General features: G+C 61.0%; 55 protein-coding genes and 1 pseudogene (1 of these 56 running past the window's edge). 36 read left to right on the top strand and 20 right to left on the bottom strand.

Annotated elements, in window-relative coordinates; all coding sequences use genetic code 11:
* From P775_RS05280 to P775_RS05240, 10 genes are all read left to right on the top strand, one after another.
* On the top strand, window positions 1-211 hold the end of the coding sequence (locus tag P775_RS05280) for a MaoC family dehydratase (RefSeq protein WP_099909998.1). Its footprint begins 821 nt before the window's first position; the window shows 211 of its 1,032 coding nt (coding positions 822-1,032); the start codon falls outside the window, past its left edge; it ends in the stop codon at window positions 209-211.
* Between the two features lie 168 nt (window positions 212-379).
* A complete protein-coding gene (locus P775_RS05275) occupies window positions 380-2,332 on the top strand; it encodes a hybrid sensor histidine kinase/response regulator (protein ID WP_180287334.1) in 1,953 nt (650 codons plus the stop codon).
* A gap of 227 nt (window positions 2,333-2,559) precedes the next feature.
* A complete protein-coding gene (sdhC, locus tag P775_RS05270) occupies window positions 2,560-2,943 on the top strand; it encodes a succinate dehydrogenase, cytochrome b556 subunit (protein WP_099909987.1) in 384 nt (127 codons plus the stop codon).
* A gap of 11 nt (window positions 2,944-2,954) precedes the next feature.
* Window positions 2,955-3,326 carry a succinate dehydrogenase, hydrophobic membrane anchor protein gene (gene sdhD, locus P775_RS05265; RefSeq protein WP_099909986.1) on the top strand — a complete coding sequence of 124 codons (372 nt, stop codon included), beginning with the start codon at window positions 2,955-2,957 and terminating at the stop codon, window positions 3,324-3,326.
* 23 nt (window positions 3,327-3,349) lie between these two features.
* Window positions 3,350-5,152 (top strand): succinate dehydrogenase flavoprotein subunit, encoded by a 1,803-nt coding sequence (sdhA, locus tag P775_RS05260; protein ID WP_099909985.1) that lies wholly within the window; start codon window positions 3,350-3,352, stop codon window positions 5,150-5,152.
* Window positions 5,152-5,481, top strand: coding sequence for a hypothetical protein (locus P775_RS05255; protein WP_099909984.1), 330 nt, complete (start codon window positions 5,152-5,154; stop codon window positions 5,479-5,481). The genes sdhA and P775_RS05255 overlap by 1 nt, the downstream gene beginning before the upstream one ends.
* A gap of 9 nt (window positions 5,482-5,490) precedes the next feature.
* Window positions 5,491-6,270 (top strand): succinate dehydrogenase iron-sulfur subunit, encoded by a 780-nt coding sequence (locus P775_RS05250; protein ID WP_099909983.1) that lies wholly within the window; start codon window positions 5,491-5,493, stop codon window positions 6,268-6,270.
* A 174-nt stretch (window positions 6,271-6,444) separates the two neighbouring features.
* Complete coding sequence (locus P775_RS27940) at window positions 6,445-6,600, top strand: hypothetical protein (RefSeq protein WP_180287333.1); 156 nt, start codon at window positions 6,445-6,447, stop codon at window positions 6,598-6,600.
* A gap of 117 nt (window positions 6,601-6,717) precedes the next feature.
* Complete coding sequence (locus P775_RS05245; protein ID WP_099909982.1) at window positions 6,718-6,921, top strand: hypothetical protein; 204 nt, start codon at window positions 6,718-6,720, stop codon at window positions 6,919-6,921.
* A 67-nt stretch (window positions 6,922-6,988) separates the two neighbouring features.
* Complete coding sequence (locus P775_RS05240) at window positions 6,989-7,831, top strand: urea carboxylase-associated family protein (protein WP_180287332.1); 843 nt, start codon at window positions 6,989-6,991, stop codon at window positions 7,829-7,831.
* Between the two features lie 42 nt (window positions 7,832-7,873).
* Here the strand turns inward: P775_RS05240 and deoD are convergent, their stop codons facing one another.
* From deoD to P775_RS05225, 3 genes are all read right to left on the bottom strand, one after another.
* Window positions 7,874-8,578, bottom strand: a complete 705-nt coding sequence (gene deoD, locus P775_RS05235; protein ID WP_099909980.1) for a purine-nucleoside phosphorylase — start codon at window positions 8,576-8,578, stop codon at window positions 7,874-7,876.
* 4 nt (window positions 8,579-8,582) lie between these two features.
* Window positions 8,583-8,891, bottom strand: coding sequence for an H-NS histone family protein (locus tag P775_RS05230; RefSeq protein ID WP_099909979.1), 309 nt, complete (start codon window positions 8,889-8,891; stop codon window positions 8,583-8,585).
* A 152-nt stretch (window positions 8,892-9,043) separates the two neighbouring features.
* Window positions 9,044-11,008 (bottom strand): protein meaA, encoded by a 1,965-nt coding sequence (locus P775_RS05225; protein WP_099909997.1) that lies wholly within the window; start codon window positions 11,006-11,008, stop codon window positions 9,044-9,046.
* Window positions 11,009-11,319: 311 nt separating this feature from the next.
* Here P775_RS05225 and P775_RS05220 point away from each other — a divergent pair, with 311 nt between their 5' ends.
* The 10 genes from P775_RS05220 (at window position 11,320) to P775_RS05175 (ending at window position 22,864) form a co-directional block, all read left to right on the top strand.
* Window positions 11,320-12,666: a 1-acyl-sn-glycerol-3-phosphate acyltransferase gene (locus P775_RS05220; protein WP_099909978.1), complete on the top strand. Its 1,347-nt coding sequence runs from the start codon at window positions 11,320-11,322 to the stop codon at window positions 12,664-12,666.
* A gap of 172 nt (window positions 12,667-12,838) precedes the next feature.
* Window positions 12,839-14,125: a crotonyl-CoA carboxylase/reductase gene (gene ccrA, locus P775_RS05215; protein ID WP_099909977.1), complete on the top strand. Its 1,287-nt coding sequence runs from the start codon at window positions 12,839-12,841 to the stop codon at window positions 14,123-14,125.
* A gap of 357 nt (window positions 14,126-14,482) precedes the next feature.
* The gene (locus P775_RS05210; protein WP_245875576.1) at window positions 14,483-15,211 is read left to right on the top strand and encodes a helix-turn-helix transcriptional regulator; all 729 of its coding nucleotides are present in this window, start codon (window positions 14,483-14,485) and stop codon (window positions 15,209-15,211) included.
* An 88-nt stretch (window positions 15,212-15,299) separates the two neighbouring features.
* Window positions 15,300-15,938 (top strand): acyl-homoserine-lactone synthase, encoded by a 639-nt coding sequence (locus P775_RS05205; RefSeq protein WP_099909975.1) that lies wholly within the window; start codon window positions 15,300-15,302, stop codon window positions 15,936-15,938.
* A gap of 38 nt (window positions 15,939-15,976) precedes the next feature.
* The gene (locus P775_RS05200; RefSeq protein ID WP_099909974.1) at window positions 15,977-17,509 is read left to right on the top strand and encodes an ATP-dependent DNA helicase; all 1,533 of its coding nucleotides are present in this window, start codon (window positions 15,977-15,979) and stop codon (window positions 17,507-17,509) included.
* Window positions 17,506-18,240, top strand: coding sequence for an SDR family oxidoreductase (locus P775_RS05195; protein ID WP_099909973.1), 735 nt, complete (start codon window positions 17,506-17,508; stop codon window positions 18,238-18,240). Before P775_RS05200 ends, P775_RS05195 begins: the two co-directional genes overlap by 4 nt.
* A gap of 281 nt (window positions 18,241-18,521) precedes the next feature.
* On the top strand, window positions 18,522-20,153 hold the full coding sequence (locus P775_RS05190) for a long-chain-fatty-acid--CoA ligase (RefSeq protein ID WP_099909972.1): 1,632 nt from the start codon (window positions 18,522-18,524) through the stop codon (window positions 20,151-20,153).
* 48 nt (window positions 20,154-20,201) lie between these two features.
* Window positions 20,202-21,437, top strand: coding sequence for an acyl-CoA dehydrogenase family protein (locus P775_RS05185; RefSeq protein WP_099909971.1), 1,236 nt, complete (start codon window positions 20,202-20,204; stop codon window positions 21,435-21,437).
* 3 nt (window positions 21,438-21,440) lie between these two features.
* Window positions 21,441-22,457 carry a phosphotransferase family protein gene (locus tag P775_RS05180; protein ID WP_099909970.1) on the top strand — a complete coding sequence of 339 codons (1,017 nt, stop codon included), beginning with the start codon at window positions 21,441-21,443 and terminating at the stop codon, window positions 22,455-22,457.
* The gene (locus tag P775_RS05175; protein ID WP_342749637.1) at window positions 22,454-22,864 is read left to right on the top strand and encodes a PaaI family thioesterase; all 411 of its coding nucleotides are present in this window, start codon (window positions 22,454-22,456) and stop codon (window positions 22,862-22,864) included. The genes P775_RS05180 and P775_RS05175 overlap by 4 nt, the downstream gene beginning before the upstream one ends.
* A gap of 60 nt (window positions 22,865-22,924) precedes the next feature.
* On the opposite strand, the gene rpe is transcribed toward P775_RS05175, so the two are convergent.
* From rpe to P775_RS05140, 7 genes are read right to left on the bottom strand one after another with little or no spacing between them, the layout of a single operon-like run.
* A complete protein-coding gene (rpe, locus tag P775_RS05170; protein WP_099909968.1) occupies window positions 22,925-23,608 on the bottom strand; it encodes a ribulose-phosphate 3-epimerase in 684 nt (227 codons plus the stop codon).
* Between the two features lie 31 nt (window positions 23,609-23,639).
* A complete protein-coding gene (locus P775_RS05165) occupies window positions 23,640-24,575 on the bottom strand; it encodes a 2-hydroxyacid dehydrogenase (protein ID WP_099909967.1) in 936 nt (311 codons plus the stop codon).
* 1 nt (window position 24,576) lies between these two features.
* Complete coding sequence (gene rodA / locus P775_RS05160) at window positions 24,577-25,716, bottom strand: rod shape-determining protein RodA (protein WP_099909966.1); 1,140 nt, start codon at window positions 25,714-25,716, stop codon at window positions 24,577-24,579.
* Window positions 25,713-27,656: a penicillin-binding protein 2 gene (gene mrdA, locus P775_RS05155; RefSeq protein ID WP_099909965.1), complete on the bottom strand. Its 1,944-nt coding sequence runs from the start codon at window positions 27,654-27,656 to the stop codon at window positions 25,713-25,715. Before mrdA ends, rodA begins: the two co-directional genes overlap by 4 nt.
* A complete protein-coding gene (locus P775_RS05150; protein ID WP_099909964.1) occupies window positions 27,653-28,192 on the bottom strand; it encodes a rod shape-determining protein MreD in 540 nt (179 codons plus the stop codon). Before P775_RS05150 ends, mrdA begins: the two co-directional genes overlap by 4 nt.
* Entirely contained in the window at window positions 28,185-29,111 is a 927-nt protein-coding gene (gene mreC / locus P775_RS05145; protein WP_099909963.1) for a rod shape-determining protein MreC, read from the bottom strand. Before mreC ends, P775_RS05150 begins: the two co-directional genes overlap by 8 nt.
* Window positions 29,112-29,142: 31 nt before the next feature.
* Entirely contained in the window at window positions 29,143-30,189 is a 1,047-nt protein-coding gene (locus tag P775_RS05140) for a rod shape-determining protein (protein WP_099909962.1), read from the bottom strand.
* 277 nt (window positions 30,190-30,466) lie between these two features.
* Between P775_RS05140 and P775_RS05135 the strand changes: the two genes are divergently transcribed.
* On the top strand, window positions 30,467-32,968 hold the full coding sequence (locus tag P775_RS05135; RefSeq protein ID WP_099909961.1) for a GcvT family protein: 2,502 nt from the start codon (window positions 30,467-30,469) through the stop codon (window positions 32,966-32,968).
* Between the two features lie 180 nt (window positions 32,969-33,148).
* Here the strand turns inward: P775_RS05135 and P775_RS05130 are convergent, their stop codons facing one another.
* On the bottom strand, window positions 33,149-34,834 hold the full coding sequence (locus P775_RS05130) for an acyl-CoA dehydrogenase family protein (protein ID WP_099909960.1): 1,686 nt from the start codon (window positions 34,832-34,834) through the stop codon (window positions 33,149-33,151).
* Between the two features lie 147 nt (window positions 34,835-34,981).
* Here P775_RS05130 and P775_RS05125 point away from each other — a divergent pair, with 147 nt between their 5' ends.
* The gene (locus P775_RS05125; RefSeq protein WP_099909959.1) at window positions 34,982-35,752 is read left to right on the top strand and encodes a sulfite exporter TauE/SafE family protein; all 771 of its coding nucleotides are present in this window, start codon (window positions 34,982-34,984) and stop codon (window positions 35,750-35,752) included.
* A 9-nt stretch (window positions 35,753-35,761) separates the two neighbouring features.
* Here P775_RS05125 and P775_RS05120 read toward each other — a convergent pair whose 3' ends face one another.
* The 3 genes from P775_RS05120 to P775_RS05110 form a co-directional block, all read right to left on the bottom strand.
* Entirely contained in the window at window positions 35,762-36,292 is a 531-nt protein-coding gene (locus tag P775_RS05120) for a DUF3859 domain-containing protein (protein ID WP_099909958.1), read from the bottom strand.
* Between the two features lie 60 nt (window positions 36,293-36,352).
* On the bottom strand, window positions 36,353-36,760 hold the full coding sequence (locus tag P775_RS05115) for a VOC family protein (RefSeq protein ID WP_099909957.1): 408 nt from the start codon (window positions 36,758-36,760) through the stop codon (window positions 36,353-36,355).
* A gap of 113 nt (window positions 36,761-36,873) precedes the next feature.
* Window positions 36,874-38,472, bottom strand: a complete 1,599-nt coding sequence (locus tag P775_RS05110; RefSeq protein ID WP_099909956.1) for a phosphoenolpyruvate carboxykinase — start codon at window positions 38,470-38,472, stop codon at window positions 36,874-36,876.
* 345 nt (window positions 38,473-38,817) lie between these two features.
* Between P775_RS05110 and P775_RS05105 the strand changes: the two genes are divergently transcribed.
* Genes P775_RS05105 through P775_RS05080 form a run of 7 tightly spaced genes read left to right on the top strand, consistent with a single transcriptional unit; the run spans window position 38,818 to window position 44,289 of the window.
* Window positions 38,818-39,519: a response regulator transcription factor gene (locus P775_RS05105; protein ID WP_099909955.1), complete on the top strand. Its 702-nt coding sequence runs from the start codon at window positions 38,818-38,820 to the stop codon at window positions 39,517-39,519.
* Window positions 39,519-41,249: a sensor histidine kinase gene (locus P775_RS05100; protein WP_099909954.1), complete on the top strand. Its 1,731-nt coding sequence runs from the start codon at window positions 39,519-39,521 to the stop codon at window positions 41,247-41,249. The genes P775_RS05105 and P775_RS05100 overlap by 1 nt, the downstream gene beginning before the upstream one ends.
* A gap of 12 nt (window positions 41,250-41,261) precedes the next feature.
* Window positions 41,262-41,690, top strand: a complete 429-nt coding sequence (locus P775_RS28815; protein ID WP_245875575.1) for an HPr kinase/phosphorylase — start codon at window positions 41,262-41,264, stop codon at window positions 41,688-41,690.
* 12 nt (window positions 41,691-41,702) lie between these two features.
* Window positions 41,703-42,626: an RNase adapter RapZ gene (gene rapZ, locus P775_RS05095; protein ID WP_245875574.1), complete on the top strand. Its 924-nt coding sequence runs from the start codon at window positions 41,703-41,705 to the stop codon at window positions 42,624-42,626.
* Window positions 42,623-43,060, top strand: coding sequence for a PTS sugar transporter subunit IIA (locus tag P775_RS05090; protein WP_099909953.1), 438 nt, complete (start codon window positions 42,623-42,625; stop codon window positions 43,058-43,060). The genes rapZ and P775_RS05090 overlap by 4 nt, the downstream gene beginning before the upstream one ends.
* Before the next feature lie 18 nt (window positions 43,061-43,078).
* Window positions 43,079-43,357, top strand: a complete 279-nt coding sequence (locus P775_RS05085) for an HPr family phosphocarrier protein (RefSeq protein ID WP_099909952.1) — start codon at window positions 43,079-43,081, stop codon at window positions 43,355-43,357.
* Between the two features lie 50 nt (window positions 43,358-43,407).
* Window positions 43,408-44,289, top strand: a complete 882-nt coding sequence (locus P775_RS05080) for a lysophospholipid acyltransferase family protein (RefSeq protein WP_099909951.1) — start codon at window positions 43,408-43,410, stop codon at window positions 44,287-44,289.
* Window positions 44,290-44,505: 216 nt separating this feature from the next.
* On the opposite strand, the gene P775_RS05075 is transcribed toward P775_RS05080, so the two are convergent.
* On the bottom strand, window positions 44,506-45,381 hold the full coding sequence (locus P775_RS05075) for a 3-hydroxybutyryl-CoA dehydrogenase (protein ID WP_099909950.1): 876 nt from the start codon (window positions 45,379-45,381) through the stop codon (window positions 44,506-44,508).
* A gap of 156 nt (window positions 45,382-45,537) precedes the next feature.
* Between P775_RS05075 and P775_RS05070 the strand changes: the two genes are divergently transcribed.
* Entirely contained in the window at window positions 45,538-46,377 is an 840-nt protein-coding gene (locus P775_RS05070; protein ID WP_099909996.1) for a DUF6473 family protein, read from the top strand.
* Window positions 46,378-46,447: 70 nt separating this feature from the next.
* Here the strand turns inward: P775_RS05070 and P775_RS05065 are convergent, their stop codons facing one another.
* The 5 genes from P775_RS05065 to P775_RS05045 all read right to left on the bottom strand — a co-directional run bounded on the left by P775_RS05065 (window position 46,448) and on the right by P775_RS05045 (window position 52,970).
* Window positions 46,448-47,374 (bottom strand): electron transfer flavoprotein subunit alpha/FixB family protein, encoded by a 927-nt coding sequence (locus P775_RS05065; protein WP_099909949.1) that lies wholly within the window; start codon window positions 47,372-47,374, stop codon window positions 46,448-46,450.
* Window positions 47,374-48,132 carry an electron transfer flavoprotein subunit beta/FixA family protein gene (locus P775_RS05060; protein ID WP_099909948.1) on the bottom strand — a complete coding sequence of 253 codons (759 nt, stop codon included), beginning with the start codon at window positions 48,130-48,132 and terminating at the stop codon, window positions 47,374-47,376. The genes P775_RS05065 and P775_RS05060 overlap by 1 nt, the downstream gene beginning before the upstream one ends.
* A gap of 254 nt (window positions 48,133-48,386) precedes the next feature.
* Entirely contained in the window at window positions 48,387-49,478 is a 1,092-nt protein-coding gene (locus tag P775_RS05055; RefSeq protein ID WP_099909947.1) for a M48 family metallopeptidase, read from the bottom strand.
* Entirely contained in the window at window positions 49,475-50,722 is a 1,248-nt protein-coding gene (locus tag P775_RS05050) for a DUF898 family protein (protein ID WP_099909946.1), read from the bottom strand. The genes P775_RS05055 and P775_RS05050 overlap by 4 nt, the downstream gene beginning before the upstream one ends.
* A complete protein-coding gene (locus P775_RS05045; protein WP_099909945.1) occupies window positions 50,655-52,970 on the bottom strand; it encodes a DNA topoisomerase IV subunit A in 2,316 nt (771 codons plus the stop codon). Before P775_RS05045 ends, P775_RS05050 begins: the two co-directional genes overlap by 68 nt.
* Window positions 52,971-53,148: 178 nt before the next feature.
* Here P775_RS05045 and P775_RS05040 point away from each other — a divergent pair, with 178 nt between their 5' ends.
* The 6 genes and pseudogenes from P775_RS05040 to P775_RS29740 form a co-directional block, all read left to right on the top strand.
* On the top strand, window positions 53,149-53,904 hold the full coding sequence (locus P775_RS05040) for an SH3 domain-containing protein (protein WP_099909944.1): 756 nt from the start codon (window positions 53,149-53,151) through the stop codon (window positions 53,902-53,904).
* 90 nt (window positions 53,905-53,994) lie between these two features.
* Complete coding sequence (locus P775_RS05035) at window positions 53,995-54,819, top strand: SDR family NAD(P)-dependent oxidoreductase (protein WP_099909943.1); 825 nt, start codon at window positions 53,995-53,997, stop codon at window positions 54,817-54,819.
* 71 nt (window positions 54,820-54,890) lie between these two features.
* Window positions 54,891-55,094 carry a twin transmembrane helix small protein gene (locus P775_RS05030; protein ID WP_099909942.1) on the top strand — a complete coding sequence of 68 codons (204 nt, stop codon included), beginning with the start codon at window positions 54,891-54,893 and terminating at the stop codon, window positions 55,092-55,094.
* 4 nt (window positions 55,095-55,098) lie between these two features.
* The gene (locus P775_RS05025) at window positions 55,099-55,671 is read left to right on the top strand and encodes a cob(I)yrinic acid a,c-diamide adenosyltransferase (protein WP_099909941.1); all 573 of its coding nucleotides are present in this window, start codon (window positions 55,099-55,101) and stop codon (window positions 55,669-55,671) included.
* Between the two features lie 279 nt (window positions 55,672-55,950).
* A complete protein-coding gene (locus P775_RS05020) occupies window positions 55,951-56,691 on the top strand; it encodes a hypothetical protein (protein WP_180287331.1) in 741 nt (246 codons plus the stop codon).
* Window positions 56,692-56,806: 115 nt separating this feature from the next.
* Window positions 56,807-56,867: pseudogene (locus P775_RS29740) on the top strand (GTP-binding protein); the annotation flags it as partial.

The raw sequence follows: 56,867 nt of genomic DNA, 5'->3' as shown, positions 1-56,867 counted from the left end.
TCATGCCAACCCCTGTTTTGCCGGGGATACGGTGCGGGCCTGGTCCGAAGTGCTGGACCTGGCCGAGACCGCGGCACCGGGCGTGGGCGCGATCCGGCTGCGGCTGGTGGCGACCAAGGGCGGCGCGCCGTTCACGCTGCGGGATGACGGGGGAAAATACCTGCCGCATGTGCTGTTGGATCTGGATTACTGGGCGCTCATGCCCTTGTGATCAGATGCGGCGCGGGGGTGTTACAAACAATCGATAATGCTGCCGTGCAGCATTATCAGCGCCCACTGCTTTGAGTCCGTTGAGCTCTTAACCGGATTAAAAACTCTCGCCTTTACCAATCGGAATGAAAGCGGCTAGGCTTGATCAGCTTTCCTTTGAAAGGCGATGATGACAACAGATGAGAACCTTCCGAATCTGATCCTTCAGGCCATCGGTGCGGGTGCTTGGGACTGGGATATTTCTCGCCAGAAGTTTGTCGCCAGCCCGGTCTTTGCCACGATCTTCGGACTTGACCCCGACAAGACGGTCTATACCGATGAGGATTGGCGCCGGAGTGTCCATCCGGATGATCTGGCCCGGACCGAAGCGCATCTTACCGAAGCGGTGGCGGCGCAGACTCCCTATGTGCTGACCTATCGTATCATCAGACCGGATGGAAAAACCGTCTGGGTCAAAGGGCAGGGTCGGGTGATCGAGACGGATGCGTCTGGGCGGGCGACGCGCATGGTGGGCGCGTTGCGGGACGTCAGCGACAGCAAGGATCTGGAGCAGACCCTGGCAGAGTCCGAGAGTCGGCTCATGGATATCGTCGAGAGTGTCCCGGGGGCGATCCTGCGCCATGAGGTGGTTGCGGGCGGTCTGAACCAATTCGTCTATCTTAGTCAGGGGTGCGCCGAGCTGTTCGATCTGCCCATGGAGACAATTGCAGCAGACAAGGGGCGGATCCGCCAAGTTTTCTCGTCCGGGGATCTGAATGTGTTTGATGCACTTTACACGCATCAGGCGAGCGATGCACTGCCGTTCGAGCGCAAGGTCGATATTCTGACGGCCCAGAAGACCCGCAAACGTGTCCATGTCATCGCACGGCCCAAGGTGCGACCGCAGGGTGGGGTGATCTGGACCACCGTCATTCTGGACATCACCCGTCATGCAGAGCTGGAGGCGGATCTGCTGAAGTCGCGAGAAATGCTGCTGCATACGCAGAAGATGGAAGCCATCGGCGAGCTGAGCGGCGGTATGGCACATGATTTCAACAATCTGCTGACCGTTATTCTGGGCAATCTTGAATTGCTCAAAGAGGACGTCTTGATCGAGCATCATGGCGACTATATCGCTGAAGCGATCGCTGCGACCAGACGTGGCAGCGAGCTGACACGCAACCTGCTTAGCTTTGCGCGGCGGGCGCCGCTGCGGCCCCAGACCCTTGATATAAACGAAGTGATACAGGGCCTGCATAGCATGATGCACCGGACGCTGCCTGGGCATATCGAGCTTCAGACCAGTTTGATGGGCGGGCTATGGCTTACTCGGCTGGACCGAAGCCAAGTGGAAAACGCGGTGCTGAACCTTGTCATCAATGCGCGGGATGCGATGAGCCAAGGTGGCAAATTGACGATAGAGACCGCGAATATCCGCCTCAACGACGACTATATCCAAGAGCGGCAGGAATCGATTCCGTCGGGTCGCTACGTGATGGTTGCCATCACGGACACCGGCACGGGGATACCGCGCGAAATTCTTGAGCAGGTGTTCCAGCCGTTTTTCACGACCAAAGCGGCGAACGGTGGAACCGGCCTTGGATTGTCGAGCGTTCTGGGATTTACGAAGCAGTCGGGAGGTACGACGCAGATCTATTCGGAGCCGGGCGTCGGTACCTCGGTCAAGATGTATTTCCGGGCGGATCCCAGCGCGACGGCCTTTGTGCCGCGCACACCCGATGCACCGCAGGCGCGGGCCGGCCAGAAGATGCGTATCCTGCTGGTCGAAGATGAGGCCGCAGTCCGCAAGGTCATGCGGCTGCGTCTGGAAGCAGAGGGCTGTCAGGTCATCGAAGCGCGCAGCGGTGATGAGGGGTATCGCATCTTTCTGTCCGAGCGGCCCTTTGATCTGATCGTTACCGACATTGTCATGCCGGGCAAGCTGATGGGCACGGGCATGATCCGGGAGCTGCGCAAGATCGACGACAACATCCGAGTCATATTCATGTCCGGCTATCCGACCGAGGCCGCGATCCATGGCAATGGCGTCCACGCCGAGGATCTTCAGATAATGAAGCCGGTGTCACGCGATGACCTGATCCGTGCCATAGAGAAGGTGATGCGGAGCACTCAGGCGGGTTGACGCAGCGCCACCCGGTTCCGCAAGGCTGAGAATCAGCAAAAGGGGCAAGTCTTGGCTAAGGAAAACTTTACATCGCGCATCTTGTGATCACACTTTTATTTGTGTGATCACAAAACTCTCGCATTTGCAGCATTTGTTGTAAAAAACCGGCCTTTGCGGCGGCTCGTCCCGTGACAGGACGGAAAAAAGGATTAGAACGATTGCAAGGAACCGAAAAGGACAGACACATGGCCGACGTGAACCGGGGCAACCGCCCGCTGTCACCGCACCTTACCATCTATGCACCGCAGCTGACGTCGATGACGTCGATCCTTACCCGGATCACCGGGAATGCGCTGATCTTGGGGATGATCCTGATTGTCTGGTGGCTGATTGCCGCTGCGTCGGGCGCAGAGTCTTTCTCAACCGCCGATGCGGTGCTCACCTCCTGGTTTGGCGATCTTGTCATGTTCCTGTCGCTCTGGGCGCTTTGGTATCACACGCTGGCCGGTGTTCGGCATTTGATCTGGGATCAGGCCGTGGGTCTTGACCTCGATACGGCCTACAAACTTGGCTACGCCGTGATCGCCGGATCGGTGATCCTGACCATCCTGACCGTCATAATCCTCTGAAGGAGCGCAAAATGGCTTATCTGACCGACCGTAAGCGCGCCACTGGCTGGGGGTCCGCCAAATCCGGGACGCAGCATCACTGGTCCATGACAATATCCGCAGTAGCGCTGCTGATCCTCATTCCGCTGTTCATCTTCACCTTCGGCAGCATCCTCGGATCTTCATATGAAGAGGTGAGCGCCTATTATTCCCGCCCCTTCCCGGCGATTGTCGCTGCCCTGACGATCCTGGTGTCGTTCAAGCATTTCAACAGCGGTTTCCAAATCCTGATCGAAGACTACGTACATGGGCCAATGGAAAAGGTCTGCATCATTGGCATGACCATCATCTCTTACGGCGCCGCGGCAACTGGCCTTTTTGCCATTGCCAAGCTGGCCCTTTGAACGAACACCGGAGCAACAGATAAATGGCTGCATACGAATACGAGACGCATGATTATGACGTCGTGGTTGTCGGCGCCGGTGGCGCGGGCCTGCGTGCGACCCTCGGCATGGCCGAACAGGGCCTTCGCACCGCTTGCGTTACAAAGGTTTTCCCGACCCGCTCCCATACCGTGGCGGCACAGGGCGGCATTGCGGCGTCCCTGTCCAACATGGGCCCCGACCACTGGCAGTGGCACATGTACGACACCGTCAAGGGATCGGACTGGTTGGGTGACACGGATGCTATGGAATACCTCGCTCGGGAAGCGCCAAAGGCGGTTTACGAGCTGGAGCATTACGGTGTGCCGTTTTCGCGCACCGAAGAGGGCAAGATCTATCAGCGCCCCTTTGGCGGTCACACGACGGAATTTGGCGAAGGCCCCGCCGTGCAGCGCACCTGTGCCGCTGCTGACAGGACCGGCCATGCGATTCTGCACACGCTGTATGGGCAGTCGCTGAAGAACAACGCGGAATTCTACATAGAATATTTCGCCATCGACCTGATCATGACCGATGGTGCCTGCACTGGCGTTGTCTGCTGGAAGCTGGACGACGGCACGATGCACGTCTTCAATGCCAAGACAGTCGTGCTGGCAACTGGCGGCTATGGCCGCGCCTATTTTTCGGCCACTTCCGCCCACACCTGCACTGGCGACGGTGGTGGTATGGTGGCGCGCGCAGGACTGCCGCTGCAGGACATGGAATTCGTGCAATTCCACCCGACCGGCATCTACGGTGCGGGCTGCCTGATCACCGAAGGCGCGCGGGGCGAGGGTGGCTACCTCACCAACTCCGAAGGCGAGCGGTTCATGGAGCACTATGCGCCCAACTACAAGGATCTCGCGCCGCGCGACTATGTTTCGCGATGCATGACGATGGAGATCCGGGAGGGTCGCGGCGTTGGCAAGGATGCCGACCACATCCACCTGAACCTGAGCCACCTGCCCAAAGAGGCGCTGCACCTGCGCCTGCCGGGGATCTCCGAATCCGCGCGCATCTTTGCGGGTGTGGATGTGACCAAGGAACCGATCCCGGTTATCCCGACCGTGCACTACAACATGGGCGGTATCCCCACCAACTATTGGGGTGAGGTGCTGAACCCGACCGAAGGCAATGCCAACGCTGTGGTTCCGGGCCTGATGGCCGTGGGCGAGGCGGGCTGTGCCTCTGTGCATGGAGCAAACCGTCTTGGGTCGAACTCGCTCATCGACCTTGTGGTCTTTGGCCGTGCCGCCGCGATCCGCGCAGGCAAGGTTGTTGACAGCGACGCCGCTGTGCCAGCAACCAACACCGCCAGCGTGGAAAAGGCCTTTGACCGCTTCGACGGGTTGCGCAACGCCAAGGGCAGCATCGGCACCGCCGAACTGCGGCTTGAGATGCAGAAGACCATGCAGCGCGACGCAGCCGTTTTCCGCGAATCCAGTACGTTGGAACATGGCGTCAAGGAAATGACGGCCATCGCCGGCAAGATGGCCGATATCAAGGTCACGGACCGCAGCTTGGTCTGGAACTCGGATCTGATGGAGACTCTGGAGCTGACCAACCTCATGCCCAACGCTCTGGCGACGATCTATGGCGCCGAGGCGCGCAAAGAAAGCCGTGGCGCCCATGCGCATGAAGATTTCGGAACCCGCGACGATGAAAACTGGCGTGTTCACACGATCAGCCGCGTCGACGGTGCCAAGGTCACGCTGACCCATCGCCCGGTGATCACCGAGCCGCTGAGCACCGAGGCCGATGGTGGCATTTCGCTCAAGCGGATCGCGCCGAAAGAGCGGACGTTCTGATGAGACTTCTCGCGCGCCGCTGGATCCTGTTGTCTTTGCTGCCTGTCGCGTTGAGCGCCTGCACCGTCGAGACACAGGACCAGCTGGCGCGCAGCGCGGCGCGGTCGACCACGTCCAAGGTTCTGGCCCAGCGTTTGCCCGGGGTACCGCTGCAGCCGGCGGCGAACTGCGTGATCGACAATGCCAATGCACAGCAAATCTTGGCGCTGGCTGCGGATTCCGTGACCGGGCCGACGGAAGCGACCTATCAGGTCGTGACCGGCATCCTGCAAAAACCCGAGACCCTGCGTTGTTTGGCGGCCAATGGCCTGCCCGCGCTGTTGCGATAGGAGAGAGACATGGTTGAACTGACACTCCCCAAGAATTCCCGGATCCAGACCGGCAAGACCTGGCCCAAGCCCGAGGGTGCCAAGAACGTTCGCAAATTCAAGATCTACCGCTGGAACCCGGATGACGGCAAGAACCCGCAGGTTGATACCTATTTCGTCGATATGGACACCTGCGGGCCGATGATCCTGGACGCGCTGATCAAGATCAAGAACGAGATTGATCCTACGCTGACCTTCCGCCGGTCCTGCCGCGAGGGCATCTGCGGGTCCTGTGCGATGAACATTGGCGGCATCAATACGCTGGCGTGCATTTATGGCATGGACGAGGTGAAAGGTGATGTGGCGATTTATCCGCTGCCGCACATGCCGGTGATCAAGGATCTGATCCCGGATCTGACGCATTTCTACGCCCAGCACGCCAGCATCATGCCATGGCTCGAAACCAAGACCAACCGCCCCGCCAAGGAGTGGAAGCAGTCGATCGAGAGCCGCGAAAAGCTTGATGGGCTATATGAATGCGTGATGTGCGCCTGCTGCTCGACCTCGTGCCCAAGCTACTGGTGGAACGGCGATCGGTATCTTGGACCCGCAGCCCTCTTGCATGCGTATCGCTGGATCGTTGATTCCCGGGACGAGGCAACAGGCGAGCGTCTGGACGAGCTTGAGGATCCGTTCAAGCTGTACCGCTGCCACACGATCATGAACTGCGCCAAGACCTGCCCCAAAGGGCTGAACCCCGCCAAAGCGATTGCCGAGATCAAGAAACTGATGGTCGAACGCAGGGTCTGAGCAAAGCACAAGATAATTTGGAGCAGTACGAAACGGGGTCGTCTTTGACGGCCCCTTTTTCTTGGTCATGCGGTTGTTGCATGGCGAGGATGCGCAAAGGGCGGGTGACGGATGGTACCCGGGGGTTTAGTTGAACCGGTGTGGGGGGATACTGAGAAAGAGAAAGTCAGTCCGATGACCGAAATCACACAGCTTCAGACCCCCGCCGCGCGCGAGGCGCTTGAGTTTCTGGAACAGGCTTATGCCTATTCCACGCCAAAACAGGAACCGCGCATCTCCAAAGACACTGCAGAGAGTGACGCGTATCTCGCTTATTTCGAAGCGGCCTGAACCCCATCCTGGATTGGCCGGGCTCGTCCGGCCTGCTTCATGGTGCGTGACAGGTTGCCGCTGACTGTAAGGGCGATATCATCGTCTGACAGAACCATTTAACGGACAGGAGAGCGCATGATTGCCGTTGTCGGGCTGATCCTTGCCTTTGTCCTTGTCGCGATCTTTTCAAATCGCAAGACGCGTCTGTGCCGCTGGCGCGAGAATCGCAGCGATGGGCAGGCAAGCTATACCTGCGTCTATTGTGGCGCAGTGACCTCTGGCCCCGTGGGTCAGCCACCCAAGGTCTGCCTGCGTGACGTTCCCCTATCCGGCAGTTGAGGCGTGACCCTGCCGGGTTGCAAATCGGTCTTTTCAGGCGTCACATGCCCCTGACAGGAGCCTGAACATGACACAGCCTTTCGACGCAGAAGCCCGCCGCGCCGTTGCCCCGGTGATCTGCTATCCTACGGAAACCCTGCCACAACCGGATATGGCCCTCTATGCCCGCGCTTTAACCAACGCCCGGAAAGTCGATGAGGTTGTCGTTCCGGCGCGGGATGCCGGGGTGTTTCAGGTCCGCTCAGGCCAGTTCTTTCGAATCGGCTGCATTGAGGGCCCGCAAGTTGGGGATCTGAACCTCTGGAATGCCGGGGATCTGACCGAAAGGTTCTACTCGGGCAAGACCCGCGCCCTGCACGGCAGTCATGTCGGCACCGGTGATCGTCTGTGGTCTGCCTTTCCACATCTGCGGCCCATGACGACCCTTCTGCAGGACAGTCTGGACTGGTACGGGATTGATGCTTTTGGTGGCGCGGTACACGATGTGATCGGGACGCGCTGTGATCCCTATACCGGGCACCTGCTGAACGGTGGGCAGTATCATCATTGTTGCCATTCAAACCTGACCCGCGCGCTGGCCGACCACCTTGGCATATCCCTGGCCGAGGCCGAGCCACATGTGCATGATGTGCTGAACGTGTTCATGTGCACCGGGTTTACGCGCGGCACCGGCCAGTATTTCATGAAGGCTAGCCCAGTGCGGCCGGGGGATCATCTGACGTTCTTTGCCGAGATTGATCTGCTGGGCGCTCTGAGCGCTTGTCCGGGCGGCGATTGTTCGTCCGAGCATTCCAGTGAAAGCGCGGTGTGTCATCCCCTTGTGGTGGAGATCTTCGCACCGCAAGACGGGATGCTCGAGGGGTGGATGCCGCCCGTGACCAGCGGATATGACCGCAGCCACGGGAGGTAAAGGATGTGGTTCCGGCCCCGAAGGGCCGGGCTTGTCTTTGGGTCAGGCGAAAGCTGCCTCAAGCGCGATTTCGACCATGTCGCCAAAGCTCTTTTCACGATCTTCCGCGGGCAGCGCTTCGTGCGTGATCAGATGATCGGACACGGTCAGCAGGGCCAGCGCTCGCACGCCGTATCGGGCCGCAAGGTTGTACAGCTCTGCCGCTTCCATCTCGACCCCCAAGATGCCGTGACGGATCATCTGTTCATTCAGATCCGGGCGTTCATCATAGAACACATCCGCCGAATAGATTCCGCCCACATGGGTCGGGACCTTACGCGCCTCTGCGGCCAGAACGGCGGCCTGCAAGAGCGACCAGTCGGCACAGGGCGCAAAATTGAGTTCCCGGAAGATGCCGCTGGAGGGTGTGGAAAACGAGCTGGCGGTCATTGCGACAATCACATCGCGGATCTTGACCTTGTCCTGCATCCCGCCGCAGGATCCGATCCGGATCAGCGTCTTTGCACCAAAATCACGGATCAGTTCATTTGCGTAAATGGAAAGCGATGGCATTCCCATTCCCGATCCCTGAATGGTAACCGAATGTCCACGCCAAGTGCCGGTGTATCCCAGCATTCCGCGCGTTTCATTTACCAGTTCAGGGTTTTCGAGAAAGGTCTGGGCCGCCCATTTCGCACGATAAGGATCGCCGGGCATCAGAACCGTTTCTGCGATCTGGCCCGGCTTCGCGCCGATATGGATAGTCACGCGATCAGATCTTCATCTCGTCCAGGGACTGACCCGCGTCCAATGCGGAAATAATCCAGTTGGGTTTGCGCCCGCGGCCGGTCCAGGTCTGGCTTGAGTCAGCGGGATTTGCGTATTTCGCGGCGCTTTTCGATCCCTTGACGGTTCCGCCCAGCAGTTCATCAAGCGAAAAGCCATATTCTTTTGCAGCATGTTCTGCTGCCTTCTTGGCTTCGGCCTTGCGACGTGTATCGATCGTCTTCAGGGCTTTGTCGACATCTGCTTTCAGCTTTGTCAGGTCGTCTTTGGAAAGTGTATCAAGATCTATTTGCATTGAAGCCTCCTATATGGCCCCGCTTATTTTAAAAAGATTAATTATTGGCAAGCGTCTTTTTGTGTCAGGCTTAGTATTGTGCTGAGATTAAGCGAAAGCACGCTCAACTATTGCGCGAGCGCGCTTTGTAGAGGCAAGTTTTTAAAAATCGCTTATTCAGCGGCAGTTGCCTTAGCGTCAACTAATGAAACTATGTCTTTCATGATGGTGTTCAATTCGAAATCCTTGGGGGTATAGACCTTGGCAACACCCATTGCTTTCAGCCTTATTGCGTCGTCATCAGGAATAATGCCGCCAACAATTACCGGAATGTGACTCAATCCGGCCTCTTTCATGCGTCGCATCATGTCTTCAACCAGCGGTATGTGACTGCCTGAAAGAATGGACAAGCCCACGACATGCGCGCCGTTTTCTGCAGCACGCACGATTTCTTCGGGAGTGAGGCGAATTCCTTCGTAGTCAATTTCCATTCCGCAGTCGCGTGCGCGAAAGGCAATCTGTTCTGCGCCATTGGAATGCCCGTCCAATCCGGGCTTGCCCACCAGAAACCGCAGGCGTGCGCCCAGACGGTCACTGACGACATTGACCGCCTCGCGGATCTCTTCCAGGCCTTCGGTCTTGTTCGAGATGGATTTGGACACGCCTGTCGGTCCACGGTATTCGCCGTAGACTGCACGCATCTGTGCGGCCCATTCGCCGGTGGTCACACCCGCCTTGGCGCAGGCAATCGACGGCTGCATGATGTTGCGCCCTTCTGCCGCAGCAGCCCGCAGATCGGTGAGCGCTGAAGCGACTGACCCACCATCACGTTCTGCTTTCCAGGCGTTCAGCCGGTTGATCTGATCCTGTTCCATTGCGGGGTCGACGACCATGATGCCGCCATCCTCGTCCATCAGAGGAGAGGGTTCGGTTGCCGTAAAGCGGTTGACGCCGACGACGGTTGTTTCGTTCCGTTCGATCCGGCCCAGACGTTCGGCATTGCTGTCGACCAGACGGCCTTTCATATATTCGATGGCGTTGATTGCCCCGCCCATGGATCCGAGGTTTGCAAGTTCGGCCCGTGCGCCGTCTTTCAGCGCTTCGACCTTGCGATCTACCGCGGGGTTTCCGTCAAAGAGGTCGTCGAATTCCAGCAGATCGGTTTCATAAGCCATGATCTGCTGCATGCGCATTGACCATTGCTGATCCCAAGGGCGGGGCAAGCCAAGCGCCTCGTTCCAAGCGGGCAATTGCACGGCACGGGCGCGGGCGTTTTTTGAAAGTGTGACAGCCAGCATCTCGATTAGGATACGGTAGACGTTGTTTTCCGGCTGCTGTTCGGTCAGCCCCAATGAATTCACCTGCACCCCATAGCGGAAGCGGCGATGTTTCGCATCGGTGATTCCGTAGCGGTCGCGCAGCAATTCGTCCCAGAGATCGACAAAGGCGCGCATCTTGCACATCTCGGTGACAAATCGGATGCCCGCATTGACGAAGAACGAGATACGCCCGGCGAGAGCCGGGAAATCCTCGGCTGCGACGCGGGGCTGCAATTCATCCAAGACGGCTGTCGCGGTGGCGAGGGCAAAGGACAGCTCTTGTTCTGGCGTCGCTCCTGCCTCTTGCAGGTGGTAGGAACAGACGTTCATCGGGTTCCACTTGGGGACATGCGTGTAGCAGTATTCGGCCACATCGCCGATCATCTTGAGCGAGGGTTTCGGCGGGCAGATATAGGTGCCGCGCGACAAGTATTCCTTGATCAGGTCGTTCTGCACTGTGCCCTGCAATGCGGAAATATCGGCGCCCTGTTCTTCGGCCACGGCGATATAGAGCGACAGCAGCCAGGGCGCTGTCGCATTGATCGTCATCGAGGTGTTCATCTGATCGAGCGGGATATCGTCGAACAGTGCGCGCATGTCGCCCAAATGGCACACAGGCACGCCGACCTTACCGACCTCGCCCCGTGCAAGGATGTGGTCGCTGTCATAGCCGGTCTGGGTCGGTAGATCAAAGGCGACCGACAGGCCGGTCTGCCCCTTGGCGAGGTTTCCGCGATAGAGCGCGTTCGACGCCTTTGCGGTGGAATGTCCCGCATAGGTCCGGATCAGCCAAGGCTTGTCAGGCTGGCGGTTGGACATGCCTGTCGATGTGTCTTTGGTCGTATCGCTCATGGGGCCACCCTGTTTCAGTGAAGCGGTCGATGTGTTTGGGATGCAATTTTATTACGTTTAGATATCCATATGAGAAATTTTATGAGTATGTCAATTCGCTGCGTTGCGGCACGACGAAGCAGCAAGAGCGATGTTATCACTCGGCTGAAGAAAGCGGAGGGGATTCATCCGTCCCGTATTGTTGTTAGCGCCAACTCCTTCCTTGCGCTGCAAAAGTGCGACCATATCGGTCACGGCCTGCCCTTGCCGCATTGCGTGTTTCTTGCGAACACTGGCGCATGACCTCAACGATATCCTTGCCGCTCTGGCTGTTTGTTTTGATCCTGCTGTTTGCGTGCGTGACGTTTGCGTCGCACTTCCTGTTTCCGTCCGTGCGCTGGTTTTTTCGCCGTCGCGCAGAACGGGTTGTGGCCCGGATCAATCAGCGACTTGAACGCCCGATCCAGCCTTTCAAGCTGGCGCGCCGCACGGACATGATCCAGCGACTGTGTTATGATCCGGAGGTGACCCAGGCTGTCGTGGACCATTCGCGGGTCAACAAGGTGCGCGAGGATGTGGCCTTTGAACTGGCGCGGCGCTATGCGCGGGAAATCGTGCCATCCTTTTCTGCCACCGCCTATTTCGGCATTGCGATCCGGCTGGCCCGCGTGCTTAGCAACGCGCTTTATCGGGTGAGGGTGGGGGATCATGACAGTCAATCCACGCAAGAGGTCGATCCGGATGCGACGGTGATCTTTGTGATGAACCACCGCTCGAACATGGATTACGTGCTGGTGACCTATCTGGCGGCCAACCGGTCGGCCCTGTCCTATGCGGTGGGGGAGTGGGCACGGGTCTGGCCACTGTCTTTTCTGATCAAGGCGATGGGCGCTTATTTCATACGTCGCAAGTCGCGCAATGCGCTTTATCGCCGGGTGCTGGCACGCTATGTCCAGATGGCCACGCAGGGCGGCGTCACACAGGCGCTGTTTCCTGAGGGGGGGCTGAGCCTGGACGGGGCCATCGCGCCGCCAAAAAAAGGTCTGCTGAAATATATCCTTGATGGTGCGGATCTGACGGCGCGGGATGTCGTCTTTGTGCCTGTGGCGCTTAACTACGACCGCGTGCTTGAGGACCGCATCCTGATGGCTGCGGATGCGAGCGGCACGCGGCGGTTCAGGGCGGGTCTTGGCGTCATTGCGGGGTTCGCGCTTCGGACGCTCTGGCAACGTATCAACGGAAGGTTTCACGGCTTTGGCTATGCGGCGGTGAACTTCGGGCCTGCGCTGTCTCTGCGCAGAAACCCGGAATTCGCGCAGGATGCGGATGCGCTTGCATCCGAGGTCATGCACCGCATTGCCAGTGTCGTGCCCGTGCTGCCGGTACCTATTGTGGCGCTTATGCTGCGCCTTAGCGGCCCGCAGACCCGTGTCCAGATGGAACTCAACTTTGCACAAAGCTTCCGGGGGCTGGGGGCAGATCATATGAAGTTGCCCCGCAACAACCGGGGCTATGTGGTGGAATACGGGCTGGATCGCCTTTTGTCGCGCGGGATCATCCAGGAACGCGATGGTGTCTATTCCGTGATCCCCGGGCAGGGCGCGGCGCTGGATTTCTATGCAAACTCGATCCGTCATCTGTTCTGACATAATTTCAGGCAGGGTTTGTAAATGCTGCATCCGCTCGGTCATAAAGTTGCAAAATAGAACTGTATGTTGTTGCAATGTTGCGTGATCACCTATATTCCAAGGGAAAAAGTCGCGATTCTGCGTTGCGGCACGGCATCAAACGTTAACCCGATAGGATGGAGGCCCCCAGATGGCTCTGGATACGCACCCCGGCATCATCAGCTACGATGCACCCGAAAAAGACCTCTACGAAGTGGGTGAAATGCCGCCGATGGGGTATGTGCCCAAGAAAATGTATGCATGGGCCATCCGGCGCGAACGCCATGGTGAACCGGACAAGAGTTTTCAGGTCGAAGTGGTCGACACCTGGGAGATCGACAGCCACGAAGTGCTGGTGCTCGTCATGGCCGCAGGTGTGAATTACAACGGTGTCTGGGCAGGCCTCGGCGTACCGATCAGTCCCTTTGATGGTCACAAGCAGCCCTATCACATCGCAGGCTCCGACTGCTCTGGAATCGTCTGGAAGGTGGGCGACAAGGTCAATCGCTGGAAGGTCGGCGACGAAGTGGTGATCCACTGCAACCAGGACGATGGCGACGATGAGGAGTGCAACGGTGGTGATCCGATGTTTTCGCCAAGCCAGCGGATCTGGGGCTATGAGACCCATGACGGATCCTTTGCGCAATTCACGCGCGTGCAGGCCCAGCAGCTGATGCCACGCCCAAAACATCTGACCTGGGAGGAATCCGCCTGCTACACGCTCACCCTTGCGACGGCTTACCGGATGTTGTTCGGGCACGAACCGCACGAGTTGAAGCCCGGGCAGAATGTGCTGGTCTGGGGCGCGTCGGGTGGGCTTGGGTCCTATGCGATCCAACTGGCCAACACCGCCGGGGCCAATGCGATCGGCGTGATTTCGGACGAAAGCAAGCGCCAGTTCGTGATGGATCAGGGCGCTAAAGGGGTGATCAACCGCAAGGAGTTCAACTGCTGGGGTCAGATGCCCACGGTCAACACGCCCGAATACAACGATTGGCTGAAAGAGGCGCGCAAGTTCGGCAAGGCGATCTGGGACATCACCGGCAAGGGCGTCAGCGTCGACATGGTATTCGAACACCCGGGCGAGGCGACCTTTCCTGTTTCGACTCTTGTGGTGAAAAAGGGCGGCATGGTTGTGATTTGCGCTGGCACCAGCGGGTTCAACTGCACCTTTGACGTGCGCTATATGTGGATGCACCAGAAGCGGTTGCAGGGGTCGCACTTTGCGAACCTCAAGCAGGCGTCGTCGGCGAACAAGCTGATGATCGAACGGCGGCTTGATCCCTGCATGTCCGAAGTGTTCCCTTGGGCCGAGATTCCGAACGCGCATATGAAGATGCTGAAGAACGAACATAAACCCGGCAACATGTCCGTGTTGGTGCAGGCCCCGACCACCGGATTACGCACGCTGGAGGATACGCTGGAAGCACGCAAGTAACCTCGCGCGATCAGTCTGATCGTGACCGCCCGCGAATCGACAATGATTGCGCGGGCGGTTTTGCGTCCGCTGCTCGGTTTTAGGTAAAACAAGAGGTTCGAAATCGCGCCCTCGCCATTTCTGGGGAGGTGTAATTCGCGAATATGACCGCTTCGATGGCCGTGATACTCTGAAATTAAGAGTTCATTAACCACTGTAAAGCGAGGATCGAGATGGCACACGACTGGATTATTGACGTTCTGATCGATCTGAAAAATTTCGCACGGTCCAACGGGTTTAACAGCCTTGCAGAGAATCTGGATGATGCCCAGATCCTTGCTCAGATCGAGATTGCGTCGCACGCCAAAGGAATGGCCTGTGGATCACGCACTAACAAGCTCGTCGCTGGACGAGATACTGGAGCAGCTCGAATGCGCTCAGGCTTTTCAGGGGCTTCAAGCCGCTTCTGAGGCTTTGAGAACCTACTATAATGTGGGTCATATTGTCTATCACTGGGTCAACAGCAATGGCGAGCCGATCGGATGCGGCACCTATGACAGAGCGTGGATAGACCGCTACGTTGAGAAAGGATACCTGCGCGCAGACCCGGTTATCCTTGGATGCAGTCAGCGCTTTCAACCCGTAGACTGGAAGCTTCTGGACTGGTCAAGCAAGCCATCGCGCACGTTTCAGAAGGATGCGATTGACCACGGCGTAGGAAATCAAGGGTATTCCATTCCGATCAGGGGGCCAAACGGGCAGTTTGCCTTGTTCACGGTCAGCCATACCTGTGACGACGATGAATGGTCGAAGTTCATCGAGATAAACCGCAAAGATCTTCTGTTGCTCGCGCATTACTTCAATAAAAAGGCACTGGAACTTGAGCCGGGGCGCAAACCCGACGCAGCACAGCCCCTGTCACCGCGAGAGATCGAAGCGATGACTCTGCTCGCAATGGGGCACAGCAGGGCGCAGGCTGCCAACATGCTGGCGATATCTGAAAACACCTTGCGGGTTTACATAGAAAGCGCCCGGCACAAACTCGGGGCAATGAACACGACACACGCCGTTGCCCGTGCTATGGCACGGGGTGTGATCGTTGTTTAACTGTGTGTTAACCATGCCGCACGGTGGCGTCGGAGAGCGTTAGTTTTTCAAGGCGAGACTTTCTTCATAAACCGAAGGGAGCCTTACAATGATCCGGTATCTTTATGCAGACCAGCTTGACCAGTTTCCTGTCCTTCGCGACAGCATGTTCCGCGACCGTGCGGACCAGTTTCGCACTCGTCTGGGCTGGGAGGTGACAGTCGACAACGACGGGTTTGAGAAAGATGAATACGACACACTGAACCCGCTTTATGTGATCTGGGAAAAGCCGGATGGTCGTCATGGAGGGTCCATGCGCCTGCTGCCGACCCTCGGGCGAACAATGGTCAATGACCATTTTGGTCATCTGACTGATGGCGTGCGGATCGAAAGTCCCTTGATCTGGGAATGTACACGCTTCTGCCTGGCCCGTGAAACATCCCCGCGAACCGCGCCATCCCTCATGCTGGCTGGCGGAGAGGTGATGCGCAGCTTTGGTATCGATCATTGCGTCGGCGTTTTTGATGCAAGAATGGTTCGGATTTACCGCATGATCGGTGCGTCGCCGGATGTTCTTGGTACGGAGGGTACGGGCCGCGAAGCGATCAGCGTAGGCCTATGGAATTTCTCTGCAGAGGCCGAGGAAAGAGTTGTGGAAAGTGCTGGCGTTGATCCTGTGCAGTCGCGACTTTGGTTTGAACAGGCCTTCGGTGCGGCGAAGCAATGTGAAGCTGTCCAAGCTGCTTGAGGCTGGCGTCGGCTGAGGCGGGGCGTTAGTGTCCCGCCATGACTCTGCCTACACTCACCTTCTCTGACGATCAGGCCGAAGCCTATGACCGGGTGGCCGACATGCTGCGCGCTGCCGGCGTCAATCTGAACGATGGGATGGTCCTGCCCGCAAAAGAGGGCAAGGCGCAGGTGATGGCGCTGATCGGCAAGGCGGGGTCAGGCAAGACGCTGCTGCTGGCTGAACTTTACAAGGCGCTCGAAGGCGCGGGGATCGAGATCGTTTCTGGCGATTTTGAAAGCCGCAAGCGCCGGGAAAAGCGCACGCTGGCCATTCTGGCCCCCACGAACAAAGCCGCAAGCGTGCTGCGCATGCGCGGCGTGCCGGCCACAACAATTCACCGCATTCTGTATACGCCAGTCTATGACCCTGAATATGAACGCATCGCCGAATGGCTGACCGGCAGCGGTGAAAAACCCGAGACAGAGGCCCTGACGGAAGAGTTGTTGGACCGTGCCTTTGTGGCCTATCAGGGCCATAAATCCGTACCTGCGGCGCTGGCATCTGCGGGTTTGCGCGGCTCGGATTTCATCACCGGCTGGAAGCGGCGAGAAGAGCCACTGGACATCGGTTTTGTCGACGAGGCGTCCATGCTGGATGAGCGCCAGTTCGAAGACCTGCAAGAAATTTTCCCGAATCTGCTGCTGTTCGGTGATCCGGCCCAGTTGGCGCCGGTGAACGCGCCCGGCGGCATGGTCTTTGACGGGATGAAACCAGAGCAGAAGATGGAATTGCAGCGTGTCCACCGGCAAGAGGCGGACAACCCAATTCTGGATCTGGCCCATGCTCTTGCCGATCCGGACCTGCAATTCGCGGATTTTGAACGCATGGTCGAAGAAAAATCCAAACAGGACGACCGCGTCGTCTGGGGGCAGCGGGTCGAGGTCGATCTGATGGCCCGCTCACCCGTGCTCGTCTGGCGCAACAACACGCGGATCCGCCTTATCCATGCCTTTCGGGCGGTCCACGGCGCGCCGGACACCGAGCTGCTGGAAGGCGAGCCGCTGATCTGCGACGGGCTGGAACTTCCGCTCAAGCATCGCAAGAAACGGCTGGATCTTGAGGCGCGTGGCTTGATCAAGGGCGCGCAGGTCATCTATCTGGGACCGGGACGCAAGCCAGGGTTTTCCCGGTTGCACGTGATGGGGGCCGAAGATCCGCAGGTGTCTGCTGCCTCTATCGTTAAAATCGAAAAGCCGGATGAGGAAGAACCGTTCATTCCCTTTGCCGCGCGCATGGGGGCGACCTTTCTGCACGGCGCGGCGGTCACGATTCACAAGGCGCAGGGGTCACAATGGGACACGGTGCAGGTTTTTGCCCCGGATCTGTTTGTCGCCGCGCGCATGGGGCGGGTCGAGGCGGGACAACCCCTGTGGAAACGTCTGGCCTATGTGGCGATCACCCGGGCGCAGGAGCGGTTGATCTGGGTGGTACGCAACCGGCTGTCGAAACCGACAGGGCCCTTGGTGGTGGATGATCTCAAGGCCTCTGCTGCCCCCAGGCTGATGCTCGAGTCGGAGGAATTCGAGTGAAGGCCATCCTGATCACCGGAGCGAGTTCCGGGATTGGTTGTGCCGCGGCACAGGCCTTTCTGGACATGGGATGGCAAGTGGGTCTGCTCGCGCGGCGGGCCAGCGCCCTTGCCGATGTGGCGGGCGGGGCTGAAAACGCCCATGTGCTGGTGCTGGTGGCGGATGTGAGCGATGCTGAGCAGGTGCGCGAGGCCTTTGATCTGTTTCAGCACCGTGTCGGCAGAATCGATGTCCTGTTCAACAATGCCGGAATGTTCGGCCCCTCAGCAGCGATTGACGAGGTGCCCCTAGATGCCTGGGAGCAGGTGGTGAACGTCAATCTGCATGGCATGTTCCTGTGCGCGCGCGAGGCCTTTGGCCGGATGCGGCGGCAGGACCCTAAGGGTGGGCGGATCATCAACAACGGGTCCATTTCTGCCCATGTCCCACGCGAGGGGTCGGTCTGTTATACGGTGACCAAGCATGCCGTGACCGGGCTGACCCGGTCGCTGAGCCTCGACGGGCGACCTTTCGACATTGCCTGCGGGCAGATCGACATCGGCAATGCGCGCACCGACCTTCTGGAGGATCTGGTCGCGCGGGCGCGGGCGGCAGGCCAGCCTGAACCTGCGACCATGGATGTGGAATCGGCGGTCAAAGCGGTGCGGCTGATGGCCGAAATGCCGCTGAGCGCGAACGTGCAGTTCATGACCGTGATGGCGACAAAGATGCCCTATATCGGGCGAGGCTAGAGGCCCCGATTGGGGGAAGCCTCTTTTCCCCAGCAGGCGACCCCGTCGCTCAACCTTCTATCAGCAGACTTTTGGTGCTGCCGTCCTTCGGTGCTGGGCCTATGCTGATTTCGAGCGAGATATTCAACGGCTCTGACTGGCTCTTGTGGCGGCGGGCGAGTGCGATTCGGTACATGGGATCCGGCTTCTGTCGGAACGTCATCGGAAAAATCTATTGCGTCCGTGGCCTTGGGTTGCACAGAGTGTCACAAGGCCCAAAGCAGAAGGTTGGGGAGGACCAGATGCACGGAATGATGATGAACCAACCGCTGTCGATCATTGAGATCCTGCGGTACGCATGTGGCGCACATCCGGGGGCGGGGCTTGTGTCGGTCCGCACTGAGGGCGACATTCACCGCGAAACCTATGCCGAGGCTTACGGTCGCGCCGCGCAGCTTGCGCATGGGCTGGGCAAGCTGGGCATCGGGCCGGGGGATCGTGTCGCGACACTGGCCTGGAACGGTTACCGGCATTTCGAGATTTACTATGGCGTCTCTGGCATGGGCGCTGTCTGCCACACGATCAACCCGCGGCTGTCGGCTGAACAGATGCTCTACATCATCGGCCATGCCGAGGATAAGGTGCTCTGTGTCGATCTGACCTTTGTTCCGCTGATTGATGCACTGGCCGACCACCTGCCCAAGAGCCTGCAACTGGTGGTGCTGACCGACCGGGCGCATATGCCCGACAGCGCGCTGAACCTGCTCTGCTACGAAGAGATATTGGCGGGCGAGGCGACGCAGTATGACTGGCCCATTCTGGATGAGCAGACGGCAGCTGCGCTCTGTTATACCTCGGGCACGACGGGCCATCCCAAGGGCGCGCTGTATAGCCATCGTTCGACCGTGATGCATGCCATGACCGTCGCGATCACCCTGAACAAGAGCCTCAAGGAAGGTGCGAACATCCTTCCGGTGGTGCCGCTGTTTCACGTCAATGCCTGGGGGCTGCCCTATGCCGCGCCACTGGTTGGGTCTTCGCTGATCATGCCGGGGCCGAAACTGGATGGTGCGTCGCTTTATGATCTGATGGAGGCCGAGACTGTCACCTCGGCCTGGGGGGTGCCGACGGTCTGGATGGGTCTGCGCGCCGAGATTGAAAAGCGTGGTCAGCCGCCCAAGGGGTTCGAGCAGGTGATGGTTGGCGGCTCTGCTGCGCCGCGCAGCATGATCGAAGGCTTTGAAAAGGACGGCGTCGATGTCTGCCACGCCTGGGGGATGACCGAAATGTCACCCGTTGGCACACATGGCCAACTGTCCGAGCCGATGAAGTCGCTGCCCTGGGACGAGCAGATGCGCCTGAAATCGCTGCAGGGGCGGCGGCTGTTCGGGGTCGAACTGAAGATCGTGGATGAGCAGGGCAACCCCCTGCCGCATGATGGCAAGGCGATGGGAGAGCTTTACGTGCGCGGCAACACCATCGTGTCGGGCTATTTCAACAACCCCGCGGCAAGTGCCAAGGCGCTGGACGCCGAGGGCTGGTTCGGCACCGGCGATGTGGCCACGATCAACGCGCTGGGGTTCCTGAGCATTCAGGACCGTTCAAAGGATCTGATCAAGTCGGGCGGCGAATGGATCAGCTCGATCGACCTTGAGAATATCGTGATGGGATCGCCCAAGGTGGCCGCCTGCGCCGTGATCGCCATTCCGCATCCCAAATGGGACGAACGCCCGCTGCTGGTTGTCGTGCCCAAGGGCGAGGACAAGCCGACGCTGGACGAGCTGCACGAGATGCTGTTGGCCCATGTCGCAAAATGGCAGTTGCCGGATGCGGTGGAATTTGTTGCGGATCTGCCGCTGACGGCGACGGGCAAGGTGTCGAAACTGACCCTGCGCAAACAGTTTGAGGGCTATCAGCTGCCGGATGTCGTCTGAGGCATCGGGGTTCGTCCAACAGGCCGCTACGCGCCAAAAGGAGAAGATATGGATCTGGGAGTAACCGCCCGAGTCGCGCCGCTGATCGCGCAGGTGCGCGAGATGGTCGAACGTGATATCGCGCCGCTGGACGCCGAATTCCACGCTGAGGTGGGCAAACATCCCTCGGGCGACCGGTTTCAGCATACGGACCGGCAGTTGGACATCCTCAACGGTTTGAAAACGCTGGCAAAAGAGCGCGGCCTGTGGAATTTCTGGCTGACGGGGTCGGAGCGTGGCTATGGGCTGACGACTGTGGAATATGCCTACCTTGCCGAGGAAATGGGCAAGGTAGGCATCGCCGCCGAGGTGTTCAACTGCAACGCGCCGGACACCGGCAATATGGAGGTGCTGGAGCGTTACGGCACAGAGGCCCACAAAGAGCGCTGGCTGGGGCGGCTGCTGGAGGGCGAGATCCGGTCGGCCTATGTGATGACCGAGCCGGATATCGCGTCATCCGATGCCGCGCAGTTGAAATTCCGCGCCGTGCGGGAGGGCGATCACTACGTTCTGAACGGTGAAAAATGGTGGATTTCTGGGGCGGGTGATCCGCGCTGCGGGCTGTATATCGTCATGGCGATGACCGATCCTGAGGCAGCCAAACACGCGCGGCATACGATGTTCGTGATGGATGCCGACACGCCGGGCGTGGAAAAACTGCGGCCCATGCAGGTTTTCGGTCAGGATGACGCGCCGCATGGCCATTTACACTTGCGGTTCACGGATGTGCGGGTGCCGGTGGAAAACGTCGTGCTGGGCGAAGGGCGCGGGTTCGAGGTGGCACAGGGCCGTCTGGGACCGGGACGCATTCACCACTGCATGCGCGCCATCGGACAGGCGGAAAAGGCGCTGGAAATGATGTGCAAGCGCGGTCTGGCGCGCGAGGCCTTTGGCAAGAAGCTGGTCGAGCTGGGCGCGAATTACGACATCATTGCCAATGCGCGGATGGAGATCGAGATGGCGCGTCTGCTGTGCCTCAAGGCGGCGTGGATGATGGACACCAAAGGTGTGCGCGAGGCGCAGCCGTGGATTTCGCAGATCAAGGTGGTGGCCCCGCTGATGGCGGGCAAGGTGATCGACGAGGCGATGCAGATGCATGGCGCGGGCGGAATTTCGCAGGATTTCGACCTGGCGTATATGTGGACGCACGTGCGGACCCTGCGCTTTGCCGATGGTCCGGATGCGGTGCACCGCCGTCAGGTCGCCCGCGCCGAGCTGCGCAAATACGTCAACGACAAGGTCTAGGGCATGGAGGAGAGCCAGCTTGCCGCCGTCGCGACCTGGATGCGCGGGCAGGGGATTGCGCTGGACGGGCCGCTTGCTGCGCAGAAATTCGATGTCGGGCAGTCCAACCCGACCTATCGGCTGGTCTCTGGCACGCGGTCTTTCGTGTTGCGGCGCAAACCGCCCGGCGTGCTGCTGAAATCCGCCCATGCGGTGGACCGCGAATTCCGGGTGCAGCGGGCGCTGGCGGTAACAGATGTGCCGGTGCCTAGGATGCTGGCGCTGTGCGAGGATGAGGCCGTTCTGGGCGCGATGTTCTATGTGATGGAGCATGTCAGCGGGCGCAATATTGATGACCCGTCCATGCCGGGTATGGATCATGCAGCGCGCGCGGCGATCCTGTCCGAGATGAGTCGCGTTCTGGCGGCGGTGCATTCCGTAGATCTGGACACGGTCGGGCTGAGTGATTACGGCCCCCCGGGCAATTATTATGAACGTCAGTTGGCCCGCTGGACCAAGCAGTATCGCGCATCCGAGACCGGCGAGATTGCGATGATGGATGCGCTGATTGACTGGCTGGGTGCGCATCTGCCGCCCGAGGATGGTCAGAGGACTTTGGTCCATGGGGATTACCGAATCGATAACCTGCTGTTCGCACCCGACGGGCCGGGCTGTGTGGCCGTGCTGGACTGGGAGCTGTCGACGCTGGGCCATCCCTATGCCGATCTGGCTGGCGTGATCATGCAATGGCAGCTGCCCCCGGGGCCCGAGGGTCGGGGCCTTGCCGGGGTGGATCGTGCGGCGCTGGGCCTGCCAAGCGATGCCGAATTCGTCGCGGACTATTGCAGGCGGCGCGGGATTGATCAGATTTCAGGCTTTGGCTTTTACGTAGCCTTTGCATTCTTTCGCATGGCGGCGATCCTGCAGGGTGTGAAGAAGCGGGCGCTTGACGGCAATGCCTCGAACCCGGACAAGGCCTTGCGGCTCGGCTCCTTTGTGCCGCGTTTCGCGGAACTTGGACTGGAGGCGGCAGAGGCATGACTGAGATGGACCCGAGATTTCAGGAGGCGGAATATCCCTATTCCGCCCATCTGGGCATGAAGATGACCGGCTGGACCCAAGGCTGGGCGCGGTTCCAGATGCCGCTGGCGCCTTTCCTGTCGAACCGGCATGGCAATCCGCATGGCGGGGCACATGCGTCGCTGATCGACACGGTGATGGGCTATGCCGGGTGCTGGACGGGCGACCCTGAGGTCAAGCAGATGGCGCTGACCCTGTCGCTGAACGTGCAGTACCTGTCGCGGCCCAGGGGTGAATTGCTGATCGGTGAGGGGCGTCAGACCGGTGGCGGCAAGAGCACGTTCTTTGCCGAAGCGACTGTGTTGGACGAGACCGGAGAGCTGATCGCCTCGGGCACCGGAGTGTTCCGGTATCGCAGGGGCCAGTAGGCGTGGTGCCTGTGGCCCCTGTTGGATTTGCGTATTTTTGAAGAGAAGAAGCCGGGGTCGTTATGACTCTGCAGCCGTGCGGATGGCACGAATGTTGTCGCCGTAAGGGGCGGGGTTGCTGACCGAGCCACCCTTGAACGCGGCGGAGCCTGCGACCAGCACATCGGCCCCGGCGGCGCGCACAAGCGGTGCGGTCATGGGATCGACGCCGCCGTCGATTTCGATATGGATTTCACGATCGCCGATCATCGCGCGCAGGGCGCGGACCTTGTCGACGCAGGCATGGATGAACTTCTGCCCGCCAAAGCCGGGGTTCACCGTCATCACGCAGACCATGTCGATCATGTCGAGCAGGGGGGCCACAGCCTCGGCCGGGGTGCCGGGGTTGAGGGCGATGCCGGCCTTGCACCCCGCGCCGCGGATCGCCTGAAGCGTGCGATGGATGTGGGGGCCGGCCTCGACATGGGCGGTGATGATGTCGGCGCCGGCGGCGGCGAAGGCGTCGATATAGGGATCGACCGGGGCGATCATCAGGTGAACGTCCATCACCGTCTTGATATGCGGGCGGATGGCGGCGCACATGGCCGGGCCAAAGGTGAGGTTGGGCACGAAATGCCCGTCCATCACATCCACATGGATCCAGTCGGCACCCTGCGCCTCGACCGCCTGAATTTCCGCGCCAAAATTGGCGAAATCGGCGGCGAGGATCGACGGGGCGATCTTGAGTGAACGGTCAAAGGACATGGGGTTACCTCCTGCTGGCGCGGTGGGCGTATCAGTATCCGGCGCTGCGGTCCACCAGATGCAGCAGGCCCTTGCCTGACTCATTGCCGCGGATGTTTTCAGCGATCACACGCGAGGCGCTGTCGGGGCGGGTTTCCGAGGCGATGTGCGGTGTGACCGTGACCTTGGGGTGTGCCCAGTAGGGATCATCCTGGGGCAGGGGTTCGACGCGAAACACATCCAGCGTGGCATGGCCGATCTGGCCGCTGTCCAGCGCGGCCAGCAGGGCGGAATCGTCGATCAGCGGGCCACGTCCGGGGTTGATGATGGCGGCACCTTTGGCAAGCAGGGCGAGTGTGTCAGCGTTCAGCGTGTTTTCTGTCGCGGCGGTTGCGGGCAACAGCAGGACCACGATCTGTGCATCGCTCAGCGCCTTTGGCAGGCCGTCGGTGCCTGCATGGGTGGTGACGCCCTGCATCGGTTTGGGCGAACGGCTCCACCCCGTCACCGGGAAACCGAGGTTCAGCAGGGCGGTCGCGCAGGCCTGCCCCAGTGCGCCAAAGCCGAGGATCGTCACCGGGCGGTCCTTGGAAAGCGGCGGCGGGGAGTGGTCCCAGATGTGACCGGGGTTCACGATATGGCGGTCCATCTCAAGATGATGGCGCAGCACATGGCCGGTGACCCATTCGACCATGCCCTGAGTCAGCCCCTCTTCGTCCACCATGCGGGTCAGGGGCACGGTGAGGGTTTCGTTCTTCACCACCCCTTCGACACCGGCCCAGAGGTTCATCACCGCCTTGAGGCGGGTGTAGGGTGTAAAATCCTGCACGGCGCAGTTGGGCGCGTAGACGATGTAATCGACCTCTTGCGGGGCAAACTCCGTGCGCAGGTCATAGGCGAGGCCGGTGGCATTCAGCGCCTCGGTCAAAGGCGTCTCGTATTGCACCCAGCGGTCGGGCTGGGCGGCGAACAGGATGTTGACGGTCATGTTACCTCGGTCTGTGAATATGGGCACTTTGCACAAGGCCAAAGGCCGCCATGAGGACCAGCATGGCGGATCCGCCGTAGCTGACCAGCGGCAGGGGCACGCCGACCACGGGCGCAAGGCCCATGACCATCGACATGTTGATGGCAAAGTAGAGGAAGAATGTCATGCCGACCCCGAGGATCAGCAGGGACGAGAAACGGTCGCGGTTCTGCATGGCCGAGACGATGCAGAAGATGATGATCAGCACATAGAGCACCAGCAGCGACACCGCGCCGACAAAGCCGAATTCCTCGGCCAACGTATTGAAGATGAAATCGGTGTGCTTTTCCGGCAGGAAGTTCAGGCGTGACTGCGTGCCCTGCATGAAGCCGCGGCCGGTCCAGCCGCCCGAGCCCATGGCGATCTTGGCTTGGGTGATGTGATAGCCCGCGCCAAGCGGATCGGAATTGGGATCCAGAAAGGTGTCGATCCGGCGGAACTGATATTCCTTGAGCATCTGCCAGTCGGTGCCGCGGCTTTTCAGCACCGTTGCGACAACACCCACCCCTGCGGCGAGGACTGTGGCGAAATAGGCCCAGTGCACCCCGGCCAGGAACATCATCAGCGCGCCGCCGAACACCAGCAGCAACGCGGTGCCAAGGTCGGGCTGGGTCAGCACCAGCCCCGTTGGCAGCAGGATCAGGATGACCGGTATCAGCACCCAGAAAATGCCGGATGTCTTGCGGATCGGCAACCAGTCGTAATAGGCCGCCAGAAGCATCACCAGCGTGATCTTCATCAGCTCGGACGGTTGCAGGCGCATGAAGCCGATATCGATCCAGCGCTGCGCGCCCATGCCGACGGTGCCGAACAGTTCGACCACCACCAGCAGCGCGACGGAGACAAGGTAGGCGACCACAGCCATGTTGCGCCAGAACCAGATCGGCACCATGGCGACGGTGAACATGGCCGCAAGCCCCAGCAGATAGCGTTTCATTTGCGGCTCTGCCCAGGGCATGAAAGAGCCGCCCGCAACGGAATAGAGCATCAGGAACCCGACCGAGGCCACTGCCGACAAAAGCAGCACCAGTGGCCAGTTCAGGTACAGGATCTTGCGCAGGCCGGAGGGGACTGTTTTGACGGAATATTCAAGATAGCTCATGCGCGGCTTGGCCCTTTGGCATCAGGTACCTGACGTTCCTGGCTGATCCGCTCTTGCTGAGCCTTGATATGTTCGTGATCCTTTGAGGGATAAGCCGAGAGCGGCGGGTCCCCCTTGTACAGCGCCTGCAGCGTCACATCCCGGTTGATCGGTGCGGCCGCAGACGAGCCGCCGCCGCCATGTTCGACCACAACCGAAACCGCGATCCTGGGATTGTCATAGGGGGCAAAGTTCACGAACAGACCGTGGTCGCGCCGGTTCCAAGGCAGATCGTTGTTGTTGATCACACCGCGTGCACGTTCCGCCGCGCTGATGTTGCGCACCTGGCTGGTGCCGCTTTTGCCGGCCATGCGAAAGGTCTCTTCGACAATGCGCGATCCATATCCGGTGCCGCGCCGGTTGTTGGACACGGCAAACATCGCACGGCGAATCCAGCGCAGGTGGTTTTCGTTCAGGCCGAGACTTTCACCACCCTGCGAGGGTGTTTCAACCCCTGCGATGGATTTGATCAGCCGTGGCGTGATGCTGCGCCCGGTCGCCAGACGCGCGGTCATCACCGCCTGCTGCAGCGGTGAGGTCAGCACGTAGCCCTGACCGATGGCCACGTTCACCGTATCACCGATCACCCATTCAGAGCCGCGTTCGCGCCGCTTCCACTCCATGTCCGGGACCAGACCTGCCGTGACCGCCGACATCGGAATGTCGTGGATGGCGCCCAAGCCCAGACGGCGGGACATGGCCGCGATATTTTCGATCCCGACCTTGAGCGCGAGGTCGTAGTAATAGACATCGCAGCTTTCGCGCAGCGAGGTTTCAAGGTTCATGTGCCCGTGGCCGGCATGTTTCCAGCAGTGGAAGCGCCGCCCGCCCACTTCGAGATAGCCGGGGCACCAGACCGTATCCTCGGCGCCGATGACGCCCGCATCAAGGGCGGCCATTGCGGTGACCATCTTGAAGGTCGAGCCTGGCGGATAGGCATCCTGCACCGTCTTGGAGGCCAGCGGGCGACGATCGTTTTCGCGCAGTACGCTGTAATCCGCGACCGAGATCCCGCGCACGAACTTGTTTGGATCATAGGCAGGGGAAGAGGAGATGGCGAGCACATCGCCATGTTCGAGATCCATCACCACCACGCTGGCACTTTCGTGGCCCAAACGCGCGCGCACATAGTCCTGCAGGCGGCCATCGATGGTCAGCTGCAGATCTGCGCCCTCTTCGCCCTCGCGGCGGTCGAGTTCACGCATCACGCGGCCCACCGCATTGACCTCGACCCGCTTGGCGCCGGCCTTTCCGCGCAGCATCTCTTCGTATTTCGCCTCGATCCCGACCTTGCCGATCTGGAAGCGTGGGATGCGCAGAACCGGTTCGGGGTCTTCGTAACGGGCCAGATCGCGTTCGCTGACCGGGCCGACATAGCCTGCCACATGGGCAAAGGCAGTGGTCATCGGGTAATGGCGCGACAGGCCAACCTCGGGGGTGACACCGGGCAGGGCGGGGGCGTTCACGGCGATGCGGCTGATATCCTCCCAGCTGACCCGGTCGGCAATTGTAACAGGCAGAAACGGAGCAGAGCGTTTCATCTCGGCCAGGGCGCGGTTCAGTTCATCCTCGTCCAGCTTGACCAACTGTGCGAGGCGCGCGATCACATCATCCACGTCGCCCGCGTTTTCGCGCACCATCGAGATGCGGTAACTTGGCGCGTTTTCGGCGATGATGATGCCGTTGCGGTCAAAGATCTGGCCACGTGCCGGGGGAATCAGCCTGAGGTTGATTCGGTTTTCTTCGGCCAGCAGGCGAAATTCATCGGCCTGTTCGACCTGCATGAACTGCATCCGTGCCGCCAGAATTCCGGCAAACCCCAGCTGGACGCCGCCCAACATCACGCCACGGCGTGAAATCTTACGCGCGCTTTCTGCGGTGTCCCTTGGGGTGCGTCTCATAATGAATGTCCCAACCTGTCCACCTCACCGGGGGCCGAGCGTCGGACGCCGAAGATCAGATGCGACAGCACAACCACCAAAGGATAGATCAGGATGGTCAGGGCGAGCTGCATCAGGGTCAGGAACGGCGTGCCGAAGGGCACGATGAGGATCAGCAACACCAGTCTGTATAGCAGAGTTATTGTGATCAGACAGCCCGTCACGGTAAACCATTCGAGAAGAAAGGTTGTTTCGCGCTGCCGTCTTTCGCGCGATTTCAGCCAGTGCACGGCCATCACCACCAGCGCCGCCCAAAGCCCCGGCGGGCGCTGGAACATCAGATCCGCGAGCAACATGACCCCCGCAACGGCCAGCGTCGGTACATAATCGGGGCGGCGCAGGGCCCATGAAAGGCACAGGCAGACAATCAGGTCGGGCGCGGCCCAGCGGCCGGGAGTGGTTTCCAGCGGCATCAGATGAAAGAACATGATCAGCAGGCAGACAGCGATGAAGGCCGCGCGCATGGTCCAGATCCGGGCGGCGCTTTGATCAACCATTTTCTTCGGGGTCGCTTTCTGCGGGCGTCTCTTCCACGGGGGGCGTGCTGCCTGGTGGCACGCTGGGCAGGATCAGTGCGCTGGGCTGATCGACCTTGCGCGCGCCGTGATCACGTAGCACGCGCAGGAATTCCAGCCGTTCGTAATCTGCGGCCATACGCGTGCGCAGCCGTCCGCCCGGATCCTGTGCCACCTGTCCGATCAGCAGGCCGGGGGGAAACACCTCTCCGTCGCCACTGGTCACAATCCTGTCGCCGGGGCGCACGAGATCGGGATTTTCAAGGAAATCAATCGGCGGTGCGGCGGTATTGTCGCCCACAATCAGCGCCCGCTGGCCCGAGGGCTGGATGATTGCCGGAATGCGGCTGGTGGAATCGGTCAGCAGGATCACCCGGCTGGTGGTGTCACCGACCCCCGAAATCCGCCCGACGAGGCCGATACCGTCCATCGTTGCCCAGCCATCAACGATCCCGTCGCGCGATCCGACGTTGATCAGCACGGTCTGGCGGAAGGGCGATCCGGAATCCGCCAACACCACCCCGGTGATATAAGTAAGCCTGGGGTCCAGCCGGACGTTGTTGAGGTCACGCAGGCGCGCGTTCTCTTGTTCCAGCTGCAGCGCTGCCTCTTTCCAGGAGGTCATGTGCCGCAGTTCGCGACGCAGTTCCTGGTTCTGGTCATAGATGCTTTGATAGCTGCGGAAGTCGCGCATCAGCTTGACGCTGGCCGTGACGGGGGCCATCGCCCAGTCGAAACTGGGCACCACCGTATCCAGCACCTGCGCGCGAAACCGTTCCACCCTGGGCGAATCAATTCGCCAGACCAGAAACAGACCAAGCAGGCACAGGATCAGGACCGACAGAAGCAGACGCTTCAGCGGTCCTGTATATTCTGCGCCATTGGAGCGGTCGCGTGCCACCTGTCCCCCTTATCCCTTAAAGGTGAGAGGATCAGCTGTCGTAGTCAATCACGTGGCGCAGCAGTTTTTCGTATTCCAGTGCCTTGCCGGTGCCCAGAGCGACGCAGTTCAGCGATTCGTCGGCGATAGAAACGGCCAGACCGGTCTGTTCGCGCAGCGCCAGATCCAGATCGCCGAGCAATGCGCCACCCCCTGTCAGCATCACGCCCCGGTCGACGATATCCGCCGCCAGATCCGGCGGGGTCGCTTCGAGCGCGGTCATCACCGCCTCGCAGATCGCCTGCACGGGTTCGGCCAGAGCTTCGGCCACCTGAGCCTGGCTGATCTCGACTTCCTTGGGCACGCCATTCAGCAGGTCGCGGCCCCGGATCTGCATCGAAGAGCCACGCCCGTCATCGGGCATGCGCGCCGTGCCGATCGAGGTCTTGATACGTTCGGCGGTCGATTCGCCAACCAGCAGGTTCTGCTGACGGCGCAGGTAGTTGATGATCGCCTCGTCCATGCGGTCACCGCCGACGCGGACGGAGCGGGCATAGACGATGTCGCCAAGCGACAGAACGGCCACCTCTGTCGTGCCGCCGCCGATATCGACAACCATGTTGCCGGTCGGATCGGTGATTGGCATCCCCGCGCCGATGGCCGCTGCGATGGGTTCGGCAATCAGGCCCGCACGGCGTGCACCGGCGGACAGTACGGACTGACGGATCGCGCGCTTTTCAACAGGGGTTGCGCCGTGGGGGACGCAGACGATGACCTTTGGCTTGGAAAAGGTGGAGCGTTTGTGAACCTTGCGAATGAAATGCTTGATCATTTCCTCGGCTACGTCGAAATCGGCGATCACCCCTTCGCGCATCGGGCGGATCGCCTCGATGCTGCCGGGGGTGCGGCCCAGCATCAGTTTGGCGTCTTCGCCGACGGCGAGCACCTTCTTTACGCCGTCTTTGATGTGGTAGGCTACGACCGATGGCTCTGACAACACGATCCCACGACCCTTGACGTAGATCAGCGTGTTCGCTGTCCCAAGGTCAATGGCCATGTCTGCAGAAAACAGGCCTAGGAGTTTTTCAAGTCCAAACATTATGTCGTGCCCCAATATCGTTTTGGGCCCGCGACTCTCCCGATGCAGGCCGGTGGTCGTTATAGGCGCGGTTTATCTTTAGCGAAAGGGTCTGTGTCGGGCAATTCAGCGTGAAACTGCCAGACGCCGGTTTCATGCTGAAAAGTGGTCTGTTTTCCGGGGGCTGGACAGGGCTGTTGGGCCGTGTCGCTTTCCCGCCATGACAAGTCGGGCCAAGTCGTTGTCTTCGTCCGCGCTGCGCTATGCAGGGCGCGAAGCCTGCGGGAGTAGCACATTCATGAAAACCCACGTCAAAGCACTGGTCGTCGGCGGCGGCGCTGTCGGCACCTCGATCGCCTATCATCTTGCCCGGGCCGGGTGGGACGATGTCATGCTGCTCGAACGCGATGAGCTGACATCCGGCAGCACCTGGCATGCCGCCGGCCTGTTGCCCTATTTCAACATGTCCTTTGCGACGACCCATATCCATGACTATTCGATCAAGTTCTACAAGACGCTTGAGGAAGAGACCGGGCTGAACGCCGGTTTCGCCGTGGTGGGCAACCTGCGCATGGCGCAGACCGACGCACGGATGGATGAATATATGCTGTATGCCACGACCGCAGAAACCTGCGGCGTGCCGTTCGAATGGCTGACCCCGGCGCAGATCAAGGACCGGTGGCCGCTGGTGCGCACCGATGACCTCAAGGGTGCGATCTTTCACCCGACCGATGGCTATATCAACCCCGCCGACGTGACGATGGCCATGGCCAAGGGCGCCCGCCAGCGCGGTGTGGTGATCGAACGCAAGTGGCAGGTCGACAGTTATATCTGGATGGGCGACCACTGGGACGTGGGCATCACCAAGATGGTGGAAAAGGGCGGCAACCTTGTCCCGTCCGAAGAAACTGCGGTGATCCATGCCGAACATGTGGTGACGGCGACGGGCAACCATGCGCAGCGCACGGCAAAGATGCTGGGGATCAAGATCCCGGCGATTCCGGTCGAACATCAGTTCATCGTGACCGAACCCGATCCCGCGCTGGTGGAATATCGCAAGACCCATGACCAGCACCCGGTCCTGCGTGACGCCGATGCCAAGTGGTATGTGCGCGAAGAGCGCGGCGGCTGGATCCTGGGGCCTTACGAAAAAGGCGCGCCTGCGAGGTTCGAATACGGCGTTCCCGACAGTTTCCGCGCCGACCTGTTCCCACTCGATCTTGAGCGGATCGAAGAGGAATATATGGCGATGATCCACCGGATCCCCAGCTCGGAAACCGTTGGTCTGAAAGATGATTTCAACGGTCCGATCTGCTATACGCCCGATGGAAACCCGCTGGTCGGCCCGGCGCCGGGGTTGCGCAACATGTGGCTGGCCGAAGGGTTTTCCTTTGGGATCACCGCAGCGGGGGGCACGGGGTATTACCTCGCTCAGATGATGACACAGGGAGAGGCCGAGATCGACATGGCCTCGCTGGATCCCAAGCGCTACGGGTCCTGGATGACCACCGAATATGCGGCCCGCAAGAACGAAGAGGCCTATGAGAATGTCTTTGTCCTGCATCATCCGGATGAAGAACGCCCGGCCTGCCGTCCCCTGCGCACCGTCCCCGCCTATGACCGGCAAAAGGCGCGTGGCGCGCAATTCGGGCATGTGAACGGATGGGAACGCCCCAACTATTTCGGCCCGCTGGATGCACCGGACAGTTTTGACCATGATTCACGGTCTTTCCGTCGCGGTGGATGGTGGGAACACGCCGTGTCCGAAGCGAAAGCAATACGCGAAGGCGTCGGGTTGATCGACGCCTCCGCTTTTACCAAGCAACTCGTTAAAGGTCCCGGCGCCACTGCGTTTCTCGACTGGTTAACATGTAACAAACTACCAAAAGTGGGCCGCATCAACCTGACCTACGCGCTGACCAACGCGGGAAGCACGCGCACGGAATACACCATAGTAAGGTTAACAGAGGGTGAATTTTATCTGGTTTCTGCGGGGGCCTGGACAGATTACGACGCGGATTTCCTGCGCAAGGCGGCCGAGGACAAGGCGGGGGAATTTGGCTATATCGAGATCCAGAATGTCACCACCCAATACGGCGTCTTTGCCATCGCGGGGCCGAAATCCCGCGAGGTACTGTCGGCGGTGATCAAGGATGCCGATCCGGCTACTGCGCTGAGCAACAAGCGTTTTCCGTGGCTTACCATGCGCGATATCGAACTGGGCATGTGCCCGGTGCGCGCCATCCGCGTCGCCTATACCGGCGAGCTGGGCTGGGAGCTGCACCACCCGATCGAGATGCAGAACTACCTGTTCGACCTGCTGGAAAAAGCCGGTGAGCCCCACGGGATGAAGCTGGTCGGGGCGCGGGCGCAGAACTGGTTGCGGCAGGAAAAATCCTATCGGGCCTTTGGCAATGAGCTTGGGCGCGATGCCACGCCGCTTGAGGCGGATCTGCCGCGCTTTGTGGATTTGTCAAAGGATTTCAACGGGAAAGAGGCGATGGAGGCGGTGGGAATCCGCTCCAAATGCATCACCCTGCTGATTGACGGGCCTGCGGATGCGGACCCCTGGGGCCGTGAGGCGCTGTATGCTGAGGATGGCACACGGGTTGGGCGTCTGACCTCGGGCGGGTATTCCGTGGCCTTCGGCAAGAGCATTGGCATGGGCTATGTGAAGCCGGAACATGCGGTGGTTGGCAAGGTGCTGAAGGTCAAGATGTTGAACCAGTTGTGGGATGCGACGGTGACCGAGGACAGCCCCTACGATCCGCAGAACGCGACGATCCGCAAGGACGGCTGAAGGGATGACAGGGCGGGGGAGACCCCGTCCTGTGGCCTGCTGGAACGCGTATGGTTTGCGTATGGAAAGCGTATGGCGGGCATAAGGCGGTGAGCGATCCGCCAAAATGCAAAACGCCCCACCGGCTGGACCGGCGGGGCGTTTTTAATGGTTAACGTGAAGCGAATATTCGTTAACAAATTACCCCAGCAGGCGGCGTGCGATCACCTGAGCCTGAATTTCGGCGGCGCCTTCGAAAATGTTGAGGATGCGCGCGTCGCACAAGATGCGGCTGATGGTGTATTCCAGCGCGAAACCGTTGCCGCCGTGGATCTGCAAGCCGTTGTCGGCGCAGGCCCAGGCGATGCGAGCGCCCAGCAGCTTGGCCATGCCGGCCTCTAGATCGCAGCGGCGTCCTGCGTCCTTTTCGCGGGCCGAGAAATAGGTGAGCTGGCGGGCCACCATGATTTCGACCGCCATCATGGCAAGCTTGCCTGACACACGCGGGAAGTCGATCAGCGCCTTGCCGAACTGCTTGCGGTCCTGTGCGTATTTCATCGACACGTCGAGCGCCGATTGCGCGACACCTATGGCGCGGGCGGCGGTCTGGATGCGGGCGGATTCAAACGTCTCCATCAGCTGTTTGAAGCCTTTGCCGGTTTCGCCACCCAGCAGGTTTTCGCCCTTTACATGGAAGTTGTCGAAGGCCAGTTCGTATTCCTTCATGCCGCGATAGCCGAGCACCTCGATTTCGCCGCCGGTCATGCCCTCGGTCGGGAAGGGGGCGTCGTCTGTGCCGGGGGTTTTCTCGGCCAGGAACATCGACAGGCCCTTGTAGTCGGTCGTGTCGGGATCGGTGCGGGCGAGCAGGGTCATGACATGGGTGCGGGCGGCGTGGGTGATCCAGGTCTTGTTGCCGGTCACCTTGTAATCTTCGCCGTCCTTGACAGCGCGGGTGCGCAACGCCCCGAGGTCAGAGCCGGTGTTGGGTTCGGTAAAGACCGCTGTGGGCAGCTTTTCGCCCGAAGCCAGCGCAGGCAGCCATTTCTGTTTCTGCTCTTCGGTGCCGCCGGCGATGATCAGCTCTGCCGCGATTTCAGAGCGGGTGCCCAGCGAGCCGACACCGATATAGCCGCGCGAGAGTTCTTCGGAGACGACGCACATCGACGCCTTGGACAGGCCAAAGCCGCCGTATTCCTCGGGGATGGTCAGGCCAAAGACGCCGAGTTCGGCCAGCTCGTCGATGATTTCCATCGGGATCAGCTGATCTTTGAGGTGCCATTCGTGGGCATAGGGTTCAACCTTGTCGAGCGAGAAGCGGCGGAACTGTTCGCGGATCATCTCAAGCTCGTCATCAAGGCCGGTGGCCCCGACGGTGATTTCGGCCGAGCGTTCCTGCATCAGCTCAACCAGCCGGGTGCGGGCGGCCTGGGTGTTGCCGCGGCGGCGCAGGGTGGCGATGTCGGGCGTGTCGAGCAGGGCCGCCACATCGCCGTCCAGCCCCATATCCGACAGGCGCAGGATTTCGCCCTGGCTCATCGGGATGCCACCGGCGATCTGGTCAAGGTATTCGCCGAAAGCGATCTGGTGGATCAGCTGTTCAACCTCGGAAAACTTGCCGGTTTCGACCAGCATCCCGGCCCAGTGCTGCATTTGGCGCAGGGCTTCGGTGTAGGTGGCGAGCCAGGCAAGGCCGTGCGCGGCGGTCTGGTGCGCCTCGATCAGGGCGCCAGAGACACGACCGTTTTCTTCGACCAGCGTGCGGACGCGGGATCTGGCCGCCTCGAAGATTTCTTCGACCGGGCTGAGCGCGGTCCAGGTGAGGGTAAGAAGATCGGGCAGAAGGATGCTGTCCGGGAGTGAGAGGTCCTGACCGTCATGTGCCATTGTTCACGTCCTTTCGATTGTTGCGTCCGGGGATAATCCCTTCGCAGATGCAGCGCAACAAAAATACCTGAAGGTGCGACTATTGGTTCAAATATTGCGCAGTGCTTTTTTGAAGAACTCCCTCAAAGGCTCTGATATGAGGCGCTTATGGATACATTGCTGACCCTCATGCCCCTGCCCTTGTTGGGGATCTGTCTTGGAATTACGCTGCTTGCGGGCATCGTCAAGGGCGTGGTGGGATTCGCCATGCCGATGATCATGATCTCGGGCCTTGGGTCGGTGATTTCGCCAGAACTGGCGTTGGGCGGGCTGATCCTGCCCACGCTGGTGACCAACGGCATGCAGGCGCTGCGGCAGGGGCCTGCGGCGGCGTTCGATTCGGTCAAACGCTACCGGGTGTTCCTGCTGGTGGGGGTGGTGTTTCTGATGATCTCGTCCCAGCTGGTGACGGTGATGCCGGGATGGCTGCTGCTGGCGCTGATCGGCGGGCCCGTGGCGCTGTTTGCTGCGGCGCAGTTGCTGGGCTGGCGGGGAGAGCTGCCTGGCGGGCCGAGTCACAAGCTGGAAATCGGGATCGGTGCCGTTGCCGGGTTCATGGGCGGGTTGTCCGGGGTCTGGGGGCCGCCGGTGGTGGCCTATCTGACCGCGCTGGGCACGGAAAAGCGTGAACAGATGCGGGTGCAGGGGGTGATCTATGGTCTGGGCGCCGTGGCGCTGACCGGGGCGCATCTGGTGTCTGGCGTGCTGAACGCGCAGACACTGCTGTTTTCGCTGGTGCTGATCGTGCCGGCGGTGGCGGGCATGTGGATCGGCGGGTTGTTTCAGGATCGGATCGATCAGGTGCTGTTTCGCAAGATGACGCTGGTGGTGCTGATGATCACGGCGCTGAACCTGCTGCGGCGGGCGTTTTTCGCCTGAAGCCACCGCTCAGGACATCAGGTTGCTTTCGCAGCCAAGGGCGATCTGCGGGGCCTGGGCGCGCGGCACCACGGTGAATTGCGCACTGTAAAGTTCCTGCCCGTTCTGGCGGGCGGTGAAGGTCCAGGTGCCGGTCACAAGTTCCATCGGCAGATCAAAGGTATAGGCGTTGACCGAAGGGCCTTCGCCGCCCAGCGTGGTGACATAGGTCTGTTCGGTGATGTCGGTCCCGATCAGCGGCGGATGGGTCAGGGTGATGACCGTATCACCAAAGGCCTGCGGGCCGACCGTATCGACGCGCACCCCGAAGCTGAGCCCCGGAACCATGGGCACGACGCTGCCCAGCCACTGGAATTCCGGGGTGTGGTCGTAAAGTTCGATATGTCCCGCAGCGGTGCCGGGAGCATCCATGGTGGCGACGGAGTCAATTTCGCAAAAGATGCCCTGAGTCACGCTGAGCTGGGTATTGTTCTGGATCACCTGCGCGGGGGAGGCGAGGGGCAGCGGGATCAGGGCGAGGCTGAGGAGGACGTGTTTCATCACGGGATGATGCGTCGGGTTTGCGCTGTTGGCAAGATGGCTGTGGGTCTGGGGCGGGTATCAGTCCGGCGGATTTTTGGTGAATTCGATCAGGTCCCAGAGGTTGCCGTAAAGATCGCGAAAGACCGCGACGGTGCCATATTCCTCTTGTATCGGGGGGCGGACAAAGGACACTCCCTTGTCGGACAGGCGCTGGTGGTCACGCCAGAAATCGTCTGTGTGCAGGAACAGAAAGACCCGGCCCCCGGCCTGATCGCCGATATAACGTTCCTGATGCGGGGTTGCGGCGCGTGCCAGCAGGATGGAGCAGCTGCCCGGCCCACGGGGGCGCACGAGGACCCAGCGTTTGTCCTGTTCGGGCTGATAGGTGTCTTCCACCAGCTCGAAGCCGATGGTGTTGACGAAATAGTCGATGGCTTCGTCGTAGTCGGGTACGACAAGGGCGACATGGGCCAGGGTCTGTGACATCGGGTCCTCCTGCAAGGGTGGGCACGTTGGCAGGTTATGCCACAGGGGGACGCATGTGCCAACGGCCCCGGCATCGCTGCCGGGGCCGTCTGGATCGCAGATCTGCGGGTCGCTCAGCCGATGGCGGCGGCTTTCACGTCGTCGTCGATATAGGGCACGTATTGCGCAAAGTTGTCTGCGAACATCTGCACCAGCTTGCTGGCCTGTGCATCATAGGCGGCCTTGTCATCCCAGGTGCGGCGCGGGTTCAGCAGCATTTCGGCCACGCCTTCGACCTGAACCGGCACTTCAAAGCCAAAGTTCGGATCCTTGCGGAATTCGGACTCGGCAAGGCTCCCGCCGAGCGCCGCAGACAGCAGCGCCCGCGTGGCCTTGATCGGCATGCGTGAACCGGTGCCAAAGGCGCCGCCGGTCCAGCCGGTGTTCACCAGCCAGCAGGTTGCGCCGTGTTTGGCGATCTTGTCACGCAGCAGGTTGCCGTAAACCTCGGGGCGGCGGGGCATGAAGGGCGCACCGAAGCAGGTCGAAAACGTCGGTTCCGGTTCGGTCACGCCACGTTCTGTACCCGCCACCTTGGAGGTGAAGCCCGACAGGAAGTGGTACATCGCCTGCGCCGGGGTCAGCCGGGCAATCGGCGGCAGGACACCGAAAGCATCACAGGTCAGCATGATGATGTTCTTGGGGTGGCCGCCAAGGGCGTTCTTGGATGCGTTCGAGATGTATTCCAGCGGATAGGCGCAGCGCATGTTGGCGGTCAGGCTGTCGTCGTCGAAATCCAGATCGAAGGTTTCCGGATCGAACATCATGTTTTCGATCACCGTGCCGAACTTGGTGGTCGTGTCATAGATTTCCGGCTCTGCCGCGCGGCTGAGGTTGATGGTCTTGGCGTAGCACCCGCCTTCGAAGTTGAAGGTGCCGCGATCGGACCAGCCGTGTTCGTCATCGCCGATCAGAACCCGCGACGGATCTGCAGACAGCGTCGTCTTGCCCGTGCCCGACAGGCCAAAGAACACGGCGGTGTCGACAGGGTTGCCGACGGCATGGTTGGCCGAGCAGTGCATCGGCATGATGCCCTTTTCCGGCAGCAGGTAGTTCAGCAGGGTAAAGACCGATTTCTTGTTTTCGCCCGCATATTCGGTGTTGGCGATCAGGATCAGCTTCTTGTCAAAGTTCATCGCGATCACGGTGTCGCTGCGGCAGTTGTGCTTGGCCGGGTCCGCCTTGAAGCTGGGGCAGTTGATCACGGTGAAATCGGCGGTGAATTCGTTGATGCTTTCTGCATCCGGGCGGCGCAGCATGTGGCGGATGAACAGACCATGCCAGGCCAGTTCGGTTACAACACGCACGTCGATGGCATAGGCCGGGTCCGCACCGCCAACCAGATCCTGCACGTAGTAGTCGCGGCCCTTCATGTGTTCGAGCATGTCGGCATGCAGCGCATCAAAGCCTTCGGGGGACATTCCGGCGTTGTTTTCCCACCAGATGGTGTCAACCACGCTGTCTGTCTTGACCACGTGCTTGTCCTTGGGGGAGCGGCCGGTGAACTTTCCGGTGGTGACCAGCAGGGCGCCACCCTTGCCCAGGGTGCCTTCTCCGTGTTTCAGGGCCGCTTCGATCAGCGCGGGCTCCATAAGATTGTAATAGACATTTCCCAGTCCCTCGATGCCTTGATCCTCGAGGCGGAAGTGCGGGTTCACCCGTCCAAATGTCATTTGCCAAGCTCCTGTAGCCGCGTATCGGGCGGCAGACCTAAAGTTCCAGTGGCGCCGAATTCGCCACCCGCCGGACGCGGATCACGTCTGGTCATATTGGCTTAGCACGTCGGTTTGCGGCGTGAACAGGACGCAAACACGGCGTTAGCGCAACCAAATCGGAGTTAGCGCAATCAAGTTTCGTGACAGTTTCCGAAAGTGAGATAATTTAGTCATTCCTTTCTCTATTTCGGATGGACTCTGTCTCGGGGGCTGACTGATTCGTGCTCTGCAGTCATTGGACACGCTTCGCTGCGCATAGTATCTAAAATGTCTGTTGGTGTGAGTTGTACGAGGAAAAGTACCATGGCGCGAATCGCCCTTGTGGACGACGATAGGAATATCCTGACATCGGTTTCCATAACGCTTGAGTCTGAAGGCTTTGAAGTTGAAACGTATAATGATGGGCAGGCGGCGTTTGAGGCCTTCGGCAAGCGAATGCCCGATATTGCGGTATTCGACATCAAGATGCCCCGGATGGATGGCATGGAGTTGCTGGAACGGGTGCGCCAGACCTCAAAGATGCCGGTGATCTTTCTGACGTCCAAGGATGATGAGATCGACGAGGTTCTGGGCCTGCGCATGGGGGCGGATGATTACGTCAAGAAACCGTTCTCTCAGCGGTTGCTGGTGGAACGGATCCGCGTGCTGCTGCGGCGCCAGAATGCGGTCGCCAATGACGTGGTGGGCGATACCGAAGAGACGAAGATCATGATCCGCGGCAATCTGGTGATGGACCCGCTGCGCCATGCCGTGGTGTGGAAGGGGCAGGATGTAGCGCTGACGGTCACGGAATTTCTGCTGCTGCAGGCGCTTTCGCAGCGCCCGGGTTTTGTGAAGTCCCGCGATCAGCTGATGGATGTCGCCTATGATGATCAGGTCTATGTGGATGATCGCACCATCGACAGCCATATCAAGCGTCTGCGCAAGAAGATGCGCCGGGTGGATGATGATTTTGCAGCGATCGAGACCCTTTATGGGATCGGTTATCGCTATAACGAAGAGTGATGTCTGCTCTGGCTCGACGGTCCAAATCACGCGATGAGGCATCCGGCAAGCGCCGGGATGCAGGCTTGGCCGCAGACGACGACTGGGGCGGCGCGGACGGGATTGACGACAAGGCCCTTCATGGCGAACGCAAGGAGCGCAGCCGGTTTTCGCTGAACCGGTCGCCGCTGACCCGCAAGATCATCACGTTCAACCTGCTGGCGCTGAACGTGCTGGTGGCGGGGATTCTGTACATCAATTCCTCGCGCGACACGCTTGCCGCGCAGCGCGCCAATTCGATGCAGAGCGAGATCGAGCTGATCGCCGATGTCTTTGAGGCGCAGCTGCTTGAAGGGACAACCGCCACGCTGGGCACGCCGGATGGCATTGACGTGATTGCCACGCTGAACGGCATGCAGGTGCGCGCCGGGGTCGAGGTCATGATCTTTGACGCCGAAAATGTGATTGTCGGCAAGCTCACCGGCACACTTACCAATATCGTGCCGGTCGAGACGTATGAGCACAATGCGCCCACGCTGATTTCCGATTTCCTGAATGCGATATGGGCGCGTGTGCCCAATGTGTTCGGCGATGACGGGACTGCAGAGCTGCTGCCGATCGAGGAAACCCTGCGCCGGACCATCGAGCAGGGTGATCCCATGTCCACACGGGTCAATTCGGCGCTGGACGGGGTGGGCGACGCGGTGTTCAGCGCCATGACGCCGATCCGTCAGGGCAACACGCTTCTGGGCACCGTCGCCATGGTGTCTGCCGCGCTGGAGATTGACGCCGCCGTCCGATCCGAGCGTGAAAGGGTGCTGGAGATGTTCGTCATCGCCACGCTGGTTTCCATCGGGCTTAGCCTTGTTCTGGCCTCGACCATCGCCAATCCCATTTCCGACCTGGCGGATGCCGCTGAAATCGGGCGGGACCGCAACATGCGCAACAAATCCTCGGGGCGGATCCGCATTCCGGATCTGACCGCCCGACCGGATGAAATCGGACGCCTGTCCGGTGCGCTGCGCAGCATGGTTGCCGCGATGTATGACCGGATCGACAGCAACGAACAGTTCGCCGCCGACGTCGCGCATGAAATCAAGAACCCGCTGGCCAGCCTGCGCTCGGCAGTGGGCTCGCTGCGGATGATCCGCACGGAAGAGCACCGAATCCGCCTGCTGGACGTGATCGAACATGATGTGCGCAGACTTGACCGGCTGGTCAGCGACATCTCGAACGCGTCCCGGCTGGACAGCGAACTGGTCAAGGAAGAGGAAGAGCGTTTCAACCTTCTGGATATGGTGCGGGTGCTGGCGCAGTACATGGCAGAGGATGCCAAGAAGAAGGGCATCGAATTCATCATCGACCTGCCGCAGGCCCCGATTGAAATTCAGGGGCTTGAACCCCGCCTCGCGCAGGTTTTTGTCAACCTCATCAGCAATGCGGTCAGCTTTTGTCAGGATGGGGACGCGATCCGCGTCTGGGTCCGGCGCCGGGAAAACCGTGTGCTGGTTGTGGTCGAGGACACCGGGCCGGGCATCCCCGAAGAGGCGCTGACCAAGGTTTTCAAACGCTTTTATTCGCAGCGCCCTGCCACGGATTTCGGCAACAATTCGGGCCTTGGGCTGGCCATTTCAAAGCAGATCGTGGAGGCGCATGGCGGGGTGATCTGGGCGGAGAACATCCGCCCGACCGAAGCCGATGTCACCTCGGAACCCCTGGGCGCGCGCTTTGTCGTGGGCCTGCCGATCTGAGGACAGAGTGCGATGACCGCCCATACCCCCCTGATCCTGCATGCCACCGCCGTAAGTGTCGGTGGGCGCGCGGCACTGATCCGGGGCGCGTCGGGCAGTGGCAAATCCGCGCTGGCGCTTGAGATGATGGCGCGGGGCGCACAGCTGGTGGCCGATGACCGCGTGGTGCTGCGCGCCACAGACGCCGGCATCGAGCTGAGAGCCCCAGAGGCGATCCGCGGTCTGATCGAGGCGCGCGGCGTTGGTCTGCTGCACGCGGACACGGTTGCGTCGGCCCTGCTGGCGGTGGTGGTCGATCTGGACCAGACCGAAACAGACCGATTGCCGCAGTCACAAAATACTGTTGTTCTGGGGGCCTCGCTCCCCTTGCTTCACAATGTCGCTGCAGCCTATTTTCCCGCAGCGTTGATACAATATCTACGTATTGGCAGACAGGCCTGACGGAATACGATCATGACTTCGCACCAACCAAACCTCAGCCAGCGCGTGATACTGGTCACCGGCCCTTCGGGGGCAGGGCGATCAACGGCGATCAACGCGCTTGAGGATCTGGGATACGAGGCGATCGACAACATCCCGCTGAGCCTGATCCCGCGGCTGATGGAGGGACCCGCCCCGCTGCGTCCGGTGGCGCTGGGGCTGGATGTGCGCAACCGCGATTTCACTCCGGAGGGGCTGCTGGACCTGCAGGATCGCGCGCGGGGTAGTCAGGGGCTGGAAATCCTGTATTTGGATTGCAACCCCGAGGTGCTGGTGCGGCGCTATTCGGAAACCCGCAGGCGTCACCCGCTTGCGCCCAACGGTGCCCCAACCGAGGGCATCGCGCTGGAAATCAGGCTGCTGGACTGTGTGCGCGCCCGCGCCGATATCCTGATCGATACCACGGACCTGACCCCGCATGATCTGCGCGCGCAGCTGCAGGGCTGGTTCGGATCGGAGACCGGGCAGGGCATGGCCGTGTCAGTGCATTCCTTTTCCTACAAGCGCGGGTTGCCGCATGGGGTTGATGTGGTGTTCGACTGTCGCTTCCTTCAGAATCCCTATTGGCAGCCAGAGCTGCGCGCGCTGACCGGGCTGGACAAGGTGGTGGGGGACTATATCGCGACGGATCTGCGTCAGGCGCCGTTCCTGGATCATGTGCTGGGGCTGCTGACATTCCAGTTGCCTGCCTGTCTGGACGAGGGCAAGGCGCATTTCGCCATCGGCATCGGCTGTACCGGCGGACAACACAGATCCGTGGCCATGACGGAAAAAGTGGCAGATGGCCTTGCACAGGCGGGCTGGCAGGTGTCAATTAGACATCGGGAATTGGAGCGCCGCGGTATGGCAGGTGCATCTACACGGGTTTTGGACATGAGCGGAGCATCTCGGGCGTGATCGGCATCGTGATCGTTGCGCATGGCGGCCTTGCCCGGGAGTATCTCTCGGCGGTCGAACATGTGGTTGGCCGACAGTCCGGCATTCGCGCCATCGCGATCGAAGCGGACCACAATCGTCAGACAAAGCAGACTGAAATCTGCGATGCTGCCAATTCGGTGGATCAGGGCCAGGGTGTGGTGTTGGTGACCGACATGTTCGGCGGGTCCCCTTCGAACCTGAGCCTGCTGGCCTGTCAGCCTGACAACCGGCGCATCCTTTATGGTATGAACCTGCCCATGCTGATCAAGCTGGCGAAAAGCCGTCAGATGAGCGTGGGCGATGCGGTGCGCAGTTCGCTTGAGGCCGGGCGCAAGTATATCGACAGCCAGAACATAAAGCCGCACGGCGGCGCGCAGGATGAGGCGGGGGATGCGCCCCGCGCTGCGACTTAGATTGGACCGGGCCGTAACATGAGCGAAACAATCCACCGCGAGCTGCGGATCGTGAACGAAAAGGGCCTGCATGCCCGCGCGTCGGCCAAGCTGGTCGAGGTGGTCGAAGGCTTTGATGCCAGTGCCGAAGTGTTCAAGGACGGCATGAACGCCTCTGGCGACAGCATCATGGGGCTTTTGATGTTGGCAGCTTCCAGGGGAACCTCTATTGAGGTCGAGACCCGCGGTCCGGATGCCATGGCGCTGGCTGACGCGATCGAGGCGCTGGTCGCCAACAAGTTCGGCGAGGATTGCTGAGCGCCCCTTTGGGGGATGGCGCAAACGCAACAGGGGACGAAGGCAACTGTATGGTTGAGACCTATCCATCCACCGCCGATCGCGCAGCACCGTCTTCGGGGCAGGCCCCTTATGACAAACGCAAGCTGAGCTATGCCAACACCTTTACCACGCCGTGGAAGGCGTATCTGATCCGCACGCTGGAATGGCTGACGGGCAAGGTGCCGTTGCTGCAGATGGTGCGACGGTTCGAACGCATGGGACCCGCCGAGGGGCAGGCGTTCTGGGCGCAGGCGCTGCACATCATGGGGATTGCGCTGCAAACCCCGCAAGAGCAGATCGCGCGCATTCCGAAGACCGGCCCGGTGATCATCGTGGCCAACCACCCGCACGGGTTGGTTGATGGCATTGTGCTGGCCGAGCTGATCGGCCGGGTGCGCACCGATTACAAGATCCTGACGCGGTCGCTGCTGACGGGGGTGAGCGAGGTTGCGCAGTTCCTGATCCCTGTGCCCTTTCCGCATGAAGAAGATGCGCGCGAGCAGAGCCTTGAGATGCGCCGCGCCGCGATGCAGGTGCTGGAAGCGGGCGGAGTGATCGTGCTGTTCCCGTCGGGGGTCGTCGCCACCTCCGGGACGCTGTTTGGTCCGGCGGTTGAGGCGGCCTGGAACCCCTTTACCGCGCGGATGATCCAGCGGTCGGGGGCGGCGGTGGTGCCGGTGCATTTCACCGGCCAGAATTCCCGCGCCTACCAGATCGCCAACCGCCTGTCGCCGATCCTGCGGCAGGGGCTGCTGATCCATGAGGTTGTGCATGCCTGCAAACGCCCGCAGGCGCCGGTTGTCGGCGCGGCGATCCCGCCGCAGGAGCTGCGCCGCTGGGGTGGTCGCAACCGCGAGATGATGGCCTGGTTGCGGGAAGAGACGCTGAAGCTGGCTCAGAGCGGGCGTTGAGGGGGATGTCCGGGGCGCGGCCCCTGTGGGCGGGCTGGGGGCGCTGCCCCTGGTGTCGGGTTAGGGGCGCTGCCCCCGTCGCCTGAACGGCGACTCCCCCGGGATATTTAGGGGCAGATGAAACCGGGGCGGACGGGGTGGCTGTGGTGCCCCCTGAGCCAACCCCCTGAGCCCCCGGGCCGTTTGGGGGCTAGGGCGCGTCGTTTGCGTTCGAGGTCAGCGTGTCGGGACAGGGGTTTCGCCGCGATAGTCGTAAAAGCCGCGTTTGGTCTTGCGGCCGAGCCAGCCAGCCTCGACATATTTTGACAGGAGCGGGCAGGGGCGGTATTTGGTGTCACCCAGACCGTCGTGCAGCACGTTCATGATCGCAAGGCAGGTGTCCAGACCGATGAAATCGGCCAGCTCCAGCGGACCCATCGGGTGGTTGGCACCCAGCTTCATCGCCTGGTCGATCGAGTTCACGTTTCCGACACCTTCGTAGAGCGTATAGACCGCCTCGTTGATCATGGGCATCAGGATGCGGTTGACGATGAAGGCCGGGAAATCCTCGGCGCTGGCCGCAGTCTTGCCCAGCTTTTCCACCACGGCGAGGCAGGCATCATAGGTGTCCTGATCCGTGGCGATGCCGCGGATCAGTTCGACCAGCTGCATCACCGGCACCGGGTTCATGAAGTGAAAGCCCATGAACTTTTCCGGCCGATCCGTGCGTGAGGCCAGCCGGGTGATCGAGATCGAGGAGGTGTTCGAGGTGAGGATCGTTTCGGGTTTCAGATGCGGCAGGAGCGAGTCGAATATCTTTTGCTTGACCTCTTCGCGTTCGGTTGCCGCCTCGATCACCAGATCGCTCTGACCGAGATCCTTGATGTCCATCGTGGTCGAGATGCGCGCCATGGCGGCATCCTTGTCGGCCTGGCTGATCTTTTCGCGGCTGACCTGACGGTCGAGGTTGCGACCGATGATTTCGACAGATTTTTCCAGCGCGGCGCCATCGACATCGTTCAGGATGACATCATAGCCCGAAAGCGCCATCACATGGGCGATGCCGTTGCCCATCTGTCCCGCGCCCACGACGCCGACCGATCTGATCTGCATGTCTTATCCCTTATCTGTGCTGCGCGGGACAATAGGCCCGGGGGGTGGGTGGCTGCAAGTCGGCGTGGACCATTCGAGTCACATTTTCGCATTAGCTATTTCTAAACGAAGATGACCGACTTTGGGCGGTGGGTGAGTATATTTATGGTGGGTGACATGTCCTTTGCGCTGCAGGGCCAGTCCGGTCTTGACTATGATCCATGCCGGTATGGCCGATCACGTCTTTTGTTCAGGGGGCCGCAACGCTCGCCAGAGGGGCCTTATCTGGCGTTTCTTGGTGGGAGCGAGACCTATGGGAGGTTCATTCCGGCGCCGTTTCCGGATCTGCTGGAACAGCAGATCGGTTTGCCCTGCCTCAATTTCGGCTCGATCAATGCGGGGGTGGATCTTTATCTGCATGACGCGGGCATTCTGGATCTGATCGGGGCGGCGCGCCTGAACGTCATTCAGGTGATGGGGGCGCAGAACATGTCGAACCGGTTCTATTCGGTGCATCCGCGCCGCAACGACCGGTTCCTGCAGGCATCGCCCCTGCTGATGCAGCTGTTCGAAGAGGTGGATTTCACCGAAATCCATTTCACCCGGCATTTGCTGCGACATCTGCAGCAGGTGTCAGAGGAGCGGTTTCAGAAGGTCGTTGCCGAGTTGCGCAGTTCTTGGGTGTTGCGCATGAGGCATCTTCTGAGCCAGACGCAGGGGCAGAGCATTCTGGTCTGGCTGGCCCCGGAACCGCCCGGCGCGCCCAGCTGTGATCTGAACCGCGATCCGCTGTTTGTCGATTTCGACATGTTGGACGCGCTGCGCCCGCAGCTGTTCGATATCGTCGAGGTCACCCCGTCGCCGGAGGCGCAGGAGTGGGGCACCGCGGGCATGGCCTTCAACGAGTTCGAGACCTGCGTGGCGCAGGGTCTGATGAACCCCCGGGCGCATGAAGAGGTGGCGCAGTGTCTGGCCGGGGCCATACGCCCACTGCTGGCGGCGCGATCCGGGCATTGAAAAGACCCGCCCCGGTGAGGGGCGGGCCTGTAAAGCGCTGCTTGGGCGGGGTAGCCCCGCCCCCCGGTGTTCAGAGCTTTTCGGTCAGCTCGGGCAGGGCAGTGAAGAGATCCGCTACAAGGCCGAAATCGGCGACCTGGAAGATCGGCGCCTCTTCATCCTTGTTGATGGCGACGATGATCTTGGAATCCTTCATCCCCGCAAGGTGCTGGATCGCGCCCGAAATGCCCACGGCGACGTAGAGATTGGGGGCGACGACCTTGCCGGTCTGACCAACCTGCCAGTCGTTCGGGGCAAAGCCCGAATCGACCGCCGCGCGCGAGGCGCCGACAGCCGCGCCGAGCTTGTCCGCCAGCTTTTCGATCAGGGCAAAGTTCTCTTCAGACCCCACGCCACGACCACCGGAGACAACGATGCCGGCGGAGGTCAGATCAGGTCGATCCGACGCCGCAACCTTGTCTTCGATCCATTCGGACAGAGCCGGGTTGTCGCCGGTCGCGACAGATTCGACCGCAGCAGAGCCGCCGGTGCCCGCCAGTTCAAAGGTCGAGGTGCGGAAGGTGATGACCTTGGTCGCATCCGAGGATTTGACCGTCTGGATCGCATTGCCCGCATAGATCGGACGTTCGAACGTATCGGCATCCACAACAGCCGTCACATCGGTCAGGATCATGACATCCAGCAGGGCTGCCACGCGCGGCAGGATGTTCTTGGCATCCGTTGTAGCAGGCGCGGTGATATGGCTGTAATCGCCCGCGATCGACACGATCAGCGCTGCCACGGGTTCCGCGAGACGGTGGCCGTAGATCGCATCTTCGGCCACAAGCACCTTGGCCACGCCGTCAATGGTTGCCGCCTCTTTTGCAGCATCCGCCGCAGAGGCGCCGATGCAGAGCACGGTCACATCGCCCAGCGATTTCGCGGCTGTGACGGATTTGGCTGTGGCATCCATCGCCAGCGCGCCATCGTTGATTTCGGCAATCAGAAGAACAGCCATTACACAGCCCCCGCTTCTTTGAGTTTCGCCACAAGTTCGTCCACCGAACCCACCTTGATGCCCGCCGCGCGTTCCGCAGGTTCGCTGGTCTTGACGACCGTCAGACGCGGGGTGACATCGACGCCGTAATCGGCGGCCGTCTTTTCATCCATCGGCTTTTTCTTGGCCTTCATGATGTTGGGCAGTGAGGCATAGCGCGGCTCGTTCAGGCGCAGGTCGGCGGAAATGATCGCGGGCAGCGTGACCTTGATCGTCTGCAGCCCGCCGTCAACCTCACGGGTGACGACAGCGTGGTCGCCGTCGAGGTCGATGTTGTTGGCATACATCGCCTGGGACCAGCCCAGCAGCGCCGAGAGCATCTGACCGGTGGCGTTCATGTCATTGTCGATCGCCTGCTTGCCGCAGAGGACCAGACCCGGCTCTTCTTCCTTGATGATTGCGGCCAGGATCTTTGCAACCGCGAGCGGTTCGATATCCTGATGAACATCGTCCGAAGCAACCACGAGGATCGCGCGGTCGGCGCCCATGGCAAGGGCCGTGCGCAGCGTTTCCTGGGACTGTTTCACACCGATGGAGACGGCGATGACCTCATCGGCCTTGCCGGCCTCTTTCAGGCGGATCGCTTCTTCGACAGCGATCTCGTCGAACGGGTTCATCGACATTTTCACATTGGCCAGATCGACGCCGCTGCCGTCCGCTTTGACGCGAACCTTCACGTTATAGTCAATCACGCGTTTGACAGGTACCAGAACCTTCATCTGCGCAGTCTCCCTTGAATTTGGGCGCACCGGTTGGGTGCGACGTGTGTTGGGCGCACCTTCGGGTGCGATGGGTGTTTCGTGCCCCCCGTCCGGGGACACAAGTGACAAGCATCTGATGCGTGATACCGTCTGACGTCCGAATGAAACAGAGCAAAATCGTCGCGTTAGCGCCAACCTACGTCAGGTTCTTGCGCGTCCATGCTTCTTTTCTTGCTTAGATACGCAAAATTCGGCGTCCGCCAAGGGGGCCGTCAGTCGCAGATGGCACGCAGCGCCTGCCATTGCGCCGGCGACAGCAGCGGCGTTGTGTCCAGATTTGACGGCGTTGCGGCCCGTGCAGCGGCGATCCGGTCACCAAGCGCCGGGTGGCTCAGGAAATGGGCGAGGAATTCGGGCGCGTCGGCGCCGTCCTTCTGAAAACGTTCGAACATCCTTGCCAATGCTTCTGGCGGCAGGGCGGTGCGGCGCAGCAGGTCATGAGCAAAGATGTCGGCGCGGGCCTCGGCCTCTTGGCTGTATTGCGCGGCGATCAGACGTTCGGTGAGGAAAAGCACCGCTGTTCCGCCGGCAAAATCACCAAGCAACAGGCCCAGAACGCCGATGGAGCCGGCAGAGCGCAGGGCGTGGCGGGTTGGATCGCGGCTGACCACATGGCCTATTTCATGGGCCATGACGGCGGCGAGTTCTTCGGGGGTTTCCGCCGCGTCGATCAGTCCGCGAAAGAACACCACATTGCCGCCGGGCAGAGCAAAGGCGTTCAGCATGGGGTGATCCAGCACATAGACCGACAGATCCTGCGGCAGGTTCGCCTGCGCCACCAGCCTCGTGCGCATTTGGTCCAGCGCCTGCAGGCCTGCGTCGCTTTCGCAGACCTGTACCGGGTTCATGCCGGTCTGATCCAGTGCCGCGCGGATCTGGTTCAGCGTCGCCTGTCCCAGCGCCTGTTCGCCCTCGGGCGGGATGTAGCGGGCCAGCCGGTCGGCCAGTGCGGGCACCAGCACAAAGATGATCAGCGCAACAGAGGTGGCCGCCGCCATGGCCCAGCCCAGCAGGGGACCCCGGCGTGTCAGGGGGGCGCGGGCACGCAGGTTGGGCAGGTGCGGCGTCAGGCTGCGGTCGGGCAGGATCAGCCGCTGCAGCGGATCGTCGCGCAGGCGCAGGATGAACAGGTCGCGCCGGGCCTGATCGGGGACCTCGCGGATCTGGTCCAGCGGCCAGCGTTTCGCGCTGTCGGGCAGGTCGAGGATGAGCGCCGTTGCGTCCCGGCGCAGGGTGATCGCCTGCGGCACCGGACACAGGCCATCCAGATACTGCGCCTTGGTTTCGAACAGGTCTGGCGTCATATGGACGAGCCCACGTCCAGCGCTTCGGCAAAGCCTTCGGCCTGTGGCACCTCATCCCGGTCGCGCTGTTGGATATCCGCCAGATGATCCGAGCCGTGCAGGGTCAGCCCGCGGGAATAGTGGCGCATTACTGGCAGGGTGACAAAAGCATGGCTCAGCGCCGACCAGATCAGGAAGATCGAGAAATAGAGCAGGGCCGAGGCGCCAAAGATCACCCCGCGTGGCAGGCCGGACAGCGGGGCGAGGGTTTCGGCGAGGCCAAGATCGTCCAGCATGTTGCCTGTTCGCAGCATCAGGATCAGCGCGCCAAGCGCCAGTGCGGGCAGGGCCGCGGCGAGGATGGCCAGACAATAGCCCAGCAGGTGGATCACCAGAATGCGAAACGGGCTGGCGGACAGCCTGAGGGTGACGCCATCCAGCGTCTTGGTCTGCGTCAGAAGGCGCAGGGTGGTGACACGGTAATGCACGATGCCGTAGATCCCGACCATGGCGGCCAGCAGGCCAAGGCCAAGGCTGAGGGGGATGTTGCCCGACCCCCATGCCACGCCGGCCACGCCAAGGGCACAGAGCAGCGCTGCGAGGAGCGGTTTGGTTGCTGGCAGCAGCATTTGCCAGCGCCCGCCCTGAACCATCCGCGCGCTGCCATAAGAGGTGCGGTCGGTGCGGTATTTTTCAAGATGATAGGTCATGCGGGGCCAGAGGATCCCCAGGGTGAGGATCGTCAGCGCCCAGTGCCCCAGCGCGCGGCCGGCATAGCCCCAAGCGCCGGGTTCCAGCCCGAACCGCAGCCCCCGCCAGCGGGTGCGCGCCAGCAGATAGCGCCGCGCGCGGTAGCTGGCATAGAACCACAATGGCAGCACCCCCAGCAGGCTGAGGCCATAGGCAAAGCCGTTGCCCTGAAACAGCGAGAAGCTGGCGAACATCAGCACCAGATTCACGAGGCCGATGTAAAAGGCGAGGATGACGACAGCGACCAGAAACCCCAGCAGCTTTTCCACCGGGTCGCCGACATATTCCAGCGGCAGCCCGCCCACCCGGATCGATGACCAGTACCAGCGCCGCAGGCGGGTTTTCTGCCAGAAGCGGTAAAAGCCCAGCGTCAGGACGCTGAACGCTCCGGTTTTCAGGGCAAGCCAGAGGAGCGCGCCGCGCCCCCCGACAAAATCCGTGGCAAGGTCAGTTGAACTTGTTGTCGCGTGGGAATCCGCGGGGGGCCATGCGTCCCGAGGTGCCGCGTTTGGCAAGCCATTCGTCCAGGGCGTGTTCGGTGCGGGTGCGTCCGGCGGGGTCGCGCCACGAGAGGCCCTGCGCCAGGGTGAAGGTGGTTGCATCCGACATTCCCCCGTCCTTGTACTTTTGCAGGCGCACACCTTTGCCACGGCCCATTTCGGGCAGTTCGTCCAGCATGAACACCAGCACCTTGCGGTTTTCGCCCACCACGGCGACGGCGTCGCCCGTCACGGGTTTGCACAGGGCGGCGCGGGCGGGGTCACGCACGTTCAGCACCTGCTTGCCGCTGCGGGTCTGGGCCACAACCTCAGCTTCGGGAACGATGAAACCATCCCCGCTGGACGAGGCGACCAGAAGCTTGCGCTCGGGGGCATGGATGAAGATATCCAGTATCTCTGCCTCATTCGGGAGGTCGACCATCAGCCGCAGAGGTTCGCCCATGCCACGCCCGCCGGGCAGGTTGGACGCAGAGATTGTGTAGAAGCGACCATTCGAGCCGAAGACAAGCAGCCGGTCGGTGGTTTCTGCGTGAAAGACAAAGCGCGGGCCGTCGCCATCCTTGAACTTCAGCTCGCGGTTCAGGTCGATATGGCCGGTCATGGCGCGGATCCAGCCCATCTGCGAGCAGACGACGGTGATCGGTTCCCGGTCGATCATCATCTCGAGCGGGACTTCGGCCGCTTCTGTCGCTTCGGCAAAGGTGGTGCGGCGCGCGCCGCCGGCGTAGTCCTTGCCGAACTTCTTTTTCGTCTCGCGCAGCTGGTCGGCGATGGTGGACCACTGCTTGTCGCCGCTGTCGAGCAGGGCCTGCAGACCGGCGCGTTCTTCCAGCAGGCGGTCGCGTTCGGCCACCAGCTCCATCTCTTCGAGACGGCGCAAAGAACGCAGGCGCATGTTCAGGATCGCTTCGGTCTGCACCTCGCTCAGGCCGCTGTCGGCGCCCCGGGCGGATTTGAGCGGCGAGACATAATCCTTTTCATTGGTTGCGCGGGCGTGGGGATTGCCCCAATCCTCGCGCATCAGCGCGGGCTTGGGTTCATCGTCGTAGCGGATGATGTCGATCACCCGGTCGAGGTTGAGGAAGGCGATGATCAGGCCCTGCAGCACCTCAAGCCGGTGGTCGATCTTTTCCATCCGGTGTTCGGAACGGCGCACCAGCACCTCGCGGCGGAAATCTAGGAAGGCGCGCAACACTTCCTTGAGCGAGCAGACCTTGGGGGTGACCCCGTCGATCAGCACGTTCAGGTTCAGGCTGAAGCGGGTTTCCAGATCGCAGTTGCGGAACAGCATCCCCATCAGAACGTCGGGATCGACATTCTTGGAACGCGGCTCCAGCACCATGCGCACGTCTTCGGTGGATTCGTCGCGGATATCGGCGAGGATCGGCACCTTCTTGGTGTGGATCAGCTCTGCCAGCCGTTCGACAAGCTTGGATTTCTGCACCTGATAGGGAATTTCGGTCACGACGATCTGCCACTGCCCGCGGCCCAGATCCTCGACCTCCCACCGGCAGCGCAGGCGGAAGGAGCCGCGCCCGGTGCGATAGGCTTGCGCCATGCTGTCCTGCGGTTCAACCAGAATGCCCCCGGTGGGGAAATCCGGACCCGGCACGTATTTCATCAGCGTGTCGTCCAGACAATCCGGCGTCTTGATCATGTGCAGGCAGGCGTCGATCAGTTCGGATATGTTGTGCGGCGGGATGTTGGTGGCCATGCCGACGGCGATGCCGCTGGACCCGTTGGCCAGCAGATGCGGGAACGACGCGGGCATGACCACGGGTTCGGTCAGCGTGCCGTCATAGTTGTCGCGGAAATCGACGGCGTTTTCGGTCAGCCCGTCCAGCAGCGCCTCGGCCACCACGGTCAGGCGGGCCTCGGTGTAGCGGGAGGCCGCCGGGTTGTCGCCGTCGATATTGCCGAAATTGCCCTGACCATCGACCAGCGGGTAGCGGACGTTGAAATCCTGCGCGAGGCGCGCCATGGCGTCATAAATCGCCATATCGCCATGCGGGTGATAGTTGCCCATCACGTCGCCGCTGATTTTCGCCGATTTTCTGAAGCCGCCGGTGGAACTAAGCCGAAGTTCGCGCATTGCATAGAGGATACGCCGGTGCACGGGCTTGAGCCCGTCTCGCGCATCAGGAAGCGCGCGGTGCATGATCGTGGACAGCGCATAAGTCAGATAGCGGTCCCCAATCGCCCGGCGCAGCGGTTCGGACACGTCACGAGAGTTTTTGTCTGGGTCATCAACGATATCTGTCATGGCTCGTCTGATATCGTTCCGCGTCAATGCCGTAAAGCGATGGAAACGCGTTTTTTGGCAATTCTTCGGGTCGCTCTTAAACGGAGCATCAAGCTGGAGCTGCTATGCGAGGGGCGTTGCCTGCGCTGTCGTTCCAGACTGTCACACAGAGTGTTGTTACTGAAATCGGGGGTGTCGCATGCCACGGTATGTGTTTGTGACGTTTATCGTCATGGTTCTGGCTATTTACGAATTGAGCGGCGGCGCTGACTTTCAGCCCGGCACTCATACGACTGCGGACGCGCTGAGCCTTGGGCGGCATCCGGCGCAGACTTCTGTGGCGGCGGCGCGCAGCGATGCGCGGCCAGACCAGCAGATCGCGATTGCCCGTGCGACGGTGGCCCCTGTCCGCGAGGTTGCGCAGGCATCGGCCCCGGTCCGCGTGGGTGCGGATAAAATCGCTCCGGTCCGCGTGGGCGCGGATACGTCTGTTGTACCTGGCCGTGTTGCAGCGGACAGCGCGCCCGCCCTTACATCTGTCCGCGCAACGGGAATCGCGCCTGTCCGCGCGGTGAGGGACAACCGGACCCCCGGGATTGTTCTGACATCGCTTGACGGGCCAACCGTGGCACGGGCCGCGACCTATCCGCGCAAGGTTGAGGTGGGCACAGCCCCCAGAACGCCCGCCAAGGTGACGACATCAGCCAGTCCGCAGGCGGTAGCACCGCAGGCGGTGGCCCGCCAAACAGCGCCTGACATGCGCAAGGTTGACGGCGACCGGGTCAATCTGCGCGCAGGTCCCGGCACTGGTCATGCGGTTCTGGGCAGTCTTGTGCGAGGGGCGCCTGTCGAGGTGCTGCAGGATGGCGGAAATGGCTGGGTCAAGCTGCGGGCCGTCGATTCGGGGCGTGTCGGCTGGATGGCAGCGTCGCTTGTGACCGCCTCGGCCCGGTAAGGTCAGCTCGAGCGGTTGCGCGCACCGGTCCCATTGCAAGTTTCTGCCGCCGCCTGCATCACGGTGCAAACCGAAATGAGGCGAGGCAAAATGCAGAAATCCATTCTGATCACAGGCTGTTCTTCGGGCATTGGCCTTGATGCCGCGCGCACCCTGTCGCAGCGCGGCTGGCGGGTCTTTGCCTCGGCCCGCAGCGCAGAGGCCTGCGCGATGCTGAAGGGCGAAGGGCTTGTCGGTCTGCACATTGATTACGAAGACCCCGCGACATTTGCCCCCGCGCTCGTCACCTTGCTGGAGCAGACTGGCGGCACACTGGACGCCCTGTTTCACAACGGCGCCTATGCCATCGCCGGCCCGCTGGAGGATATTCCCGGCGACGGGATGCGCGCGATCTTTCAGGCCAATCTGATCGGCTGGCACGAGCTGAGCAACCTTGTGATCCCGGTGATGCGGCGACAGGGGAAGGGGCGGATCGTGATGAACTCTTCTGTCCTCGGGTTGGTTGCGGTAAAATGGCGCGGGGCCTATGTGGCGACAAAGTTTGCGCTTGAGGGCCTGTCGGATGTGCTGCGCCAGGAAATGGCCGAAACGGGGATCAAGGTGATCCTGATCGAACCGGGCCCGATCGAGACGGATTTCCGCAAGAATGCCATCCTGCAGTTCGAAAAATGGGTGGACTGGAAAACATCAGCCCGCGCGGAGCAGTACCGCGCCTCCTTGCTGGATCAGCTCTACAAGGGCAGCGCGAAAAACCCGCAATGGCCGGCATCAGCGGTGACCGATGCGCTGATCCATGCTCTGGAAAAACCCCGCCCCAAGGCGCGCTATCATGTCACCACCCCGACCAAGATTGCGGCGCTGATGCGTCGGCTGGTTTCGACCCGGATGCTGGACCGGCTGGTCAGCCGGGGGTGAAATTGACATTCGCTTTTGTGGCCCAAGCGGCTACATGAGGGCAGACAGGCAGGTTGAAAGGGCAGGGGCGCATGCTGAACGATCCACTATTCATTGTTATGGTCATCGCGATGTTGGTCGTGGTTGGTATCTTGATGCTGGGCATCGGGGGCTTTGCCAAGGGCGGTGAATTCAACCGCAAACATGCGAACCGCCTGATGCGTTACCGGATCGCGGCACAATTTGTGGCGGTGCTGCTGATCATGGCCTTTGTCTGGCTGCGGGGCAGGAGCTGATTTCATGGTTGTGCTGAACAAGATCTACACCAAGACCGGCGATGACGGCGAAACCGCTCTGGGCAATGGCGCGCGTGTGGCCAAGCATTCGATGCGCGTCACGGCCTATGGCACCACGGACGAGCTGAACGCCATTGTCGGCATCGTGCGCCTTTACGCGCCCGAAGAGATGAGCGCGCAGCTCGCACTGATCCAGAACGACCTGTTCGATCTGGGCGCAGATCTGTGCCGCCCCGACATGGAGCGGGATGCAGATGCCGGACATCCGGTGCTGCGCATGCTCGATACCCAGACCGACCGGCTGGAACGCGAGATTGACGCGATGAACGCGCGGCTGACTCCGCTGCGCAGTTTCATCCTGCCGGCCGGATCGCCGGCGTCGGCCTATCTGCACCAGTGCCGCACCGTGGCGCGCCGCGCAGAGCGGCATGTGGTCTATCTTGCCACGATGGAATCGGTGAATCCCTCGGCGGTGAAATACCTCAACCGGCTCAGCGACTGGTTCTTTGTCGCCGCGCGCATCGCCAACGAAGACGGCCGCGCGGATGTTTTGTGGGTTCCCGGAGCCAACCGCTGAAAGCGGCAGAGCCTCCGGTGGATGTTCTGGCGGAGGGAAGGGCCAACCGCTGAAAGCGGCGGGTCGTCCAGTGGATGTTATGGCGGAGGGAAGGGCGCACTGCTGACACGCGGTGGGTCGTCCAGTGGACGATCAGGCCCCCGGAAGCGCCGACAAGCGCAGGGCCGAAGGGCGTAGTGAGCCGCTTACAGGCGGCGCAACGTCCACACTCCCCCGTTGCGATTGCACGCAGAGCCGCGAGGCATTATGCCGAAGGGGTTGCCGGAAAAGGGATCCCTGATGTCACGACTTCTGCTGTGCCTTGTGCTTGCCTTGGGGCTTTCTGCCTGTGCCGATGGCGCGCGCAATCTGAAAAAGCCGGTTGAACCCATCGGCAATTTCAAGCTGGGCCATGCGATTGTCGTTGCCCCCAACATCGTCGAAGGCCCGGCGTCGCGTGATGCCACGGCGGATGACTGGATTGCCGGGGTGGATGCGGCGTTGGAACAGCGGTTCCGCCGCTATGAGGGCGACAAGTTCTATCACCTTGGTGTGAGTGTCGAAGGCTTTGTCCTGGCGGTGCCCGGTGTGCCGCTGGTGTTCAATCCGAAATCCGTGGTGATCGTCAAGGTCACGGTTTTTGACGATGCCGCCCGTGGCAAGATGAACGACACCCCCGAGCAGATCACGGCGCTCGAGGCGGTGTCGGGCAAGACGATCATCGGCTCTGGCGTGACGCAGAGCAAGGAAGAGCAGATGAAGCTGCTGTCGGACAACGTAGCCCTGCAGATCGAGAACTGGATGCGCAAGATGCAGCGCGAAGAGGGTTGGTTCGGCGGGCCGGATGCCGGTGTGCCGATTGCCGCGGCCACGGCGGAGGCGCCGACGGTGGCCGAACCGGTGGCCGAACCGGTTGTCGCAGCGCCTGTTGCGGCCCAGCCTGCCGCCGCACCCGCGAAACCCGAGGGGCATGTCGTGATGGATGCGACCGTGCCGTTTTCCCCGGTGATCGAAGCGGAACCGGCGCCTGTTTTACGCTGACAACAGGCGTCGCCTGCACATCTGATGCTTGATTTTCCGTGCCCGAGCCAATATCTCCGCCACGATGGAAATCGGGCAGCAACGGCCCCCCAAGCGCGAGGCATCTGATACAGAGATGGCAAAGGCAAAGTTTGAACGTAACAAGCCGCACTGCAACATCGGCACGATTGGTCACG

Origin of the sequence: Puniceibacterium antarcticum (genome assembly GCF_002760615.1) — a bacterium.
Classification (GTDB): domain Bacteria; phylum Pseudomonadota; class Alphaproteobacteria; order Rhodobacterales; family Rhodobacteraceae; genus Puniceibacterium; species Puniceibacterium antarcticum.
The sequence above is the reverse complement of the archived record's forward strand: the minus strand, read 5'-3'. Positions and strand labels throughout refer to the sequence as shown.

Excerpts from the sequence above, each read along its gene's own strand:
- P775_RS05180 (WP_099909970.1), top strand. The coding sequence starts at position 21,441 with ATGGAGGAGAGCCAGCTTGCCGCCGTCGCGACCTGGATGCGCGGGCAG.
- P775_RS28815 (WP_245875575.1), top strand. The coding sequence starts at position 41,262 with ATGACCGCCCATACCCCCCTGATCCTGCATGCCACCGCCGTAAGTGTC.
- P775_RS05020 (WP_180287331.1), top strand. The coding sequence starts at position 55,951 with ATGTCACGACTTCTGCTGTGCCTTGTGCTTGCCTTGGGGCTTTCTGCC.
- P775_RS05100 (WP_099909954.1), top strand. The coding sequence starts at position 39,519 with ATGTCTGCTCTGGCTCGACGGTCCAAATCACGCGATGAGGCATCCGGC.
- P775_RS05205 (WP_099909975.1), top strand. The coding sequence starts at position 15,300 with ATGATCCGGTATCTTTATGCAGACCAGCTTGACCAGTTTCCTGTCCTT.
- sdhD (WP_099909986.1), top strand. The coding sequence starts at position 2,955 with ATGGCTTATCTGACCGACCGTAAGCGCGCCACTGGCTGGGGGTCCGCC.
- P775_RS05085 (WP_099909952.1), top strand. The coding sequence starts at position 43,079 with ATGAGCGAAACAATCCACCGCGAGCTGCGGATCGTGAACGAAAAGGGC.
- P775_RS05245 (WP_099909982.1), top strand. The coding sequence starts at position 6,718 with ATGATTGCCGTTGTCGGGCTGATCCTTGCCTTTGTCCTTGTCGCGATC.
- P775_RS27940 (WP_180287333.1), top strand. The coding sequence starts at position 6,445 with ATGACCGAAATCACACAGCTTCAGACCCCCGCCGCGCGCGAGGCGCTT.
- P775_RS05025 (WP_099909941.1), top strand. The coding sequence starts at position 55,099 with ATGGTTGTGCTGAACAAGATCTACACCAAGACCGGCGATGACGGCGAA.
- P775_RS05030 (WP_099909942.1), top strand. The coding sequence starts at position 54,891 with ATGCTGAACGATCCACTATTCATTGTTATGGTCATCGCGATGTTGGTC.
- P775_RS05055 (WP_099909947.1), bottom strand. The coding sequence starts at position 49,478 with ATGACGCCAGACCTGTTCGAAACCAAGGCGCAGTATCTGGATGGCCTG.
- P775_RS05250 (WP_099909983.1), top strand. The coding sequence starts at position 5,491 with ATGGTTGAACTGACACTCCCCAAGAATTCCCGGATCCAGACCGGCAAG.
- P775_RS05255 (WP_099909984.1), top strand. The coding sequence starts at position 5,152 with ATGAGACTTCTCGCGCGCCGCTGGATCCTGTTGTCTTTGCTGCCTGTC.
- P775_RS05070 (WP_099909996.1), top strand. The coding sequence starts at position 45,538 with ATGTCCTTTGCGCTGCAGGGCCAGTCCGGTCTTGACTATGATCCATGC.
- P775_RS05175 (WP_342749637.1), top strand. The coding sequence starts at position 22,454 with ATGACTGAGATGGACCCGAGATTTCAGGAGGCGGAATATCCCTATTCC.
- P775_RS05200 (WP_099909974.1), top strand. The coding sequence starts at position 15,977 with ATGACTCTGCCTACACTCACCTTCTCTGACGATCAGGCCGAAGCCTAT.
- P775_RS05140 (WP_099909962.1), bottom strand. The coding sequence starts at position 30,189 with ATGTTTGGACTTGAAAAACTCCTAGGCCTGTTTTCTGCAGACATGGCC.
- P775_RS05220 (WP_099909978.1), top strand. The coding sequence starts at position 11,320 with ATGACCTCAACGATATCCTTGCCGCTCTGGCTGTTTGTTTTGATCCTG.
- P775_RS05110 (WP_099909956.1), bottom strand. The coding sequence starts at position 38,472 with ATGACATTTGGACGGGTGAACCCGCACTTCCGCCTCGAGGATCAAGGC.
- P775_RS05165 (WP_099909967.1), bottom strand. The coding sequence starts at position 24,575 with ATGACCGTCAACATCCTGTTCGCCGCCCAGCCCGACCGCTGGGTGCAA.
- P775_RS05075 (WP_099909950.1), bottom strand. The coding sequence starts at position 45,381 with ATGCAGATCAGATCGGTCGGCGTCGTGGGCGCGGGACAGATGGGCAAC.
- P775_RS05135 (WP_099909961.1), top strand. The coding sequence starts at position 30,467 with ATGAAAACCCACGTCAAAGCACTGGTCGTCGGCGGCGGCGCTGTCGGC.
- P775_RS05105 (WP_099909955.1), top strand. The coding sequence starts at position 38,818 with ATGGCGCGAATCGCCCTTGTGGACGACGATAGGAATATCCTGACATCG.
- sdhC (WP_099909987.1), top strand. The coding sequence starts at position 2,560 with ATGGCCGACGTGAACCGGGGCAACCGCCCGCTGTCACCGCACCTTACC.
- P775_RS05120 (WP_099909958.1), bottom strand. The coding sequence starts at position 36,292 with ATGAAACACGTCCTCCTCAGCCTCGCCCTGATCCCGCTGCCCCTCGCC.
- P775_RS05035 (WP_099909943.1), top strand. The coding sequence starts at position 53,995 with ATGCAGAAATCCATTCTGATCACAGGCTGTTCTTCGGGCATTGGCCTT.
- rodA (WP_099909966.1), bottom strand. The coding sequence starts at position 25,716 with ATGAGCTATCTTGAATATTCCGTCAAAACAGTCCCCTCCGGCCTGCGC.
- P775_RS05125 (WP_099909959.1), top strand. The coding sequence starts at position 34,982 with ATGGATACATTGCTGACCCTCATGCCCCTGCCCTTGTTGGGGATCTGT.
- P775_RS05045 (WP_099909945.1), bottom strand. The coding sequence starts at position 52,970 with ATGACAGATATCGTTGATGACCCAGACAAAAACTCTCGTGACGTGTCC.
- P775_RS05240 (WP_180287332.1), top strand. The coding sequence starts at position 6,989 with ATGACACAGCCTTTCGACGCAGAAGCCCGCCGCGCCGTTGCCCCGGTG.
- rpe (WP_099909968.1), bottom strand. The coding sequence starts at position 23,608 with ATGTCCTTTGACCGTTCACTCAAGATCGCCCCGTCGATCCTCGCCGCC.
- rapZ (WP_245875574.1), top strand. The coding sequence starts at position 41,703 with ATGACTTCGCACCAACCAAACCTCAGCCAGCGCGTGATACTGGTCACC.
- P775_RS05190 (WP_099909972.1), top strand. The coding sequence starts at position 18,522 with ATGCACGGAATGATGATGAACCAACCGCTGTCGATCATTGAGATCCTG.
- P775_RS05130 (WP_099909960.1), bottom strand. The coding sequence starts at position 34,834 with ATGGCACATGACGGTCAGGACCTCTCACTCCCGGACAGCATCCTTCTG.
- P775_RS05080 (WP_099909951.1), top strand. The coding sequence starts at position 43,408 with ATGGTTGAGACCTATCCATCCACCGCCGATCGCGCAGCACCGTCTTCG.
- P775_RS05185 (WP_099909971.1), top strand. The coding sequence starts at position 20,202 with ATGGATCTGGGAGTAACCGCCCGAGTCGCGCCGCTGATCGCGCAGGTG.
- P775_RS05060 (WP_099909948.1), bottom strand. The coding sequence starts at position 48,132 with ATGAAGGTTCTGGTACCTGTCAAACGCGTGATTGACTATAACGTGAAG.
- P775_RS05225 (WP_099909997.1), bottom strand. The coding sequence starts at position 11,008 with ATGTCCAACCGCCAGCCTGACAAGCCTTGGCTGATCCGGACCTATGCG.
- mrdA (WP_099909965.1), bottom strand. The coding sequence starts at position 27,656 with ATGAGACGCACCCCAAGGGACACCGCAGAAAGCGCGCGTAAGATTTCA.
- P775_RS05150 (WP_099909964.1), bottom strand. The coding sequence starts at position 28,192 with ATGGTTGATCAAAGCGCCGCCCGGATCTGGACCATGCGCGCGGCCTTC.
- P775_RS05065 (WP_099909949.1), bottom strand. The coding sequence starts at position 47,374 with ATGGCTGTTCTTCTGATTGCCGAAATCAACGATGGCGCGCTGGCGATG.
- P775_RS05275 (WP_180287334.1), top strand. The coding sequence starts at position 380 with ATGACAACAGATGAGAACCTTCCGAATCTGATCCTTCAGGCCATCGGT.
- ccrA (WP_099909977.1), top strand. The coding sequence starts at position 12,839 with ATGGCTCTGGATACGCACCCCGGCATCATCAGCTACGATGCACCCGAA.
- sdhA (WP_099909985.1), top strand. The coding sequence starts at position 3,350 with ATGGCTGCATACGAATACGAGACGCATGATTATGACGTCGTGGTTGTC.
- P775_RS05115 (WP_099909957.1), bottom strand. The coding sequence starts at position 36,760 with ATGTCACAGACCCTGGCCCATGTCGCCCTTGTCGTACCCGACTACGAC.
- P775_RS05040 (WP_099909944.1), top strand. The coding sequence starts at position 53,149 with ATGCCACGGTATGTGTTTGTGACGTTTATCGTCATGGTTCTGGCTATT.
- P775_RS05230 (WP_099909979.1), bottom strand. The coding sequence starts at position 8,891 with ATGCAAATAGATCTTGATACACTTTCCAAAGACGACCTGACAAAGCTG.